Here is a 57,671-nt window from a genome sequence, read left to right on the forward strand (position 1 = left end):
AAGCTGATCTCGGTCGCGGGCGGCGGCGACACCGTCGCGGCCCTGAACCAGGCCGGCGTGGCCGGCGATTTTTCCTATGTTTCGACCGCGGGCGGCGCGTTTCTTGAATGGATGGAGGGGAAACCCTTGCCCGGTGTCGAAGTTCTAAAAGTTCGCTAGTACCTTCAACTGACAGCAGATCGAGCGCTTAGGGCGCTGTAAATACAAGGAGAATTCGGATGGCTCGGATTACGTTGCGTCAATTGCTCGACCACGCGGCGGAGCATGATTACGGCGTGCCGGCCTTCAACATCAACAATATGGAGCAGGCCCTCGCGATCATGGAGGCCGCCTCCAGCCTCGATGCGCCGGTCATCATCCAGGCCTCGCGCGGCGCGCGCTCCTACGCCAACGACATCATGCTCAAGCACATGATGGACGCCGTCACCGAAATCTATCCGCAGATCCCGGTCTGCGTGCACCTCGATCACGGCAATGCTCCCGACACCTGCATGACCGCGATCCAGGCCGGCTTCACCTCGGTCATGATGGACGGTTCGCTGAAGGCCGACGGCAAGAGCCCGGCCGACTGGACCTACAACGTCGGCGTCACCAAGACCGTCACCGACATGGCCCATCTCGGCGGCATCTCGGTGGAAGGCGAACTCGGCGTGCTCGGCTCGCTCGAAACCGGCATGGGCGACAAGGAAGACGGCCACGGCGCCGAAGGTAAATTGTCGCACGACCAGCTGCTGACCAACCCTGACGAGGCCGTGAAGTTCGTGCAGGAGACCAAAGTCGACGCGCTGGCGATCGCGATGGGCACCTCGCACGGCGCCTACAAGTTCACCCGCAAGCCCGACGGCGACATCCTCGCCATGAAGGTGATCGAGGAGATCCACCGCAAGCTGCCGAACACGCATCTGGTGATGCACGGTTCGTCCTCGGTGCCGCAGGATCTGCAGGACATCATCAACGCCAACGGCGGCAAGATGAAAGCGACCTGGGGCGTGCCGGTTTCCGAGATCCAGCGCGGCATCAAGAACGGGGTGCGCAAGATCAACATCGACACCGACAACCGGATGGCGATGACCGGGCAGATCCGCAAGGTTCTGAAGGACAATCCGGAAGAGTTCGACCCGCGCAAATACCTCAAGCCCGCGATGGAAGCGATGACCAAGCTGTGCAAGCAGCGGCTGCAGGAATTCAACACCGCGGGCCAGGCCAGCAAGATCAAGAAGGTGCTGACCACGGCCGAAATGGCCAAGCGCTACAGCAAGGGCGAGCTTGACCCGAAGGTCGCCTGAGACAGCGCCAACCCGCCGCGGAGGCTGCCGGCCGCGACGAACGATTTCTAGGCAATTGCCCGAGAACCGCCTATTTTGGTTTGCAAGGCAGGTGTCTGGAGAACGGATCAATGAATCTCGCTGACCTCAACAAGGTCGCCCTCGCCATGGTCACGCCGGGCAAGGGCGTACTCGCCGCCGACGAGTCCTCAGGTACGATCAAGAAGCGCTTCGACGCCATCAGCGTCGAGTCGACCGAGGAGACGCGCCGCGACTACCGGGAAATGCTGTTTCGCTCGCAGGAGGCGATGAGCAAATACGTCTCGGGCGTCATCCTCTATGACGAAACCATCTGGCAGAATGCCAAGGACGGCACGCCGCTGGTCAAGCTGATCGAACAGTCCGGCGCCATCCCCGGCATCAAGGTGGATGAAGGAACCCAGGGCTTGCCGAACTGCCCCGGCGAATTGATCACGGCTGGGCTCGACAAGCTCGCCGAGCGTCTGAAGAAATATTACGAGCGCGGCGCACGGTTCGCCAAATGGCGGGCGGTGATCGACATCGGCCAGAATATCCCCAGCATGACCGCGATCCATGTCAACGCGCATGCGCTCGCCCGTTACGCCGCGTTGTGCCAGCAAGCGCAGATCGTGCCGATCGTCGAGCCGGAAGTGTTGATGGACGGCGATCACGACATCGACCGCTGCTACGAAGTGACCCAGCGCGTCCTGAACAAGACATTCCAGGAATTGCGGATCCAGCGCGTCGCACTGGAGGGCATGATCCTGAAACCCAACATGGCGATATCAGGCAAGAAGAGCGCAAAGCCATCGCCGGTCGAAGAGGTCGCGGAGAAGACCATCCGGCTATTGAAGAGCTGCGTTCCGGCGGCCGTTCCCGGCATCGCCTTCCTCTCCGGCGGACAATCCGACGAGGATGCGACTGCGCATCTCAATGCCATGAACCGGATCGGCGGCCTCCCTTGGCGGCTGACCTTCTCCTACGGCCGCGCGCTGCAGGCGGCGCCGCAAAAGGCGTGGTCGGGCAAGGCCGACAACGTCGCGGCCGGCCAGCGCGCATTCACGCACCGGGCGCGAATGAATGCGCTGGCGAGCAAGGGTGAGTGGGAAGCCGGCCTGGAAAAGAAGGTCGCATAGCATTGGCCGCCAAACCCGTTCCGCAGCGCCCGGTGCCGCGCCTCTATCTCGCGACATCAGTCGTGGACGATCCGTCGCAGCTCATAGCCAGCCTCCCCGGCCTGCTCGCCGCGGCCGACGTCGCCGCCGTGCTGCTGCGGCTGCGCGAGACTGACCAGCGCACCATGATCTCGCGCATCAAGGCGCTGGCGCCCGTCGTTCAGGACGGCGGCGCGGCGCTGCTGCTGGATGGCCATGTCGAGCTGGTGGCGCGCGGCGGCGCCGATGGCGCCCATCTGACCGGGATCGCTTCCATCGAAGACGCCTTCCCGTCCCTCAAGCCCGATCGCATCGCCGGCGTCGGCGGCCTCGCCACGCGGCACGATTCGATGGCCGCGGGCGAAGCGGGCGCGGACTACGTGCTGTTCGGTGAGCCCGACGCCAAAGGCGAGCGCCCCTCGGCGGAAGCGATCGCCGAGCGCCTGCAATGGTGGGATGAATTGTTCGAACCGCCCTGCGTCGGTTATGCGGCCTCACGCGAGGAGGCCTGCGAATTTGCCGCCGCAGGTGCGGATTTCGTGCTTGTCGGCGATTTCATCTGGGCCGATCCGCGCGGGCCCGAGGCGGCGCTGATCGATATCGAGCAGGCGATCACGCAAGCGCACGCCGCCGCGTTTGGAAAAAACAAGAGCACGGACAACACCACCGAGCAGACGACCGGACGGGGATAGCGCCGGAGATGAGACTGCTGCGTCCGATATCGATCCTTGGCTGCTGCCTGATGGCGGCGGCCGGCGCATCGGCGCAGATCTCGCTGACGCCGCCCGCAGCGCAGCCGCCCGCGCCTGCCAGCAAGCCGGCCGCGAAGAAAGAGACGCCCACAGAGACTTCCAAGGATGCTTCCAAGGAGGCCCCGAAGCCGAAGGCGCCCACTGTCGCCAAGAAGCCTGCGGCTACGCCCAAACCGGCCGCGCCGCCCACTCCGGCAGCTTCACCCACGCCCAGCTTTGACGATCCTAATGTCGATCTCGTCTACGGCGCCTATCAGCGTGGCCTCTACAAGACCGCGCTCGATCTGGCGCTGACGCGGGCGCAATATGCCGGCGACGCCAAGGCGATGACGATGATCGGCGAGCTCTACTCCGGCGCCCTCGGCGTCAAGCGCGACTACGCGAAGGCCATCGAGTGGTACCAGCGCGCCGCCGACGCCGGCGACCGCGAGGGCATGTTTGCGCTGGCGATGATGAAGCTTTCCGGCCGCGGCGGCCCGGTCAACCGCGAGCAAGCGGTCAAGCTGCTGGCTTCCGCCGCCAAGCTCGGCAATCCCAAGGCGGCGTATAACCTGGCGCTGCTGTATCTCGACGGGCAGACACTGCCGCAGGATGTGAAACGTTCCGCCGAATTGCTGCGGATCGCGGCCGACGCCGGCAACCCGGAAGCGCAATACGCGCTGGCGACCTTCTACAAGGAAGGCACCGGCGTGCCCAAGGACATCGACAAGGCGGTGCGCCTGCTGCAAGCCGCGTCGCTGGCCGACAATGTCGATGCCGAGGTCGAATACGCGATCGCGCTCTATAACGGCACCGGCACGCCGAAGAACGAGGCCGCCGGCGTCGCACTGCTCCGCAAGGCGGCCCGGCAGAACAGCCCGATTGCGCAGAACCGCCTCGCCCGCGTGCTGGTCAGTGGACAGGGCGTGGCGGTCGACAAGGTCGAGGCCCTGAAATGGCACATTGTCGCCAAAACCGCAGGCAAGGGCGATCCGATGCTGGACGACGCGCTGGCGAGCCTCAGTCCCGAGGACCGCGCCAAGGCCCAGGAGGCCGCCCGCAAATGGATCGGCAACGACAAGAAATGACGCCTTGACGGCGACACATCGTCAGGGCACCCAGTCCCTCACCCCTCGCTAAACCCTTGGGCGGCATTGGCCGTTTTCCTCCTAACCCATAAGCCCCGCATCATGCTGCATTCAGCCCTTATCAACGTCATGGTGAAAGCCGCGCGCCACGCCGGCCGCAGCCTCAAGCGCGACCTCGGCGAGGTCGAGCATCTGCAGGTGTCGCTGAAGGGGCCTGCGAATTTCGTCACCATGGCCGACAAGCGCGCCGAGGAACTGCTCTATGCGGATCTGACCAAGTCGCGGCCGGGTTACGGCTTCATCGGCGAGGAAGGCGGCACGCGCGAAGGCGCCGACAAGAGCCATACCTGGATCGTCGATCCCCTGGACGGCACGACGAACTTCCTGCACGGTATTCCGCAATTCGCGATCTCGATCGGCCTGCAGCGCGAAGGCACCATCATCGCCGGCGTGATCTACAATCCGGCCAATGACGAGCTCTACATCGCCGAGCGCGGCAAGGGCGCGTTCCTCAACGACCAGCGGCTGCGCGTCGCCGGCCGGCGCCAGCTCGACGAATGCGTGGTCGGCTGCGGCCTGCCGCATATCGGGCGCGGCGATCATGCTCAGTCGCGGCTGGAAATGACCGCGATCCAGGAGCGGGTTGCAGGCCTTCGAAGGTTCGGCGCCGCCTCGCTCGACATGGCCTTCGTCGCCGCCGGCCGCCTCGACGGTTATTGGGAGCGCAATCTGCAGCCATGGGACATGGCGGCCGGACAGATCATGATCCGCGAGGCCGGCGGCGTCGTGTCAGGCATGGCGGGCGACGACGATCCGCTCACGACGGGTCACCTGATCTGCGGCAACGAGTTCGTGCACAAAGAGCTGGTGAAGATTCTGAAGCCGCTCTAACGGTGCAGCGATGCGCAAGGCCGCTGCCACGGCCGCGCCAGGAGCTTGCCGGTGGAGGTGACAAGTCGGTGTGGCGAATAATCGCTACTCAGCAGGCCTCGGCGCCGCCTGCGGCGGCTTCGCTTCCGCCACCACTTCCCGGTCCCCCGCAAAGAACCTTTGCACCACGACGAAGAACACCGGCACCATCAACAGCGCCAGGATCACGACCGCGATCATACCGCCCATCACGCTGGTGCCGAGCGCCTGCTGGCTGGCGCCGCCGGCGCCGGTCGCGATCACCATCGGCAGCACGCCGCAAACGAAGGCAAGACCGGTCATCAGGATCGGGCGGAAACGCAAGGTACAGGCTTCGATCGTCGCTTCGACCAGCGGCTTGCCTTGCGCGCGCAGCTCCTTGGCAAACTCGATGATCAGAATGGCATCTTTCGCAGCCAGTCCGATGATGGTGATCAGGGCGACGGTGAAGTAAACGTCGTTCGGCAAGCCGCGCAACGACGCCGCCAGCACCGCGCCGCAGATCCCGAGCGGCACCGTCAACAGCACCGCGAGCGGAATGGTCCAGCTTTCATAGAGTGCGGCGAGACACAGGAACACCACCAGCGCCGACAGGCAGAGCAGGAACGGCGCCTGCGAGCCCGAGAGCTTTTCCTGCAGCGATTGTCCGGTCCACTCATAGCCGAAGCCGCGCGGCAGCTTGCCCGCGAGCCGCTCCATCTCGGCGATGGCATCGCCCGAGGTAAAGCCGGGCTTCGCTTCGCCGCTGATGCGCACCGCGGGATAGTAGTTGAAGCCGGCGATCTGCGTCGGCCCCTTCGACCATTCGACGGAGGCGAACGAGGACAGCGGCACCAGCTGGCCGCGGCTGTTCTTGACGTTGTAGTTCAGGATGTCGTCGGCATTCATGCGGCTGCCGCGGTCGGCCTGCACGATCACGCGCTGCATCCGGCCCCGGTTCGGGAAGTCGTTGATGTAGTTCGATCCGAGATTGGTCGAGATGGTGTTGTTGATGTCCTCGAAGGTGACGCCGAACGCACCGGCCTTTTCGCGGTCGATCATCAGATTGACCTGCGGCCCTGGCGGCAGGCCTTCGACATAGACCTTTTGCAGCACGCGGCTGGCATTGGCTTCCGCGATCAGCTGCTCGGCGGCGCTGACCAGTGCCGGATAACCCTTCTGGCCGCGGTCCTGCAGGCGGAACGAGAAGCCCGAGGAGTTGCCGAGATTGTCGATCGGCGGCGGCTGCAGCGCGGAAATCCGGGCGTCGCGGATCGACGACAGATCGCGGTTGATGTCGTTGACGATCGAGGCGGCCGAATCCTTCGGCCCGCGTTCCGACCAGTCTTTCAGCGTGATGAAGGCCTGCGCGGTGTTGATGCCCTGGCCGAGGAAGCTGAAGCCGGTGAGGAAGGTGACGTTCTCGACGCCGGAACGCTTCGCCAGATATTGCTCGACCTTCTCGACCGCCGCCTCGGTGCGGGCATAGGACGAGTCAGCCGGTGTCTGCACGTCGGTGGTGATGAAGCCCTGGTCGTCGACCGGGAGGAAGCCGCCGGGCAAGCGAATAAAGGCCCAGCTCAGCCCGACGATCAGCGCCGCATAGATCAGCATCAGGCGGCCGGTTCGCTTCAGCGAATGTCCGACGACGCGCGTATAACCGTCCTTGGTGCCGTCGAGCGCGCGGTTGAACCAGCCGAACACGCCCTTCCTGGCATGGCCATGGCCGGCCACGACCGGCTTCAGCAAGGTCGCGCACAGCGCCGGCGTCAGCGACATCGCCAGCAGCGCGGAGAACGCGATCGCCGCAACCATCGTTACCGAGAACTGCCGGTAGATGACGCCGACCGATCCCGGGAAGAACGCCATCGGCACGAACACCGCGATCAGCACCAGCGTAATGCCGATGATGGCGCCTGTGATCTGCGACATCGCCTTGCGGGTGGCCTCCTTCGGCGGCAGGCCCTCTTCGGCCATGATACGCTCGACGTTCTCGACCACCACGATGGCGTCGTCGACCAGAATGCCGACCGCCAGCACCATGCCGAACATCGTCAACATGTTGATGGAGTAGCCGGACGCAAGCAGGATCGCGCAGGTGCCGAGCAGCGCCACCGGCACCACGATGGTCGGAATGATGGTGTAGCGGATGTTCTGCAGGAACAGGAACATCACGATGAAGACCAGCACGATGGCTTCGACCAGCGTCATCAGCACCTTCTCGATCGAGGCTTTCACGACAGGTGTGATGTTGTAGGGAATCTCATAGGCGATGTTGGCCGGAAAGAAGCGCGACAGCTCCTTCATCTTGGCTTCGACCGCGCTTGCTGTCGCCAGCGCGTTGCCGGTCGGCGACATCAGCACCGACAGACCCGCCGTCGGTTTGCCGTTAAGCCGCGTGTTGAACTGATAGCTTAATCCGCCGATCTCGATCCGGGCCACGTCGCGCAAACGCACCGTCGAGCCGTCCGCATTGGCACGCAGGATGATCGCGCCGAATTCGTCCGGCGACGAGAGCTGTCCCTTGACCAGCACCAGCGCCGAAATCTTCTGGTCATCCGTGCTCGGCTCGGCGCCGATGCTGCCGGAGGCTACTTGCGCGTTCTGCGCCGTGATCGCCTTGTTGACGTCATCGGCGGTCAGCCCATAGCCGACCAGCTTGGCCGGATCGACCCAGATGCGCAGACTGCGTTCGGTGGAATAGAGCGTCGCGCGGCCGACGCCGGGAATGCGCCTGATTTCGCCGAGAACGCTGCGAATCATGAAGTCGCCGAGGCCGACCTCGTCGAGGCTGCCGTCGGTCGAGCGCAGCGTGATGATCTGCAGCACGGCGCTGGAAGCTTCCTCGATCAGGATGCCCTGCTGGATCACCGCGCGCGGCAGACGTGCCTCGACGCGCTTGATGCGATTCTGCACCTCCACCGACGCCGTCCCGGTGTCGGTGCCCGGCACGAAATTGGCGATGATCTCGACCTGGCCCAGCGAGTCGCTGGTGGACTCGAAGTTCAGGATGCCGTTGGCGCCGTTGAGCTCTTCCTCGATCAGCCGCGTGACGCTGTTGTAGAGGTTTTCCGGCGACGCGCCGGGATAGCTGGTCGATATCGAGATCGAGGGCGGCGCGATGATCGGATACTGCGCGATCGCCAGCAGCGGGATCGAGATCGCGCCGATCAGACAGATGAAAAGCGCGACGACCCAGGCGAAGATCGGCCTGTCGATGAAGAAACTCGGCATGGAATCTACCGTGTCGCTTGCGCGGACGGCCTGGCACCGGCGAAATCGGCGGACGCGTCGGCCTCGGTCAGCAGCTGCGGCCGGACCTTATCGCCGGCGGCAAACTTCTGGAAGCCCTCGACGATGACCCTGTCACCGGCCTTCAGGCCCTCGGTGACGAACCACTGGCCGCCCTGCAACGAGCCGGTGCGTACCGGCTGGACGGCGACGAGGTTGTCGCTCTTGACCACGAACACTTCGCTGCCACCGCCGCCATTGCGCTGGATCGCCTGCTGCGGCACCGCGATGGCGTCGGTATCGATGCCCTGCTCGATCAGCACGCGGACATACATGCCCGGCAGCAATTCGCGCCTCGGATTGGGGAACTCGCCGCGCAACGTCACCTGCCCGGTATGGGCATCGACCTTGGCCTCCGAGAACAGCAATCTGCCGGCAATCGGATAAACCGAGCCGTCGTCCAGCACCAGGCGAACCTTCATGGCGTCAGGCGCGATACGGTCGAGATCGCCGCTCTCCACCGCCCGGCGCAGCTGATTGAGCTCGTTCACCGATTGGGTGAAATCGGCATAGATCGGATCGAGTTGCTGGATGGTCGCAAGGCTCGTGCTTTCGTTCTGCACGACGAGCGCGCCTTCGCTCACCAGCGCGGCGCCGACGACGCCGTCGATCGGAGCGCGGATGGTGGCATAATCAAGATTGAGCTTGGCGCGGGCGACGTCGGCCTTGCGGCCCTCGACGTCCGCAGCCGCCTGACGCTCGGCCGAAATGGCCTTTTCATTCTCGGCTTCGGGGGCTGCGCGCTGGCTGGTCAGCGTGGCGATACGGCGCGCATGCGATGCGGCCTGATCGAACGTTGCGCTGGCGCGCGCCAGCGCGGCTTCGGTCGACTGCACCTCGACCTCGAACGGCCGCGGATCGATCCTGTAGAGGGCGTCGCCGGCCTTGACCTCGCTGCCCTGGTGGAACAGGCGCTCGACCACGATGCCGGACACGCGCGGGCGCACTTCAGAAACGCGGGTCGGCGCGATACGCCCCGGCAATTCGCGGATGATCGCACGCGACTGCGGCCTCACGGTAACAACACTGACGTCTGGCTCGGAAGAAGGCTGCACAGCAGCCGTTGCAGCGGTTGGCTCTTTGCATCCAGCCAACAGCGGCGCCATCGCAAGGAGCATCAGAGCGATGCATGATTGCGCACGAATTCCAGACATCGAAAATATCGCCCCTTTAGTCGAGTTGAAGCGCAAACAACTGTTTGCGCGATACTGTCGCGAAGACATCGCGTTCTTGTTGAGACAAGGATAGGGTGAGTTTGCTGCGATGCAATGCGCATGCGCGGCGGCCCAATGTCACACGACGCTATCGCACTGAACAAACGGCGATTTTGGCGACTCACCGGATTGTGACAACGTCACGCTTCAGCGCGTCGGAATGGAACGCAACAAGTGTGAGCGGGAACCAGAGCTCAAAACGCGGCATCCCGCGAATTTGCGGAAAACTGGCGCGAATCACCTGCTGCCCGTTAACGAACCGCCTTCATCCGGTAGTGGCTGATGCCCCATTCGCTGCCGTCGGCGTAACCGAACAGGCCTGACGTCGCGAGAAAGAACCAGCGCCAGCGCCGCATCCACAACGCGGTCTCGCCGCCATAGACGGGACGCAACACCGCTTCGATCTCCTCGCGGTGCAGATCGAAATTGGCCAGCCAATCCTGCGCGGTGCGGTGATAATGCAGCCCGCTCCAGCGCCATTCCTTTTCGATTTCGAGCAGATCGGAATATTGCCGGATCAGATGGTGGCTCGGCATCATGCCGCCGGTGAAGAAATGCTGCGCGACCCAGTCCTCGCCATCGGCGCGGTCGAACAGATAGGCGCCCGAGCGATGGGTGAAGATGTGCATGAAGAAGCGGCCGTCGGGCTTCAGCCAGGAACGGATCCGCGACATCAATTCGCGCCAGTTCAACAGGTGCTCGAACATCTCGACGGAAACGATGCGGTCGAACTGCATCTGCGGGTCGAACAGATTCATCTCCGAGGTAACCACACGCAGATTCTTCAATCCGCGCTTGCCGGCTTCGCCCTCGATGAATTGGCGCTGCGAGGCGGAATTCGATACTGCCGTCACTTCCGAATGCGGGAACTGCCGCGCCATCCACAGCGACAGCGAACCCCAGCCGCAGCCGAATTCGAGAATCGATTGGCCGTCGGCGATATCGGCATGCCCGACGGTCTGACGCAGCGCCTCCTCTTCGGCCTCCTGCAATGTCGTGGCCGGCTCCCGGTAGAAGCACGAGGAATATTTGCGGTGTGGCCCGAGGACAAGCGCGAAGAACGCCGACGGCACCTCGTGATGCTGCGCGGTGGCCTCGTCGCTGTATTCGGCGATGGCGCGCGCGGCCATCTCGTCGGCAAACCAGGCGTCGCTTTCGGCGTTGCCGATGGCGAGCCTTGTTGCGGTGCGCGAACACAGCCGGTGGATCGCGGCGCGGATGATCACGTCAGGCAGCGGCACCCGCTCAGCGGTGCCGATGATCGTGGAAACGAAGCTCATGTGACCACTCCCTTTCTTGAGCACGATCCTTTTTAGAAAACCGGCCTCCACTTTCGGGAATCATCTTGCGGCGACAGCGAGAAGAACGGACGGACACGCAACTGACAGTCGCGATAGCGGTCATCGCGCCGGCGCAGCAGCTGCGGCTCCCGCGACGGAATGCCGGTTACGCGGGCCAAACCGGGCGAAACGGTCCAGATTGTATCCACCCAGCCGGCGTTGCCGGTGCGTGGCTGCACCATCCAGGTGCCCGCCATCCGGACCGAGAGCAAAACGGCCATCGCCGCCAGCGCTTCGAGATACAGGGCCGTCATGAAAAATCCCGGTTGGACAAAGAACGTTTCCAAAATACGCTCAAGTCAAAGCCCAGTTTCGGCGTGAAGTTCCCCGTCGTCTGCCTGAAACAGCGCTTTTCCGATCTTTTTTCTCAGCCGCGCTGTGCCATATTGGCCCCCCAAACGCGGCTTTTCGCAACGGAAGACCCCCGCAATGCCCCAAGGCCCCTCCGCCCGCTCCGAAATGGAGATCGAGCTCACCAAATTGTCGTCGCCACAGATTTTTCTGGTGCGGATGCTGGTGTTCCTGGTGCTGTGCGGCCTGGTCATGACCGTGCTCTACAAGCAGATCGTCACCGCGTTCTTCGCCAATCCCGGCCTCAACGCCCTGATCGGCGCGGTGCTTCTGATCGGCATCATCCTTTCGTTCCGGCAGGTGATCCGGCTCTACCCGGAAGTCTCCTGGGTCAACAACTTCCGCATCGCCGACCCCGGCCTCGCCATCGACCGCCGCCCGACGCTTCTGGCGCCGATGGCGGCAATCCTCGGCGGCGAGCGCACCGGGCGGATGTCGATCTCGCAGCAGACCATGCGGCATTTGCTGGATTCGATCGCAACAAGGCTGGACGAAGCCCGCGACATCTCCCGCTACATGACGGGCCTGCTGGTCTTTCTCGGCCTGCTCGGCACCTTCTGGGGCCTGATCGAAACCGTAGGCTCCGTCGGCCAGGTGATCGAGGGGCTGAAGGTCGGTGGTGATTCGGGCTCGCTGTTCGATACCCTGAAGGAGGGTCTGGCGGCGCCGCTCAAGGGCATGGGCATCTCGTTTTCATCCTCGCTGTTCGGCCTCGCCGGATCGCTGATCCTGGGTTTCCTCGACCTGCAATCGAGCCAGGCGCAGAACCGCTTCTATACCGACCTGGAAGACTGGCTCGCCTCGACCGTGCGCGAATATTCAGGCGACGGCACCACCGGCGTTTCCGGCGAGCTGCAGCACGCGATGGAGCGGCTGCGCGCGGTGGTCGAGGAAGGCGGCAGCAGCCGCAGCACCACGGCGGCGATGGCCAACCTCGCCGAAGCCATTCAGGGCCTGGTCGCGCATATGCGCACCGAGCAGCAGATGATCCGCGAATGGGCCGACGGCCAGGGCGAACAGAACCGCGAGATCAAGAAGCTGCTCGAGCGGATCGCGCGCCAACCCGAGAAAAGCTGAGGTATTTAGCCGATGGCCCTCGCGCGTGCACGCCGCAACGAATCGGGAATGAACTACTGGCCGGGCTTCGTCGACGCGCTGTCGACGCTGGTGCTGTCGATCGTGTTCCTGCTCTCGGTGTTTCTCGTCGTGCAGTTCTTCCTGTCGCAGGAAGTCACCGGCAAGGACAAGGCGCTGGAGGCGCTCAACGCCAAGATCGCGCAGTTGAACGACCTGCTGTCGCTGGAAAAACTCACCGGATTGAACCTTAGCGACCAGCTCTCGCAGGCGCGCGCCGGATTGACATCGGTGGAAGCGGAGCGCGATCGCATCAAGGGCCTTTATGAGGGGCTCGCCGGCGCCGGCAACGACGCCCAGGGCCGCGCCAACGAACTCAACAAGGCGCTGGATTCCGAGAAGGCGGTGACGTCGCGCGCGCTGGCGCAGATCGAGGTGCTGAACCAGCAGATCAGCGCGCTGCGCCGGCAGCTCGCCGCGCTTGAAGAAGCGCTCGACGCCTCCGAAAAACGCGACAAGGAATCGCAGGGCCGCATTGCCGATCTCGGCCAACGGCTCAACGTGGCGCTGGCGCAGCGGGTGCAGGAGCTGACGCGTTACCGTTCCGAGTTCTTCGGGCGGCTGCGTGCGATTCTCGGCAATCGGCCGGATGTCCGGATCGTCGGCGATCGCTTCGTGTTCCAATCCGAAGTGTTCTTCGACACCGGACAGGCCTTGCTGCTGCCCGAAGGCCGCTCCGAGCTCGACAAGCTTGCATCCGCGCTGGTCGATCTCGACAAGCAGATCCCGAGCGAAATCGCCTGGGTGCTGCGGGTCGACGGCCACACCGACGTGCGGCCGATCATGAACAGCCCGGTGTTCAAGTCGAACTGGGAACTATCGTCGGCGCGTGCGATCTCGGTGGTGCAATATCTGGTCTCGCTCGGCGTCCCCGCGCAGCGGCTCGTCGCCGCAGGCTTTGCCGAATTCCAGCCGCTCGACACGGCGCCGACCGAGGAAGCCTACAAACGCAACCGCCGCATCGAGCTGAAGCTGACAGAACGGTAGTCGCGGCAGCCAATCCCGTCATTGCGAGGAGCGCAGCGACGAAGCAATCCATTCTTTCCTTCCGTGGTGAGATGGATTGCTTCGCTGCACTCGCAATGACGGAGTGTAGAGCGCGCTCACCTTAACGGAAGTCAAATCCCTTCGAACTGCAGCCGCGCCAGCCTTGCATACAGCCCGTTCGCGGCAACCAGCTCGGCATGCGTGCCCTGTTCGACGATGCGGCCCTGGTCCATCACCATGATGCGGTCGCAGGACAGAACGGTCGCGAGCCGGTGCGCGATCACGAGCGTGGTGCGGTGGCGCATCAATTCTTCCAACGCGGTCTGCACCAGGGTCTCGCTTTCGGCATCGAGCGCGGAGGTTGCTTCATCGAGCAGCAACAGCGGGGCGTCGCGCAGGATGGCTCGGGCAATGGCGATGCGCTGGCGCTGGCCACCCGACAGCGTCACGCCGCGCTCGCCAAGCTGCGCCTCGAAACCCTCAGGCAGGCGGCGAATGAATTCGGTGGCATGCGCCTGATCGGCCGCGCGTTCGACCTCGGCATCGCTGGCATCAGGCCGGCCGAAGCGGATGTTTTCACGGGCGCTTGCCGCGAACACCACCGAGTCCTGCGGCACCAGCGCGATGCGCGCGCGCACTTCGCGTGGATCGGCCGATTTGATCGGCACGGCGTCGACCGAAATCGTTCCGCTGGCGGGATCGTAGAACCGCAGCAGCAGATGAAACAGCGTGCTCTTGCCGGCGCCTGACGGGCCGACGATCGCGACCTTCTCTCCGGCCCGTACCGACAGCGAGACGCTGTCGATCGCCCGTACATCCGGGCGCGTTGGGTAGTTGAAGCTGACATTTTCAAAACTGACATCGCCGCGCGCCGGCGACGGCAGGGCGACCGGCGAGGCCGGCGCCGTAATCTGCGGCTTGACGCGCAGGATCTCGAACAACCGTTCGGCGGCGCCCGAGGCGGCCGAGACTTCACCCCACACCTCGCTGAGCTGGCCGAGGCCCGTCGCAGCGAACGCCGCATACAGCACGAACTGGCCGAGCCGGCCGGGGCTGATCGAACCGGTCAGCACGTCGTGCGAGCCGACCCACAGGATCACCACGACGCTGGAAAACACGATGAAGATGATGATCAAGGTCAGCACCGCGCGCGCCCGCGTCGAACTGCGCGCGGCTTCATAGGCTTGTTCGACCTCGCGGCCGAAGCGCGTCGCGGCCAGCCGCTCGCTGGTATAGGCCTGCACGGTTCGGATAGCGCCGACCAGCTCAGAGGCATAGGCGCTGGCGTCGGCCAGCGTGTCCTGCGCGTTGCGCGACAGCCGCCGCACCCAGCGTCCGAACGCGACCAGCGGAATCACGATCACCGGAATTGCCAGCAGCACGAACAGCGAAAGCTTCGGGCTCGTGATCACCATCATGGTGGTGGCGCCGATGAACAGCATCAGATTGCGCAGCGCGATCGACACCGACGCGCCCACCGCCGACTTGATCTGGGTGGTGTCAGCCGTGAGCCGCGACACCAGTTCGCCGCTGCGGGCGGAATCGAAGAAGGAAGGCGACAGCGAGATCAGATGCGCGAACACGTCGCGCCGCAGGTCCGCAACGATGCGCTCGCCGATCGTCATGACCAGATAGAACCGCGATGCGCTGGCGCAGGCCAGCACCGCAACGACCGCGATCATCACGCTGAAGTAGCTGTTGATCATCGCGATGCCTTCGGGGCTGAAGCCGAAGTCGATCATGCGCCGCACCGCGATCGGCACCACCAGGGTCGTCACCGCCGCGACGGTCAGCGAGATAAACGCCAGTATCGCCCGCCCGCGATAGCGCGCGACGTAGGGCGCCAGCGCCAGCAGGGGGCGCAGCTTCGCGCCGGTTTTGGCCGGCGACTGCGTGAGCTGGGTTTCGATGAAGGCCTCTTCCTCGAGCAGCGCGTCGCGCCGCGGCGGCACGCCGCCGGGTGGGTCTTCAAGCTGTTCGGCTGCGCTCATGAAAAGGGACCAGTTTCGATGCCCCCAGATAGGCCCCGGGAGCGGCGCTGGCAAATCCGGCAGATCGGCCAATCAGACGGCCCTGGCAGCTTGTTTTGGCGGCCTTGTTGCGTTATAGACCCGCCCAAATCCCGTACCCCTGACATTTCGAGACGGGCGCAGGCGCGCCGAAGGATATGCCATGAAAGCCGAAATTCACCCGAATTATCATACGATTACGGTCGTTATGACCGACGGTACGGAGTATCAGACCCGTTCCACCTGGGGCAAGGAAGGCGACAAGCTGAACCTCGACATCGACTCCAAGTCGCATCCCGCCTGGACCGGCGGCACCCAGCAGATGCTCGACCGCGGCGGCCGCGTGTCGCGCTTCCAGAAGAAGTTTTCGGGCTTCCTCAAGAAGGACTGAGGGTTTTTCGACCCCTCGCCAATCGGCCCAGGAATGCAAAACGCCCCGGTTTCCCGGGGCGTTTTTTTATGGACCAAGACTTTTTATGGACCAAGACGGTGGCGGAATTACCGCTCGAAGGCCGCCTTCAGGCGATTGAGCTGCGGCACCAGCGGATTGCCGATCGGGGCGCGTTCGGCCGCCGGCGCATGGATCGAAGTGTCGAGTCGACGCACCCGCGACTGCAGGTTCATCGAGCGCTCGATCAGGTGCTGCAATTGCTGCGGCAGTTTGGCGATCATGTCTTCGGGACCGGGATCGGCGGCGGAGAGCTTGACCTTGGTCTTTTCGCGGTTGGCCTGGGTCAGCGTCATCTCGCCTTCCTTGACCGCGCGATGCAGCAGCAGCCAGGAGGCGAGCTGCATCAGGCGGGTGGTCAGCCGCATGCTTTCGGTCGCATAGGTTAGACTGACGGAGCGTTCGAGCGCCTTGGCCTCGGCGCGGCCGTCACCATCGAGATAGGCGGCGGTCTCCTCGACCAGATCCATGCCCTCGCGGAACAAGGTTCCGAATGCCGCCGAATTAGTCAGCCGCTCGCTGAATTGAACGAGCGCGGATTCGCTGTGCAGCCGGTCCGCCATAGTTAACGCCCTCACGCCACTGATACGCTGCCGGCTTTTCAAACCGCCGACTTATGATGAACAAATCATTGCGCTTGCGAGGGCGAGAGTCCAGCCGCAACCGGAAATATGGTTTCCAGCCTGCGGAGACAAAAAAGAGCCGCCGTTTCCGGCGGCTTTTGAAGTTGATAACAGGGAGGCGTCAAACAGAGTGGACAGGAGCCACTCGGTGTCCAAACGAGGACGACGCCAGTCATAAACCAGAAAGCTTAATTGATCGTAAACGAGCGATTTTCTTCAGGCTTTGTTTGCCATGTCGGCCATTGGCCCAGTTTGGGACTTGCAGCATTCCTTGCACCATTCAACGCGAGACGCTGCCCGAATTAGGCCATTGGCCACTTATTGTTCATCGCAGGTAAACCCCGGCGGGAACCGCTTCATATAGGTCTGGTCGCAGCTTCGGTCGCACTGGCGCTTTTGCTGCCGGGCGAGGACCGGACACGATTTGTTGGATGGCAATTCGGCGCACGCGGCGAGATTTTTTTGGAACGGCTTCTTGCAGCGCTGCGCCTTGCATTCGCCCGAGGTCATGTCGATCCCGACACAGCTCGCCGGGGTCCGCGCATCGGCCGGCGCACTCAGTCCGGCAAGCACAATACCCAAGACGACCGCGCCCATGACGACCGCGCCAACGAGACGCCTTCCGCGCATTCCCATTCCGGCCCTCGGCTACGACTTGAAAAAACTGTTCGCCGCATCCTTGGACGCGCGCTTCTTGGCCATCGCCGCCTGCAGCCGTTCGATCTCGGAATTCATCAGCGCGATGCGCTCGGTCAATTCCTCGACCGACAGCAGCGACAGGTCTTGCCCGATCTCGTGGGTGATTTTCTTCCTCGGCTTGTCGTCATCCTCGATGGCCATGCGTTTCCTCCGTGCTTGGCGATCCCTTGAGGCGGTTGCCAGCCGCATGACGGCTGGCTAATCAAGGGCCGCCTTCAAAATTCCCGTATTTCGCAAGGACAAATCATGGAAAAGCTGCCCGCGCAAATGACCGTCGTCGGCATCAGCAAGCCCGGCGGCCCCGAAGTGCTGTTGCCGGAAACCCGCAGCGTTCCCGTTCCCGGCCCCGGCGAAATCCTGGTCAAGGTCGCCGCCGCCGGCGTCAACCGTCCCGATGTTGCGCAGCGATCCGGCGCCTACCCGCCGCCGCCCGGCGCCAGCGACCTGCCAGGCCTCGAAATTGCGGGCGAAGTGGTTGCGCTCGGCGCCGGTGCGAGCAAGCACAAGCTCGGCGACAAGGTGATGTCGCTGGTGGCCGGTGGCGGCTACGCGCAATATTGCATCGCGCAAGACGCGCAGGCGATGAGCGTGCCGCCTGTCCTGTCGATGCAGGAAGCCGGTGCTATTCCGGAAACGCTGATGACGGTCTGGCACAATGTGTTCGAGCGCGGCGCGCTGAAGCCCGGCGAAACGCTGCTGATCCATGGCGGCTCGTCCGGCATCGGCACCATGGCGATCCAGCTCGCCAAGGCCTTTGGTTCCAAGGTGATCGTCACCGTCGGCGGCCAGGACAAGGTCGATGCGTGCCTGAAGCTCGGCGCCGACCGCGCCATCAACTACAAGACCGAGGACTTCGTCGCCGAGGTCAAGACCGCGACCGATGGCGCGGGCGCCAACGTCATTCTCGACATGGTGGCCGGCGACTACGTCGATCGCAACTATGATGCCGCCGCGGTCGATGGCCGTATCGTGCAGATCGCAACACTCAATGGACCCAAGGTTACCGTCAACATCGCCAAGGTCATGGTGAAGCGGCTGACCCACACCGGTTCCACCCTGCGTCCCCGTACTAATGCGGATAAGGCGGCGATGGTCGCGGCGATCGAGGCCAAAGTGATGCCCTTGATGCGCGAAGGGCGGGTAAAGCCGCTGATGGACAGCGCATTCCCGCTGGAAAAGGCGGCTGATGCGCACCGGCGGATGGAGACCAGCGCACATATTGGCAAAATTGTGTTGGAGGTTTAACGCTCCGGACCGAAGCGAAGGCGGAAACCCTTTGATTTCCTTCGCTTTCATGTCATTTATCGCGGCAACGTTTGGGCTGTTCGCTGGCCCGGGAACATCGTTGATCGCGGAGTACTGAAATTGCGTCTGATCAGGTGCCTTGCGCGGCTCGCGCTGGGCCTCATGATTGTTGCGTATGCGCTTCCGGCGCACGCCATCGACGCCGTCAGCGTCCGCAGTGACGCGCCTGCCATCGACCTCACCGCAGTGCTCGACCATCAGCGCAGCGATGCCGACCGTATCCAGGTTTCGACCGCGCCCGGCACCGACGGCATCGTCCGCCGCATCGAGGTGCGCGCCCGTGAAGGCGGCCAGAACTGGGTGGTGTTCGCGCTCGCCAACAACACCGACGACCAGCTCGACCGCCTGATCGTTGCCCCGCACTACCGCATCGTGTCGTCGGGCCTGTTGTGGCCCGATCTCGGATTGTCGCGCATCGCCACCATCACGCCCTCGACCGGCGACCGGCCCGAGCGCCAGGAAAGCGCCACCGCCGACATCTTCCGCATCACGCTCGATCCCGGCGCCGTCGTCACCTTCGTCGCGGAACTGCGCACCGATAAGCTGCCGCAGCTCTATCTGTGGGAACCGGACGCCTACAAGGACAAGGTCAACTCGTTCACGCTCTACCAGGGCATCGTGATCGGCATCTCCGGCCTTCTGGCCCTCGTGCTCACCATTCTGTTCGTGGTCAAGGGCAGCATCATGTTCCCGGCCGCCGCCGCGCTGGCCTGGGCGGTGCTGGTCTATATCGGCGTCGATTTCGGCTTCTGGGGCAAGGTTCTGGACATGCAGAACAACGCCGAGCGCGTCTGGCGCGCGGCGGGTGAAGCCATTCTGGCGGCGACGCTGCTGGTGTTCCTGTTCGCCTATCTCAATCTCAGCCGCTGGCATGTGCGCTATTCCCACATCACCGTCGGCTGGCTGACCTTCCTCGGATCCTTGGTGGCGCTGGCGCTGTTCGATCCCGCGGTGGCTTCCGGCATCGCGCGGATGTCGCTGGTCATGATCGCCTTCGCCGGTTTTGCCCTCATCGTCTATCTCTCCACGCACGGCTTCGACCGCGCGGTGCTGTTGATCCCGACCTGGTTCCTGCTGGTGGTCTGGGTGGTCGCGGCCGGCATGGCGGTGGCCGGAAACGTCACCAACGACATCGTCGGCCCGGCGCTGCTCGGCGGCCTCGTGCTGATCGTGATGCTGATCGGATTTACGGTCATGCAGCACGCCTTCGCCGGCGGCGGCGCCACCACCGGCGTGGTCTCCGACGTCGAGCGCCGCGCGCTGGCGCTGACCGGTTCCGGCGACCTGATCTGGGACTGGGACGTCTCCGCCGACAAGGTGTTCACCAGCCCGGAGACCGAAAGCCTGCTCGGCCTCAAACGCGGCACGCTGGAAGGCCCGGCCGCCAAATGGCTCGAGGTGCTGCATCCGCTCGACCAGGACCGTTTCCGCGCCGCCCTCGACAGCGTGCTCGACCAGCGCCGCGGCCGGCTGGTGCAGGATTTCCGCCTTCGTACCCCGGACGGCCACTTCATGTGGTTCGCGCTCAAGGCACGCCCGGTGGTCGGCTCCGACGGCGAAGTTTCCCGAGTTGTCGGCACCCTGACCGACGTCACCGAGCAGAAGAACGCCGAGGAGCGCATGCTGCATGACAGCGTGCACGACAACCTCACCGGCCTGCCGAACCGCAAATTGTTCATCGACCGCCTCGGCGCGGTGGCGAATTTCGCCAAGACCATGCCGAACCTGCGGCCGACGCTGATGGTGATCGACCTCGACCGCTTCAAGCAGGTCAATGATTCCGTCGGCATTGCGGTCGGCGACTCCATCCTGCTGACGCTGGCGCGGCGGCTGACCCGGATCCTTAAACCCCAGGACACGCTGGCGCGGCTCGCCGGTGACCAGTTCGGCCTGATCCTGATGTCGGAACAGGATTCGGCGCGCATCACCGCGTTTGCCGAAACCATCCGCAAGACCATCCGCGCCCCGATCGCCTTCAACGACCGCGAGATCTTCCTGACCGCTTCGATCGGGCTCGCATTGAGCGATCCGCAGACGCAGCTGTCCGACGAGATCATCAAGGATGCCGAGCTTGCGATGTATCATTCCAAGCGCATCGGCGGCGACCGCATCGACGTCTACAAGCCGGCAATGCGCGCCCGCAAGACCGACCGGCTGACGCTGGAAAGCGAATTGCGCCGCGCCATCGAGCGGCAGGAAATCACGATCCTCTACCAGCCGATCGTGCGGCTGGAGGATCGCTCGATCGCCGGCTTCGAGGCGCTCGCGCGCTGGGATCATCCCAAGCTCGGGCGGATGTCGCCGTCGGAATTCATCTCGATTGCAGAGGAGATCGGCCTGATCGTCGACCTCGGCATGTTCGTGATGGACCAGACGGCCAAGCAGCTTGCGGTGTGGCAGCGCGCGATGCGCTCGCGCGAGCCGATCTTCGCCAGCGTCAACGTCTCCTCGCGTCAGTTGCTGCGCCACGACCTGATCCACGATATCAGAACCGTGCTGTCGCGCTCCTCGGTGGCGCGCGGCACGCTGAAGCTCGAATTGACCGAGTCGCTGGTCATGGAGAACCCGGAACACGCGGCGCAGATGCTGACGCGGATCCGCGAACTCGGCACCGGCCTCTCGCTGGACGATTTCGGCACCGGCCATTCCTCGCTGGCCTATCTGCAGCGCTTCCCGTTCGACACCATCAAGATCGACCAGTCGTTCGTGCGCACCACCAGCCGCGGCACCCGCCCGGTGATCCTGAAATCGATCATCGCGCTCGCCCACGACCTCGGCATGGACGTGGTCGCCGAGGGCGCCGAGACCGATTCGGACGCAGTCGAGCTCTATCAATTGGGCTGCGAATACGCGCAAGGTTTTGCCTTTGGCGAACCGATGGACGCGGATGCAGCGATGCGGCTGCTGACCGAAGAGCGGCTCGAAGCGGCGAGCTAGTTTTCGCACAACTCCGTCCGTCGTCCCGGCGAACTCAGATGCGCAATTGCGCATCGGGGGACCCATACGCTGCGGCAGTTATTGTTTGCAGAAGGTCTCTAACGCCAGCGCTCCAACCGATGGGCCGCGGCGTATGGGTCCCGGCTCAAGGCCGGGACGACGGCGGTGTTTGTTGCTGCACCATGGCCCAAACGCAGCTTCGCGATCTCGCGACGCATTGCGCCCGAGCTTTGCTGGAAACTTCCCGCCCTCTCAAATGAGAGGGCGCAGGGAAGACCGGGTGCGCGCTGCACCCGCGGTCCCGTGTGCGGTTTGCACTAAAAAAGCTGCACACGAGCATACAGGGCAGCGGAGAACACCCGGCCTTCCCTGCGCAATGGCTTTACGGCTTATGCCGTGATCTCCCCGGAGACGAGTTCTTGGTTGACTCCGTCGCTGCCGTTCAGCTCTCGCCTACCCGACAGCTTGACACCTGCAACGGGTGCCAGGACCACACGGTTTTGCCGTACGCCCATCCACGCCATCGTCTCAGCGTAAACAAGCGTCCACCGCAACCCGTCCAACGTCCGTGACGACGGCCGACGCCCTCTGAGTGGGACGGGATGGCTATTATGTAACCCGCTTTTCAATTCCGTAAAACAGAAATATTTTTTATTCTGGCGAATTCCGTAAATCCGAACTGATTTGCCCGTCGGGTTGTTTTGTCGCACCCCGTTCAGATTGCATGACGCCGGGTCGGCGGCCGACGTGAGGCATCTTCTGCCAGCCAGCGTGCGCGGCGCCCCCATGTCGAAAAAGCGACGCCATCCACTCGTGGTCGCGCTTGCGTCGTTAGACTTCATCGGTAACGATCCACGAAACTGTCTTGAAGTCATTTTGTCGCCAGCTCGAAATCTGCCCAACACGATTTCCTGGTAACCTGTGCATCAGCCGTTCCTCCAAAGTTCGACGGCATGACTGTTTCACAGGTGCACCATGCGCGACGAATTTGCCTCATACGCGTTTCTTGCTGTGACCGCTGCAGGTATCGTCCTGCTGTGCTCAGGCCTTATGGCTTTGATGCTCACTTAGCGAACTGCAGTTGGCAGCTTCTTGGCTGCCTTCTCGAGCTTGTTCCGCGGTGCGCAAAGCAAACGATGTCCGATCAACGGAGTAAAGCAGACCTCACGGTCACAAACACTGCTGTCCGCAAATGACCCCAACCGGACATTATCTCCATCGACCGGGCGTTTATTTGACCCATCGAGCGATCTGCACATTCACTGACAAACCAGTACGGGAGTTTTCGCGAGCGTCAGCACCTTGTTTGTCACACTGCCGATTAGAAGCATGGAAAGTCCGCTGCGCCCATGCGATGACATAACAATGAGATCGCAGCCCTTGCCCTCGGCTGCTGCGTTGATGGCTTGATGGGGGTACCCGTTCTCCACTTGAACCGTCTCGCAGGAAACACCAGCCTCCTTGGCCGCCTTTGCCGCGCGATCCAATACGCTCGTGGCCTGTTCCTTGCGCAGCTCAGCATATCTTTCGATTGCTTCAAGGTACCGCCCTGTCATTTCTGAAAAAGGTTCAACAACGAAGATTACAGACACCCTGGCTCCAAGGGATTTCGCCAGCGCCAACCCATGCGTCACCCCATGCTCCGCTAGCTCCGACCCATCTGTCGGAATGAGAATATGCCGATACATGCTTCACCTCCTGCTGGTCTGGACGTATCGCTGCCTTCCGAATGTAAGCTGGGCCCGCGTTTCGGATACAGTCTTGAGTTAAATCAATCCATCGGCCCATCGTGTCGCGACCCGGATGTCCGCTGTCCCTCAGCGGCGACTTTTCGAGCTGGGAAAGACCCGTCTCGCTTTCCCAGTTGTCAAGAAGCGCGTGCCCCACAAGCCGCGGGTCTCCAGCCGTTGGCACAAACTGCACATGCCATCGGTCGACGGTTGGGCTGGGTCGTGTTGGGGCCGATGCCCATCGTGTTAACCGCAATCGCGGTCCTCATCTGATGGACTACCACATTACTAAGCCAGCGTGAGAAGCGCCTCTTGCGGCGTCTAGCCCGAGGCTACTCTGATCACGCCATTGCCCATCAGATCGCGGGAGAGACGACCAGGTCGGCGAACAGCGGAAGCGCCTGTTGAAGAAACTGCAAATCAGTTCGCCGTCCGAGATCGCAGAAGCCGCCGCGCGGTGGGCGTTCTGGTCATCCTACAAATCGACGACGGCCGCTGACGAGTTAGCTCCGCCCAAGCGTAAGTGGGACGGCGGCGACAAACCGCCATCCTGAACTTCGGCCGCTTAATACTGGTACTGCTGCGGACAGATATACTGACCGTAATTGTCGTAATAGCAGCCGTAGTTGTTGCCGTAGTAGCCATAGGCACCATACGCAGCGGCTGCGCCCACTGCGGCAGCACCGTAGCCCCAACCCGGTCGATAGTAGCCGCCACCATAACCGGGGCGACCGGCTATCGGGCGACCTGCTATCGGATGTGAGGGTCGAACACCTCCCGCATGGCGATAGCCTCCGCCATGAATCCTTCCAGCGCCGCCATGAAAACCGCCTCCACCGCCATGAAAACCGCCTGCACCGCCACGGAAGCCGCCGCCTCCGCCGCGGCGCGCATACGCATCATCGGGGATGAGAGTTGCAGTGAGCAGAACAAATGCCGCTAGACCGGCGAGAATGTATCTGAGCATCGTGCTCCTCCCGACCTTGGAGTTCGTGAGGGAGGAGACTGCTGCGCCTCCTACGGGCGACGTTGACCTAGATCAACGTCTACCCGAGAACCCGGACGCTCACTGAAATGGCGACCTGAACAACTCGCCCTGGCGCGCCGTGCCTTGGAGCCTTGGTCTCGATCCCACAATCAAGGAAAAAGGCCGAAGTCGGTAGGAAGTCCACGGCCGCTCCGGCACATCCCCGTACCACAGCGAGCATGCCAATGTGGGTCCTGATGTACGTCTTCTCCTACTCAGTCAGCCCGGCCGCCACCAACGACAGGGCGGAATGGAGGCTCCTTCCGACCGTAGTGTTTCAGGAGTTCTCGAACGAAGAACGCTGCAGGGCGGCAAAGTCCGCGCTGGACGCAAGTTTAAGGGACGCCGGAGTCAAGTTGCGAGGTGGCCTAGAAGACTTGAAGACCATAGGCAAGCTGACCCGGCGCAGATTATCATTGCCTACAATGTGGAATGCCTTCCGAAATGAATGCGCAGCCACCGCCGGTCTTGTCACCCCCGATGATACCGTCGCAACGCCGGATGATCTGGCAAAACCAGTCTTCGACGACCGCGGTTGTAATGTCCGGTTGTGGCACTTTTCGGACCTAGCGCAGCGAATCGGCGATGTCCGCTGATCGGGGGAAAGCGGAAGTTCGCGGCGCGCTGCCAGGGTGACGCGATTGACCCAAAGCCGCCGTTAACGAAAGAGAGGAGCGTGTCCGCTCGGCCTAATTTTTATGTTGCCGAACAAGAGTTCGGCGTTAACCACCGCTAACGGTTCCAGTCTGGGCGAAATCGCTTGGAAGTTTCTTAAATTTTTCTGGGTACCTCTTCCGGGCATAGTGACCTGGGGAAAGATATGAGTAAGCGGGCCAAACGTGGAAAGGCGGAGACATTCGCACTACCAATGGTCGGGAGAGTTGCAATTGGCGCCGTGGCGGTCGCCGCATTGGGGTACAGTTTGCTGTCTCGCCCGACGAGCGTGCAACCGATACGAAAGCCGTCCGCGCACCAAGCCATGGCGTCGTCAACTCCGGTTTACGTGTCAGCTCCAGTTCATGCACCAGCGTCAGCTCCGGCTCCGATTTCGGCTCCGCCGCCTCAATTCGAAACACCAAAAGCCGCTGACGTTCCCGGAGCATTTGTTCGGCAGGTGGTTGACTACGCCAGCCACCAGACGCCGGGCACCGTGATCATCGATACCAAAAACACATTCCTTTATTTCGTTCTGAACGACGCGCAAGCGATGCGCTACGGAATCGGTGTTGGCCGCGAAGGTTTCACGTGGTTCGGTGAACAGGCGGTGGCCCGTAAGACAGAATGGCCGGATTGGCGTCCGCCTGCAGACATGCTTGTGCGTCAGCCTTATCTGCCGCGATTCATGGCAGGCGGTCCCGGCAACCCGCTCGGCGCGCGGGCGATGTATCTAGGCGAGACGGAATATAGAATTCACGGTACCAACAAGCCCGATACGATCGGGAAGCGGGTTTCGTCCGGCTGTATCCGGCTGACCAATGAGGACGTCGTGGACCTCTATGAGCGGGTGAAAGTGGGAACGAAAGTGATCGTGCTTCCGGCAACCGCTGCCCGTCGACCATCCCAGGGAGCGCCACCCGACGCCGCTTTCCGATCGCCGGACCCGGTGTTGCCGTCGAACCGGCCCTCGGCAACCAACGCGCAGATGCTGTCATCTGGACCGAAGATCGCCGAGGTCCAGTAATTCAGTCCTCCGCCCTCGGTCTGCAACATTCGGGTCGCCGCTTTTAAGTCAGCTTCTGGCACTTTTCGCACCTCGCGCAGTTTCCCGGTCGAGTTCGTCATGGGCACCAGAGCGGACATCAGGCAACGCCTGCGGATACGGTGATGCGCCTGTTGACGGACGAGCGGCTGGCAACGGGCGAGCTGAGCGGCATTACCGCTGTCATGCCCGCGAAGGCGGGCATCCAGTACGCCGCGGCCTTTCGATTCTATCACTGACGCCTCTGGAATACTGGATCGTCCGCCCCCGTGCGCAATTGCGCACTCGGGCGGACGATGACACCGAATATGCGTTCGCGATCTCGCGCCGCGAAGCGACCGAGGTTTGCTCCCTATTCCCTCGCGCGCAAGATGCTGATCCGGGTTTCGTCGACGAAGTTCTTGATGTCCTGATCGGGCCTGCGGAACAGATTGCGCTCGACGCTGAGCGAACGGCCGCTGACCGTCTTGGTGCAGCGCTCCTTCAGGTAGACGCCGCCGACCGGCTGGTCTCCCGCGTCGGGCCGGCCTTCCGTGCAGGTCCAGCCTTCCTGGCCGTAGCGTGACTTGGCCTGTATCCCGAGCAGGAACGCCTTCTTCCGGATATAGAGACGCGCCTTCGGATCGGTCTCGATCTGCAAGCCGGCGACATGGCCGGTGTCGTCGATCAGCAGGGTCAGGATCGCCGGATGGCCTGCCACCATCGTGCCGTCGCGGCTGGTGAACGGATCGTAGCCAAACCGGATCGCCCGCATGGCCTTCGCGCCGGCAGGACAGTCGCGCCAGTTCTTCCAGCCGGCCAGCGTTCGCTTCGGATCATCCGCGCACGCAAAATCGACATAGCCAGTTTCAGTCAGATCGCTCGCGGCCATTCCGAGCCTGATGTCACGCAGGTCGTTGCCGCCGAATTCTTCCGTCCGTGCCGGAGAGTGCGCCAATGCGACCGCCTGCCAGACAAGCAGGCCCGCAGCAACAACACCCGATAGCGTCAATCTGCTCATCATTGGCTCTTCCCCGTGTTGGCGGTGGCATGATCCGGCTTTTGCGCCTCGGCCTTGTAGACGTCGCAGACCCGCGACGAGCTTGAGAAGAAGGCGACGCATTCGGCGTAAGTAGGCTCGCCCGCTCCCTTGATGTGGGCGATCACGTAATCGGCGACGGCTTCGATATCCTTGGGCCGCAGAAACGTTCCGCCCTCGGGCGGCATCTGTGCCCCCGCATCCTGGCGGTTCATGTCAAAGCATTTCACCTCATCGTAGGCGCCGCGCACGAAGAACGGCATCCCCGTGCCCGGCCGTCCGCAGCCGACGGTTTCGATGATCTGTTCGCGCGTCAGCTCGGTCTTGCGCAGCGACAGCGCATCGCCGCCGTAGCCGCCGCCGCCATTGCCGTGCCATTTGTGGCAGCCCATGCAGTTGGCGCGGCCGAACACCGCCTTGCCGGCGCTGGTCGGATCCGAAACCTGCGCCGACTGACCATAGGCAGAAAAATTCAGCGCGACGACGCTCACGAGCAGCATGCCCGCCGCCGGGAGTTTGTTTGACATCATTATGGCGTCTCTTGTCGGGGAAGCGGGAGGGCCCGCCGCTGGCGGGCCCTCCTTCGGGAATGTCAGAGCGCGAAGACGTAGAGCATCGATCCCGGCTGTATCTTCTTCAGCTCGGGCGTCGAATCGATGAACCACTTGTCCCAGGCGCCGCCGAGGCCGACCAGGATGGCGAGATATTGTTTGCCGTCGACCGAGAAGGTCATCGGCGGTGCATTGACGCCGCCGCCGGTGTTGAACTCCCAGAGCTTCTGCAACGACTTGGCATCAAGCGCCATCACCTCGCCGGATGGCTGGCCGGTGAAGACGAGATCTGATGTCGCCAGCATGCCGCCGAGATTCGGGAACGGCGTTTCCAGTTTGCCGGCGATCTTGCCGGTGGTGACGTCGATCGCCGTGACGCTGCCGGTGATCCTGAAGGGCTGGCTCGGGCCACCGCCGGTCCAGAACTCCCGGGGCTTCAGCTTGTCCGGCGTCATCACCTCAACCTTGATGCGGTTGCAGCTCTCGATCACCGGGATGTACCAGAGCTTGAGGTCCGGATTGTAGGCCGTCGGCGGCCAGTTCTTGCCGCCCATGTTGCCGGGGCAGATGTCGGTTTCCATGTTGGTGCGGCTTGGCGTCACCGACGCAATATAGGTCTGCACGGCCTTGTTCGGATCGTACTCGATCGGCTTGCCGCTCTCCGGGTCGAGCCCCTTGGTCCATGTGACCTTGTTGACGAACGGCAGGCCCCAAACGAATTTTCCATTCGTGCGATCGATCGCATAGGCGAAACCGTTGCGGTCCGCTTCGAGCGCGAGCTTGCGCGTACCGCTCGGCCCGGGGATGTCCACCAGCACGTTTTCCGCCACGCTGTCATAGTCGTAAGGGTCGTTTGGCGTGTGCTGATAGTGCCACTTGATCTTGCCGGTATTGGCGTCAAGCGCCAGCGAACTGTCGGTGTAGAGGTTGTCGCCCGGCCGATACGCGTTATCCCAGTCCGGCCCGGGATTGCCGACGCCCCAGATGATGGTGTCGGTCGCGGGATCGTAGGTGCCGGTCACCCAGGTCGAGCCGCCGCCGGCGGCCATCGCGTTATTGTTGTCCTTCCAGGTCTCGCTGCCGGGCTCGCCCTTGCCGGGGATCGTATAGGTGCGCCAGACTTCCTTCTGGGTCGAAAGATCGGTGGCGGCGATCCAGCCGCGGATACCGTATTCCGCGCCGGCCACGCCTGTGATCGCCATGTTCTTGACGATCAGCGGTGCGCCGGTGATGACCTCGCCCTTGTCCGGATCGGCCACGGAGCGCTGCCAGGCGACCTGGCCGGAGTCCTTCTTGGTTGCGATCAGCCGGCCGTCCAGCGTGTGGGAAATCACGAGATCGCCCCACAATGCGACGCCGCGATTATCGACGCCGCAACAGGCGACGGCACCCGCCCAGTCACGGTCGGTCTTGGGATCCATCTTCCAGACCAGCGCGCCGCGCCCGCCATGCGCATCGATCTTGTAGACCGAGCCCCATCCATCGGTGACGTAGAGAAAGCCGTTCTCGGCAATGGGCGTGCCTTCCAGGCCGGCATGGCTCCAGATGCCGCCGGGCTCGATGCCGCCAAGGTGCATCGTCCAGGCGACCTTCAGGTTCTTCACGGTATCGCGGTTGATCTCCTTCAGCGTGGAGAACCGGTGACCCGCATAATTCTGATGATGATGAAGCCAGTTGCCGGCTTCCTTGTCGACGTTGAGCAGCCGTTCCTGATTGACCTCGTCCGCGGCGGAGACGGGCGTTACGCCCGCAGCGCTTGCGGCTGCCAATGCAACGGCAAGCAGACAGGCTCGCGTTGACATTTTCGTGTGACCTGAAGATCGCTCCATGATTAATGCCTTCCTTGTTGGCGGGTTGTTGTTGGCAGTTCATGTTGGCATTGTTGTTGGCAGTTCTTGTTGGCAGTTCTTGTTGGCAGTTCTTGTCGGATTAAACGTCCGGCTTGTCCGGGCGTCCCGCCGACGGGCCCTGTTCAGAGCTTCACCAGTCTGCTGTCGCGATCAGGGCGTTCGCGAAATGTGCACCTCCGTTTCTTTGGTGCCGGCCTTCTGGAATACGATGGCGCACGTGAAGGCCTCGCCGGCGACGAGCTTCTGCCGCGTCTGCAGCAGCATGACGTGATAGCCGTCCGGCTTGAGTTCGATCGTCTTGCCTTGCGGAATCGGGATCGACTTGATCTCGCGCTTCGCGGGCGCGCCCTCGCCGCGATCGACGGTGTGCTTCTCGGAGAAATTCGCAAACGGACAACGGACGCGCAGCAGGGCGTCGGCTTCGGCCGCATCGTTTTTGATCGTCATCAGCAGCGGGAGATTGATGCCAATCTCGTCGGACGCGGACACCCAGGCGTTGGTCACCTGCAGCGCATCACCGGCAGCGGCGAAGCCGGGCGTCAGCGCAAGTTTCAGCCCAAGCCCGGCAGCAAGTCCAAGCGCCAGCAGCGGCCAGCGGGGACTTGCAGGCAAAGGATGCCTAAAGGAACAGGCTGTCCGATTCATCGGCGCCATCCTCCCACGATCTTTTCTTGTTTCTTGGCTCTTAGATTACGCCCTTGGGTATTCCACTTCTTCCCAAATTGGGGCGGCGATAGGGCCGCGTGTGGAAAATGATTCCAGCAACTCGCTCTTCCCGGGTATGCCGCGCGCCGGTGTTGATGTCAGAGCGGCTTGAGGCAGCGAGCCGAGCGCCGTGGCATACAGTACACCGTGGCGATCCATCACTGACGTCTCTGCCATACCCGAGCCGCTTCACTCGTTGAGCTTTGCCCGCCGGACTCGCTGCGCTGACGCGGCCTACGCGGTCGTGGTCGCCACCCTTAGGCAGGCAAGGGCCAGGTGATATCCTTGCCCTTCAGTTCCTTGTAGCGTCGCGCGTGAGCACGGATGCTTCCGAGATCGGACATGCCGCGCGACAGCCAATCCCGATCAAGGCGAGCGGCATTGTCGATTGCTGCCATGGTGGTCGCCTGAAGCGCGCGCTTCGAGAAGGCATAGGCAGTATAGCAGTCCGGTGGCACCAGCGCCGCCCAGGCGATGGCTGCATCCCGCACCTGATCCGGTGCGACCGTCTGCTGAACAATGCCCAATCGAGTCGCGGCCGCAAGATCATGGATTTGACCGAACAGCGTCAACTCGAATGCCGCGCGCGGACCGACGGCGTGTTTGATGATCTCGCAGTAGACGGCTGGCATCGGGATGCCGATTGGCACCTCGTTCAATGAGAATTGCAGTGGACCTTCGCCCGCTATGCGGTGATCACAATCAAGCGCAGTAATCAACCCACCAGCGTAGGCGTGACCGTTGATTGCCGCCACCGTTGGCCGTGGGTAGGTGAACAGACGCAGGTTCGTAGCCCGGTAAGCGTCGAACCAGGCGTCGATCTCCTTGAGCGAGCGGCGCGCGAATAACGGAAAGTGATGGTCAAAGTCGAGGCCGGCGGTGAAAACCGCACCCGATCCGGTCAGGACCACAGCGCAATCGCCGAACTCGGTTTCGAGACGGTCGAATGCTGCATGGAGATCGGCGAAGAAAGCCGGATTTTGTGCGTTGACCTTGTTGGTGTTCATGGTCACCACAGCGACATGCGGGTGCTGGCGTTCGATGGTCCAGGGCATCGGGCGATCCTCTCAGGCAAGCTTGAACAAGCGCCGGGCGTTGTGCGCCAGGAATGCCGACTGAGCTTTGGCACCATCGGGCCTGTTGCGCACGAATGCGCGTGCCGGCCAATGGCGAACGCGAACCGGCTCAATGAGCTTTAGTTGTGGCCTCAAGGGGCCATACCGCGATCCTTAGACGGCTGGACGGACCTGTGTCTTGAAGAAATCGGACAGCCCGCGCGTGACGCCCGCGCCATGCTTGCTTGAATGCACCGGGCGTAACACCGGCGTGCCGCCGAAACTCCCTGGTCAGGTGAGCCTGGTCGGAAAACCCGAGATTAAAGGCGATAGCTGACAGCCCGGCACCTCGGGTCGCAATTTCATAGACTGAGCGGCGGAACCGCTGCATTGCCATGAAGCGCTTCGGCGGAAAACCGGTCGCTGTTCTCATCCTCCGGTGAAGCGTCCTGACCGAGCCGCCTACGTGGCTTGCAAGATTGCCAACCCGGTCGCGTGACGTCTCAAAGTAATCGCTACTGATGAGTGAGCCGTGCGGCGCGTGTTGCGAAAGCGCAAACACGACCTGGTCCAGGGAATTCAGGATGTCGAGACACGATGGACTTGTACTGATGACGCGCGCCAGGGTCTGCTGGCACGCGACAATCGTCGGGTCCTCCGTGCGCAACGGACCCGACCAATTCGGCTTGAACTTGATGCCGATGATCCAGCCGGAAAACGCCCTGCCCTTCTTCCGATGACCAAAGCTTGGTTCGTTCACGACCACTTTGCCGCTATGTCCTGATCCCGGGACGCTTTCTCGAAAGCTGAAGGCGAGTTCCCTGAGCGGAGAGGCAAACGTCAGGCGGTCTGCCGTCAGCCGCCCCGATCCTTCAGGACGTAGATTGAATCTACAAACTTGCTGTGGTCCTGCAGCGGTGCGAACTCGGCGTAAAAAGAGGGGCGCGCGAACAGATGTTCGCCATCTTCGGTTATCCGGATGGTTCGCGTGGCCAACCTATCTCCTCACCTTCATCTTCTTGAACTTCACGCTCTTGCCGTCCGCCTGCCTTGTCGCGATGTAGCCGGCCTCGAGGCAGGCTTCGCGCTGCGGCATCTTCTCCTGCGGACTGCGCTCGGTTTCCCACCACGAGGCCCGGTGCGCCGCGCGCGGCAGGGCGGCATCGATGATCTCCTCGATCTGTTCGAAGGTCAGCACGAATTCGGGCAGCTTCTGCTTCTTCAGATAATCCCGCAGCAAATCGTAATCGTTCACCCGTATCCCCGTCGTTTTGCGCAATGCCGCCGATCCCGGCAACCAAGCGTTAACCGATCGGCGCATCGTTGTCGCCATTTAAGGCCGCGACAAGGTTTCCGGTGCATTGAGGATGGCTGGGAGCGGACGATGTTGTTCGGACGGCGCATAGACTTGGCCAAAAAACGGGCCCATCGGCCCTGGCGGCTGTCGGCCAAGTTGCTGATCGCCTCCTCCGTGGCCACCGTGATCGGCTTCTCCGCGATCTGCGCCAACGTGATGCTCGACATGCGGCGCGGCGAGGAAGAGCTGGCCCGCCAGACGCTCGAAAACCTCGCCGCCGGCATCGACGCCGACATCGGACGCAATATCGAGCTCTACGACCAGTCGCTGCGCGCGGTCGCCAGCAATCTGGTGATGCCGGAGCTCAAGGACGTCAGCAAGGAAATCCGCCATCTGATCCTGTTCGACCGCGCCGCCTCCGCCAAGCATTTCGGCGCGATCCAGGTGTTCGACGCGTCGGGGCGATTGTGGATCGATGCTTCCTCGCTCGACCCGCGGCCGGAGAACCGCGCCGATGAGGAATATTTTGCGGTCCATCGCAGCAATCCGGACGAGGGCCTGTTCGTCAGCCGCCCGATGCTGCATCGCGGCGCCTATTCGATCGTGCTGAGCCGGCGCATCGCCGACGCCGAAGGCCGCTTTCTCGGCGTGGCCGCAGGTTCGATCCGGTTCAGCTACTTCCATGAGCTGTTCGACCGATTGAACCTCAGTCCCGACGATACGATCACCGTGCTGCGCCGCGACCGCACCATCATCATGCGCAAGCCGTTCAACCTCGACATCATCGGCAAGAACCTGGCGACGGTGCGAAGCTGGAACGCGAACAATCTGAAGCCCAGCGGGTCATATGCCGGGCAAGGCCCTGTCGATGCGACACCCCGGCTCTATGTCCGGCGAGACAGCAGCGGTCCGCTCTATGTCGTGGTCGGAAAACCGCTCGAAGCCGTCTTCCGGCTTTGGCAACGGGAAGTGATCCGGATCGGCGCCATCATGACCGCGCTGATCCTGTTCGTGCTCGGCACCACCTTCTTCCTCGGGCGCGAGATCAGCCGCCGCGCCCAGGCCGAGGACAAGCTCGAGGAACTCGCCACCACCGACGCGCTCACCGGCCTGAAGAACCGGCGCAAGTTCGATCTCGAGATCGATATGGAGTGGCGGCGCGCGGTGCGCAGCAGGACGCCGGTCGCGCTATTGATGATCGATGCCGATCATTTCAAATCCTACAACGACAATTATGGCCACCAGGCCGGCGACCAGGTGCTGGTCGGCATTGCGATCTGCATCTCCGACTCGGTCAGACGCGCCGGCGATTGCGGGGCACGGTTCGGCGGCGAGGAATTCGCGGTGCTGTTGCCGGGGATCTCGGTCACTGAGGCGCTCGCGGTCGCCGAAAACATCCGGCACAAGGTCGCGCATTGGTCGGAGGAGCCGGAAGTCACGACCGTCAGCATCGGCGTCGCCAGCATGATGCCATCAGCGGGGCTGGACTGGCCTGACCTGATCGCGGCCGCCGACAAGGCGCTCTATGCCGCCAAAGCCAATGGCCGCAACCAGACCGTGGTCGCCAACCTTCCGCAATTGGCGATGGTGGCTTAGGGGAAAACGGCGCTACTTCTTCTGTGCCGGAACATGAATTCCGTAGTCGCGCTTCTTTACTGGTCCATCGAGATAGGCTTTGGCCTCTTCGAGCCCGGCCTTGATCTTGTCGAACGCGGCTTTTGCCATTTCCCTCTCCGATCGCTCTTCATTGGGAGCGAAGCAATCCAACCACTGTCATTCCGGGGCGATGCGCAGCATCGAACCCGGAATCTCGAGATCCCCCGATGTGCAATTGCACATCTGAGGTTCGCATCTTCGATGCGCCCCGGGATGACTTCAAAAGCGCGTGCGCTTTTGAAGTCACTTCTCCAGATACTTCTTCATCTCCGCGCGCAGGCCGTCGCGCAGATCGGCGCGGGCCATGCCGTAGGCGATATTGGCGCGCAGGAAGCCGGGCTTGGAGCCGCAATCGTGCCGCTCGCCCTCGAACTCCAGGCCGTAGAATTTTTGCGTGTTGGCGAGCGCTCGCATCGCATCGGTGAGCTGGATCTCGCCGCCGGCGCCGCGCTCCTGCGTCTCGAGAATCTTGAAGATCTCCGGCTGCAGGATGTAGCGCCCGGTGATCGACAGGTTTGACGGCGCGGTGCCTTTGGCCGGCTTCTCCACCATGCCATCGACCTCGAACATCTTGCCGGTGCGCTTGCCGACGCCGCAGATGCCGTATTGATGGGTCATGTCTTCGGGCACCGCCTCGACCGCGAGCACGTTGGATTTCTCACCGAGTTTGCTGGCGGCCTCGATCATCTGCGCGAGGCAGCCCGGCGTGTTCAGCACCAGCTCGTCCGGCAGCACCACGGCGAACGGTTCGTCGCCGACGATGTCGCGCGCGCACCAGACCGCATGGCCAAGACCCAGCGGCGCCTGCTGGCGGGTGAAACTGGTGGCGCCGGCAGCGGGCTGGTCGCGCGCCAGGATTTCCTGCTCGGCCTTCTTGTTGCCGCGCGCGGCGAGCGTGGTGTCGAGCTCGAACATGCGGTCGAAATGGTCCTCGATCACGCCCTTGTTGCGCCCGGTGACGAAGATGAAATGCTCAATGCCGGCTTCCTTGGCCTCGTCATAGACGTACTGGATCAGCGGCTTGTCGACGATGGTCAGCATTTCCTTCGGCATCGCCTTGGTGGCGGGCAGGACGCGGGTGCCGAGGCCGGCGACCGGGAAGACGGCTTTGCGGATTTTCATGGGAATATCGGTAGTCCCTTAAGCGTGAGGAGTATGCGTGTTAGGAGTTGGTAGCCCGTTTGCAGCCGGGAACAAAGGCGGATGTGTGGTGCGGCAAGTCGGCCGCGCCCCCTTGCGGCGGAAAAGGGGGAGAAACAAATTCCGGCCTTTGTTAAGCTGTTGGAAACCGTGACAGGGCCTTGTGAAACGGGGACGTTGAAGGGCGGAGACGACATGCGTTGGACGGGAACCGCGGTGACCTACCGGACCGCCGCGATCATCATTGCGGTGACGCTGCTGCATGCTGTTTTTTGCACCCAGGCTTTTGCCCAATCATCCGGCAACAACGGCGTCTCGAACTTCTTCGGCAACATCTTCGGCCAGAAATCAGCCACCTCGCCGCAGGCGCAGGCAGCACCTGCCCCGGAAGGCGCACCATCCGCGCCGTCCGCACCGCCACCCTGGAGCGGCGAAGACGGCGGTTCGGGCCATCCGTTGATGACCGCAGCTGCGATCCGGCAGGCCGCGGCGAATTTTCCAAACTGCGTCGCTTCGATGTGGCCCGATGCCGCACGGCGACACGTGACGCAAGCGAATTTCGAGCGCTTCACCGCGGGCCTTTCGCCCGACCTGCGCATCATGGACCTGATGGATTCACAGCCCGAATTCACCAAGGCGATCTGGGACTATCTCGACATCCTCGTGAATGAAAACCGGCTCGCGAAGGGCCGCGAGATCCTCGCCAAGTACAAACCGCAATTCGACGCGGTGGAAAAAGCCTATGGGGTCGACCGCTACGCCATCGCGTCGATCTGGGGCATCGAATCGAACTACTCGACGCAAATGGGCGACCGCAACGTGCTCAACTCGACCGCGACGCTGGCCTGCATCGGCCGCCGCCAGGGCTATTTCAAGGACGAGTTCCTGACCGCGCTGGAGATCCTGAACCGCGGCGATCTGCGTCCCGAACAGATGCGCGGCTCGTGGGCCGGCGCGTTCGGGCCGACGCAGTTCATGCCGACCGCCTTCAAGCGCTACGCCGTCGATGCCGACGGCGACGGCCGCCGCGACGTCGTCGACAATGTGGCCGACCTGATCGCCTCGACCGCCAACAACCTCAGGAAGGACGGCTGGCAGACCGGCCAGACCTGGGGCTACGAAGTCGTGCTGCCCAAGGGTTTCAACTTCATGCTGGCCGACAAGGCCAAGGCGATGCCGATCGCGCAGTGGGAACAGCAGGGCCTCAGACGCGCCGACGGCAAGCCTTTCGGCAATCAAGCCGACAAGGCCTATCTGCTGGCGCCGGCCGGCGCCGACGGGCCGGGCTTCCTGATGCTGCAGAATTTCCGGGTGATCATGAAATACAACCCGGCCGAGGCCTATGCGCTGGCGATCGGGCATTTCGCCGACCGCCTGCGCGGCGGCGCGCCATTCGTGCAGCCCTGGCCGCGGCAGGAACGGGTGCTGTCGCGCGCCGAGCGGCTGGAACTGCAGCAGCTCCTGGCCCAGCGCGGCTTCTACCGAGGCACCCCGGACGGCCAGTTCGGCGGCACGACCCGCGAGGCGCTGCGCGGCTTCCAGGCCTCGATCGGGGCCCCAGCCGACGGATTCGCCTCCTCCGACGTGCTGGAGCGGCTGCGGGGTCGCTAAAAAGCGTTTTCGAGCGAAGTGGAAACCGGTTCGCGTCAAGAAAACGCGTCAAAACGAAAAACCAACCGGTTTGGCGCCAAAAGTAACCCCGTACAGCACATTTTCGTGCCGCCCTTGACGGGGCTGGCCGTTGCCCGATTTATGGCAAGGAATATGCCCGCTTGCGGCCTGATTCCGCTATTATAACTGCGCCTTCACAACCCATTGCGACCGAACCGGATGCAAAAGCCAAAGTCCTTTTTCCGCGTGTTCACCGAAACCGGTCCGCTGACTGCGGTGGCGGTGGCGATCGCGCTGTTGATCGGGATCGCGGGACCTGCGTCCGCGCAGTTCTTCAATTTCGGCGGCTTCGGCGGTCCGCCGCAACCGCAGCAGCGGCAGGCGCCGCGCAACAACAATGGCGGCTGGTTCGGCGGCGACTTCTTTACGCCGTTCCAGCAGCAGGCCCCGCAACAAGCGCCGCGCCAGGATTTCTCCAGGGCGCCGGCGCCCGCCAAGCGCGACACCGCGCCCGAACGGAACGTGCTGGTACTCGGCGACGGCATGGCGGACTGGCTCGCCTACGGCCTGGAAGACGCTTACTCCGAACAGCCCGACATGGGCGTGATCCGCAAGCATCGGACCGTATCCGGCCTGATCAAATATCAGCCCAAGGGCGAACCGTCAGATTGGGCTGCCGCCGCGCGCAGCATCCTCGCCAACGAGAAGCCGGACGCCATCGTCGTCATGCTCGGCCTCAACGACCGCGTCGCGATACGCGAGCTTGCGGTCGACAAGTCGAAGAAAGACGACAAGAAGACCGCCAAGCCGGCCGAAGCCAAGCCCGATGCCAAGCCCGGCGCGAAACCGGATGGCTCGGCGGAGACCGCCGCGAAGCCGGATGACAAGCCGGCCGATGCCGAAGCGGCCGACGACGCCGACAGCGATGCGCCGCAGGTCGCAGCACCCGAGAAGAGTTCGCGCTCGGCGGGCGGGCTCTACGAATTCCGCGACGAGCGCTGGGTCGAGCTCTACGCCAAGAAAATCGAAGAGATGATCGGCATCCTGAAATCCAAGGGCGTGCCGGTGCTGTGGGTCGGGCTACCAGCAGTGCGCGGCGTCAAAGGCACGTCCGACTCGCTGTTCCTCAATGCGCTCTATCGCGACGCATCGGCCAAGGCCGGCATCACCTATGTCGATATCTGGGATGGCTTTGTCGACGAGGCCGGCCGCTTCCTGCAGAAGGGCCCCGACTTCGAAGGCCAGATCCGCCAGCTGCGTTCCTATGACGGCGTGTATTTCACCAAGCCCGGCGCGCGCAAGCTCGCGCATTATGTCGAGCGTGAAGTCACCCGCCTCTTGGCCTCCCGCTCCGGACCGATCGCGCTGCCGGTCGAACCGGCGACGCCCGACGCCAATGCCGTGCCGGGCCAACCGGCGCCGCGGCCGCTGGCCGGACCTATTTTGCCGCTGGTGGCCTCTTCCGTCGGTACCGATCAATTGCTCGGCGGACCGGGCACGCGTCCCGCCGCGGTCGATGCGCTTGCTGCGCGAACGCTGGTGAAGGGCGAACCGCTGGCGGCGCCGGCCGGCCGCGCCGATGATTTCGCCTGGCCGCGCCGCGAAATCGGCCGCGAACAGGCCAAAGATCAGGGCAAGGACTTGGCCAAGGATTTGGCCAAGGGTGAATCGCCGGTCGCTGCCACCGCACCTGACGGTACGGTCCCGCCCGCCGCGCCGCCGAAACCCCTTGCGCCGAAGAAGCAATTCCGTCCCGCGCAGACCGAACAGCCGGCATTGCGCGATTTCTTCGGCGGCTTCGGTGCGCCGCCGCGCCAGATTGCACCAGCGCCGCCGCGCGCGCCTGGACCCATCGCGCCGGGCGTGCCGCGCCCGCCGGGTAACGTCGGGCGAGCAGCAGAAGCCCCGGCAGGCGCGCTCACAAGATGACATGAGTCATTCCGGGGCGCGCGTCAGCGCGAACCCGGAATCTAGAAGTTGTTGCGCGAGATTCCGGGTTCGATGCTTTCGCATCGCCCTCAGGTGCGCAGTTGCGCAGTTGCGCACCGGGGAATGACGGCGCTAGGCCTAGCCGTAATACCGCCAGCGCGACGGCGGCGGGCGGCGCGGCTGTCGGGTCATCAACAGCGCCAGTGCAAATCCAATTCCGCCCGCGACCAGGAGCGCGCCGAGCGGATTGTCCTGCACGGTTTTCGCCATCGCCTTCTGGCCGTCGCGAAGGGTGTCGCCGCTGTTGTCGTAGGCGTCCTTGACGGTATCCACGGCATCCTTGGCGTAGTTGGCCGCGGCATCGGTGGCGTCGCGCGCGGCGTCCTTGGCCTGGCCGTACAGATTCTGCACGGTGCCTGCAGCCTCGCGCGCGCGGCCTTCGGCCTGCGTTTTGGCATCGCCCGTCATACTACCGACAGCGCCTTCGACCTTGCCGGCGAAATCCTTGGCCGAACCTGCAATTCGATCCTTGTCCATCACGATCACTCCCTTTTTCAGAGGAAGTAACCGACGAGACGCTTGCAAGTTCCTGCGTCATTAGTTTTACGCGTTTTCTTCACGCGAACCGGTATCCACTTCGCTCGAAAACGCTATTCAGAGGATGAGCCCGCCATCGACCACAATGGTCTGGCCGATGACATAGGACGCCAGCGGCGACGCCAGGAACAAGGCGGCGCCGGCCATGTCGGCGGGGGTGCCAAGACGCTTCAGCGGAATGCGTTCGAGCGCGCCTTCAAGCCGCTTCGGATTGGCCGTCGTCGCCTTGGTCATCTTGGTGTCGACCAGGCCCGGCGCGATGCCGTTGACGCGGATGCCGTTCTCGGCCCATGCCTCGCCCAACGTGCGCGTCAAGCCGACCGCGCCGGTCTTCGAGGCGTTGTAGGCGGGATTGCCCATGGTCGAATGATAGGCCGCGGTCGAACTGACGATGATCAGCGATCCCTTGCTGGCGCTCAGCATCGCGTGAAATTTCGTCGCGCACGCCATCAGGCTCATCAGGTTGACCTCGAGCACCTTGCGAAAGCCATCCATTTCGAATTCGCCGCGCCGGTAGATCACCGCGCCCTGCGCCAGCACCAGCACGTCCAGCCCATCGAACGACGGCTTGAATTGCTCGATCGCCTGCGCGTTGCTGACGTCGAGCTGCGCATATTCGAGACCTTGAAGGTCCGATCCTTCGCCGGCGAAGTAATCCGCCGCTTTGGCGCGGGTGCCGCAGACCGCGACGCGCGCGCCCTTGGCGCGGAATGCCTGCGCGATGCCGTTGCCGATCCCGCTGGAACCGCCGACCACCAGCACCTGCTTGCCGCTGAAATCGAGTTCGTTCATCGCCTGCATCCTTTCTAGCTTGAGCTCTCATCGAGGAAGTTGACCATGAGAACCTCGTCGTAATATCGCCCCTCGTGCTTGAGCGCCTTCTTCTCATAACCGTATTCGACAAAGCCCATGGCGCGATACAGCCCATGCGCAGCTTCGTTGTCGCTTACCACCGCCAGCTGAACCATCTCGACGCGTCCGCGCGCATGATCGAGCACCGCCGCGACAAGCTTACGCCCAACACCCGCATTCCGGGCAGTGTCTCGGACATACATGGTCCAAAGCAGCCCCTTGTGTGCCTGCTTCGAATTTTCCCGCGCGGAATATCCGGCCATTCCGGCGAGAGTCCCATCGAGGAACGCCCCAAAGATGTCCGCAGCGCCAAGCCTCGCCTCGAACCACGATAGCGGCTGCGCGTTTTCGCGCTCGAAGGTGCTGCCGAAGGCTTCAGGGTTTTTCTGCAACGCCTCCAGACGGATGTCCCTGAAGAGGGCGGCATCCGAAATCTCCAGGCGGCGAATTTGCAGATCTGGAATATCGGCCACTGTTGCACCCTGTTGCTGTGGTTTGACCTGTCTGCGGATCGGTGCCAGCCTTGTCAATCCTGCAACGCATCGCACAAATTCCGCGAGTCATTTCATGTCAGATTTCAGAGAACTCAGCCGTTCGGTCAAGGGCCTGACCGTTCTCGTCACCGGCGCCGCCAGCGGCATGGGCCGCGCCACCGCGCTGGTGTTCGCCGCCGAAGGCGCCAATGTTGCCGTCACTGATGTCAACGCCGAGGCCACGCAGGCGGTCGCCGATGAAATCAAAGAAAGAGGCGGTACCGCAAAGGCCTGGACGCTCGACGTCGCCAAGGCCGATGACATCATCAAAATCGTCGGCGCCATCGCGGCGCATTTCGGCAGCCTCGACATCCTGATCAACAATGCCGGCCTGTCGCTGCGCGCCCCGATCGACGCGGACGGCTATGAGGAGGCCTGGACCAAGGCGCTGGCTGTCATGCTGACCGCGCATCCGCGCATCATTCGTGCCGCGTTGCCGCATTTGCGCCAATCAAAATGCCCGCGGATCGTCAACATCGCCTCCACCGAAGCGCTCGGCGCCACCGCCACCAACAGTCCGTACGCAGCCGCCAAGGCCGGCGTCACCGGCCTGACCCGCGCGCTTGCCGTGGAACTCGGCCGCGAGGGCATTACGGTGAACTGCATCTGCCCGGGACCGATCCGGACCGGGATCACCGAGCGGATTGCGGAGGAGCACAAGACCATCTTCGCCAAACGCCGCACCGCACTCGGCCGCTACGGCGATCCCGAGGAAGTCGCCCACATGACCTTGAGCCTGTGCCTGCCGGCCGCATCATACCTGACCGGCGTGGTTATTCCGGTGGACGGCGGCCTGATGGCGCGGAACGCGTAGCGGGCATGCAGCCGAAACGTTGACTTGGTCCCGTCAGGGAGTAGCTTTTTACCAAACGAAGCGGGACAAACGCCCGCCGCTTTACGGAGAAACGCCATGACGGTCACGATCCGGCAGCTGGGGAAGCATTTTTTTGGCGAGGTTTCCGGCGTCGATCTGCGCAAGCCGCTGACGCCGCAGGAGGCCGCCGATATCGAAGCCGGCATGGACAAATACGCCGTGCTGCTGTTCCGCGACCAGAACATTACCGACGAGCAGCAGATGGCGTTCGCGCTGAATTTCGGCGAGCGGGAAAATCCGCGCGGCGGCAGTGTCGTCAAGCCGGAGGATTCGCGGCTGCAGACCGGGCTCAACGACGTCTCCAACCTCGGCAAGGACGGCAAGCCGCTGCCGCGCGACAGCCGCATCAACCTGTTCAACCTTGGCAATTGCCTGTGGCATTCCGACTCATCGTTCCGCCCGATTCCGGCGAAGTTCTCGCTGCTGTCGGCGCGGGTGGTGAACCCGAAGGGCGGCAACACCGAATTCGCCGACATGCGCGCGGCCTATGACGCGCTCGACGACGAGACCAAGGCCGAGATCGAGGACATGATCTGCGAGCATTCGCTGATGTATTCGCGGGGATCGCTCGGCTTTCTCGACTACACCGATGAAGAGAAGCAATTGTTCAAACCGGTGCTGCAGCGGCTGGTGCGCACCCATCCGGTGCACGGCCGCAAATCACTGTACCTCTCGTCACATGCCGGCGCCATCAGGGGCATGACCATGCCGGAGGCCCGGCTGTTGCTGCGCGACCTCAACGAGCACGCAACGCAGGGCGAATTCGTCTACGTCCACAAATGGACGCTGCATGACCTCGTGATGTGGGACAACCGCCAGACCATGCATCGCGTGCGCCGCTACGACCAGTCACAGCCCCGCGACATGCGCCGCGCCACGGTGGCGGGAACGGCACCGACGGTGGCGCAACAGGCGGCGGAGTAGAGCTTCGTCGTCGTCCCGGCGAAGGCCGGGACCCATACGCCGTGACCTCGATAGTGAAATCGAGGCGGCAGACACAAGCGCGTTGGAGCGACCAACGCACTCAACAATACACATTTGGGGTTATGGGTCCCGGCTCAAGGCCGGGACGACACCGTGGGTGTGGCTACGCGCGCGCGCCTTCGACGCATCCCTCCATGATCCCATCGACCTCCGCGCGCGAGAGGACGCTGATCTCGGCAATGAACACCATCCGGGTCCGCGGCATTCCCGCTGGCAGCGGCCCGCCAGGGGCCAGCGTCGCGCGTCCGCCGGCGAACTGAAGCAACATCAACTTGCCGGGCTGCTCCACGGATTCGAACAGCCCCTTCGCCCGCGCCAGCTTCGGCGCGAGCCGATTGATCGCCGCCTGCAAGCGGGGCAACGACAGCGGCCGTTCCGACGTCCAGCTCAACGCCTCGAAGCGATCCGTCGCTGGCCGTCGCTGCCCCGGCTCGCGTGGCACCGGCGCTCGATCCGGATCCGAAGGGAAGAGGAGCGCCATCGGAACCTCGCCATGCGGCGCATCGACCAGCACCGCAGCCGGACGTATCGCGCGGATCGCATCGCGGACCGGCGTGTGGCTGACCGCGTCCACGAGGTCTACCTTGCTCAGCGCGATCACATCGGCCGCCCGTATCTGGGACCGCAGCAGGGCGTCGTCGAACCTGGCGACCGAAGTTGTGGCATCCACGACGCACAGCACCGTTTCGAGCGGCGCTTCCCGCCAGATCACCGGATCCATCAGGTTGCGCACGATGTCCTGGGGATCGGCGACGCCACTGGTTTCGATCACGATGAATTCCGGCCGCGGATCACGCCGCAACAAGCCGGCCAGCGTGCGCAAGAGATCGCCTTCGAGCGAGCAACAGATGCAGCCATTGCTGAGACTCACCACGCCGTCGGCGGCGCCGGTGATCAGCTCCGCATCGATATTGATCGCGCCGAAATCGTTGACGACGGCGGCAATCCGCCTGCCCGCGGCATGTGCCAAGAGATGGTTCACGACCGTGGTCTTGCCCGCCCCGAGGAAGCCGGCCACGAGCACGACCGGGACCGGCACCTCAGCCTCCGGTAACGGGCCGGCGCACCGGCTGGCCGGGCCGCGCCGCCACATCGAGCACGCCGTCTGATATCAGCGGCTGGCCGCTGACCACCAGATGACGCACGCCTTCCGACGGGCGATTCATCGCCGAGAACGTCGCCCGGTCGCTCAGCGTTTCGTAATCGAACACGACGATGTCGGCATCCGCACCCGCCTGCAGCCTGCCTTTCGCGCGCATCGCCGGCGTAGAGGCGCCAAGAATTTCCGCGGGGATCAGCGCGCATTTTCGGATGCCTTCGAGCAGCGACACTTTGCGGCGCTCGCGCACCCACTCTCGGATGAAGCGCGTGAAGCAACCCGCCGAGCGCGGATGCGAGGTCGCGTCGTCGGGCAGCGGCCAGGCGGCGCCGGTGTAGGGGCGGCCGTCCGTCAGCGTCCAGGGCATGGCGTCGGAGGCGATCGCGCCGCCGGGATAGAGCACCGCCATGTCGAGGAGGTCGCGATGATGCGCGTTATTGTCGATATCCAGAACGTGCCACAGAACCAGCGTGGAAGGTTCGGCGGCCTGTGCCGCCAGCAGTTCCTGCCGGTCGCGGAAGCGATGCCCGTCGGTCACCCGCTGCACCGAATCATAGCCGAGGCCGTTGCGCGCCTCGAATTCGGGGTCGCTGAAGAACGCCGCCGCCAGCACCGTCGAGCCGGTACCGTAGGGATAGGCTTCGACCGTGATGGGCAGCCCCTGCGCCTGCGCCTTGGCGACCAGCGCGACACAGCGCTCGATGTCGGTCTTGCTGGAAGAATTGAAATGGCAGATGTGCATGTGCGCGCCGGTGGCCCCGGCATAGCCGATCAGGCGGATATAGGCTTCCGCAGCGCTCTCCGGATCGATGCGGGACATGTAGGCGACGTGGGTGAAGGTCGGCACCTCGCGCGCCGCCGCCAGCTGGCACACGGCGGTCAGCTCCTGCACGCCGGCGCCCGGGGCATAGGCGTTGAGGATGCCGATGCCGATGCCGCCCTCGCTCAGCCCGCCCGCGATTCGCTCGAGGATCCCTGCCACTTCGGTGTCGCTGGCCACGTTGTCGATCCAGCGGCGGTCGCGCATCGCATTGCCGAACGCCTCCAGCGAGCTTTCCGCGTTGGAGCCAGTCATCGCGCCAATGCGCGCGAATGCCCAGTTGACCGCGGCGCCGTAGTTCAGCACGCGTCCCTTCTCGGCCTGGCGCCGATACCAGGATGCGACCGGCAATACTCCGGCCTCGAGGTCGAGCGACGTCGTGACGCCGTCGAAGGCCTGCATGCGGTCGGCCGGGATCGACTGGCCATGCGCGTGCAAATCGATGAATCCGGGGGCGATCACCAGTCCCGTAGCGTCGATCGTGCGCTCGGCGCTGCCAAGCCCGGTGCCGACGGCGGCGATCTTGCCATCGAACACCGCCACATCGCCGATGGCGTCCATGCCGCTGGCCGGATCCACCACCCGGCCACCCGTGATTACCAAACCAGCCATCTCGTCACTCCCGCGTACTGAAGACCTGTTCCCTGCGAAGCCGGCTCAGCTTCGAAGGCGCGCAGACTGGCGAATAAGGGCCGTCGCGATCCCATAGAGGCAGATTTTCGGACGGGCAACAACCTCTGCCGGCGGAGGGCACGCATCCGAAAGCGCGCAACAGGCGGCGGAGTAGATGATCGTCGTCCCGGCCTTGAGCCGGGACCCATACGCCGTGCTCTCGATAGTGAAATGAAGGCGGCAGACAAAGCACGTTGGAGCAACCAACGCGCTCGACAATAGATATTTGGGGTTATGGGTCCCGGCTCAAGGCCGGGACGACACCGTGGATGCGTCTACGCGTGCCCGGCTTCGTTCGACAGCATCGCCAGATCGATGCCGATCTTGCGCAGCGCACGCTGGTATTTCTCGTCGACGTCGTCGCCGAAGATCAGGTCCGCGTCGGCGGCGCAATGCAGCCAGCCATTGTGCTGGATTTCGTCCTCGAGCTGCCCCGGCGCCCAGCCGGCATAGCCCAGCGCCAGGATCGCGTGCTTGGGTCCCGAGCCCTTGGCGATCGCTTTCAGGATATCGACGGTCGCGGTCAGGCAGATGCCGTCGTCGATATTGAGCGTGGCATCCTTGATGAAGAAGTCGCTGGAATGCAGCACGAAGCCGCGGCCGGTATCGACCGGACCTCCCTTGAGCACCTTCATGGTCTCGGCGTTTTCCGGCAGCGTGATCTGGTCCGATGTCTTGATGATATCGAGCTGCACCAGGAGCCCCGGGAAATCGATGCTGCCGGCCGGACGGTTGACGATGATGCCCATCGCCCCCTCGGACGAATGGGCGCACATGTAAATGACCGAGCGCTCGAAGCGCGGATCGCCCATGACCGGCATGGCGATCAGCAGCTGGCCGTCCAGATAGCCTTCACCGGACGAATTGTCGCCCACGCCTGCGCCTTTGCGGCGCGCGGGCTTCGTTGTCGCCTTCGGTGGTGCCGTCTTCTTGCCTTCAGGGCTCATCCGCAAAGGCCTCTCTTGCTGATCCGTATCCTGATATCGGGTGGCGGTTCTGTCAATCAAGCGAAGGCTTGTTAGACCTGCGTTGTATTCGACCGCGGATCACAAGCAATTCAATGGTTTGCGGCCAAACTTGCCTGTAAAGACGTCTCATGACCGTCATTGTTCCCATGCGGGCCGCGCTCGGCATTGCCGCCACTCTGGCTGTCGCATGCACAGCCATCGAGGTTCGCGCCGAGGATGCCTCGCCCTGGCAGCGCGACACCCATTCCGCGATCCGGCTGCTGGCGGGATCGCGCAGCGGCGCAGTGCTGCTCGGCGGTATCGCAATCCAGCTGCAGCCAGGGTGGAAAACCTATTGGCGGACGCCCGGCGATTCCGGCGTTCCGCCCCGCTTCGATTTCTCCAAGTCGGACAATGTCGAGGCGGTGACGGTGTTGTGGCCGGCGCCGATGAAGTTCGATGACGGCGCGGGCGGCGTCTCGCTCGGCTACAAGCAGCAGGTCGTGCTGCCGCTGCGGATCGTCGCCAAGAACACCGACAAGCCGGTGACGCTGCGCGCCGACATCAACTACGCGGTCTGCGACAAGCTCTGCATCCCGGTCGACGCCAAGGCGGAGCTGGCCTTTGCCAGTGTGGCAAGCACCGAGGACGGCAATCTTTCCGATGCGCTCAACGCGGTGCCGAAGCCGGCCAATGTCGGCGATCCCAATTCCCTCACCATTCGCGACGTCAAGCGCGAGGGCAAGGCCAACGTGCTGGTCGACGTCACCGCGTCCGGCGGCAAGGAGGTCAGCCTGTTCGTCGAGGGCCCGACGCCGGACTGGGCGTTGCCGATTCCGAAGCTGATCGAGGGCGGTCCGCCCGGCGTCAAACGCTTTGCCTTCGAGCTCGACGGCCTGCCGCCGGGCGCGAGCGCCGACGGCGCCGCGCTGAAACTGACGCTGGTCGGCGGCGACCGGGCCTATGAGTTCAATGTGAATTTGCCGTAGCTTTTTCCGTCGTCCCGGCGAACGCCGGGACCCATACGCCGCGGCGGATGTTTTAGGACGCCGCAGGTAGACGCCTTTTTCATGCAATAACGCCCAGTGGTTATGGGTCCCGGCGTTCGCCGGGACGACGCGGAGATTGACGCGTGCGTCCGCACCCAACCGAATCTTAACGAATCGTTGATACATCGGAGCATCGCCGCCGCCTCGCGGCCTTTCGAGGATGCCTTGCTGTGGCCGTGATGGACACCGAATCCGCCTCCGCTTCGCCTGCCGGCCCGATCGCGCGCCTGCGATCGCTGCTTCGCGGTCTCTTGGGTGGTTCGGGCGAAGCTTCGCTGACAAAGCGGCTGGCCGGCACGATCTTCATCATCCGCGTGATCAGTGCGGCATTGGCCTATTTCTCGCAGATCCTGCTGGCGCGCTGGATGGGCGGCTCGGATTACGGCGTCTATGTCTATGTCTGGACCTGGGTGCTGCTGCTCGGCAGCATGATGGATTTCGGCATCTCGGCGTCCGCGCAAAAAATCATTCCGGAATATCGCACCAGCGGCCAGCACGCGCTGCTGCGCGGCTTCCTCTCGGGCAGCCGCTGGATGACGTTCGCGGTCTCGTCGCTGATCTCGCTGGCGCTGGCGGGGGTGGTGAAAACACTCTCGCCGTGGATCGAGCCAAATACGATCGTGCCGCTCTATATCGGCTGCCTGACGCTGCCCGCCTTCGTCGTCGCCAACACCCAGGACGGCATCGCGCGCTCGCATGACTGGATGCGGCTCGGCCTGATGCCGCAATTCATCGTGCGCCAGTCGCTGATCATCGGCCTCACCGCCGGCGCCTTCGCGCTCGGCTTCAATCTCGGCGCCACGGCGGCGATGCTGGCCAGCGCGGCCGCGGTCTGGCTCGCCATGATCGGCCAGATGGTAGTGCTGAACCGAAGGCTCGCCGGCCACATCGAGCCCGGCGCCAAGGCCTATGATTTCCGCGGCTGGCTTGCGGTCTCGCTGCCGATCCTGCTGGTCGAGAGCTTCTATCTGCTACTCTCCTACACCGACGTGCTGATGCTGCAGCAATTCCGCTCCTCGGAGGAAGTCGGCGTCTATTTCGCGGTCGTGAAGACGCTGGCGCTGGTTTCCTTCATTCACTACGCGATGTCGGCAACAACCGCGCACCGCTTTGCGGAATATCATGCGCTCGGCGACAGGGCGCGGCTGTCGGCCTATGTGGCGCACGCGATCCAATGGACGTTCTGGCCCTCGCTCGCGGCCACCATCGTTCTGCTGGCGCTGGGCAAGCCGCTATTGTGGCTGTTCGGGCCGCAATTCGTGGTCGGCTACGACATCATGTTCATCGCTGCCGTTGGCCTCGTGGTGCGTTCGGCGATCGGGCCGGTCGAGCGGCTGCTCAACATGCTCGGCCACCAGCACATCTGCGCGCTGGCCTATGCGCTCGCCTTTGTCATGAACGTGGTGCTGTGCCTGCTGCTGGTGCCGCGCTACGGCGGCCACGGCGCCGCGGCCGCAACCACGATCTCGCTCGCGTTCGAGACCGTGCTGTTGTTCTGGATCGTCCGGCAGCGGCTCGGCCTGCACGTGCTGGCGTTCGGGAAGCGCGGCTAACCCCTCAACGTCATGCCCGGGCTCGACCCGGGCATCCATCATCTTCGCAAGATTTTTTCAGCTTGATGGATTGCCGGGTCAAGCCCGGCAATGACACGCATCAATGCGAGGCCTGAGCCCTACTCCGCGGTCCAGCCGCCGTCGATCGAGAGGTTGGCGCCGGTGATCTGGGCGGCATCGTCGCCGCACAGGAACAGCGCCAGGGCCGCGACCTGCTCGGAGGTCACGAATTCCTTGGTCGGCTGGGCTTCCAGCAGCACGTCGTGGATGACCTGCTCCTTGGTGAGGTTGCGCGCCTTCATGGTGTCGGGAATCTGCTTCTCGACCAGCGGCGTCCAGACATAGCCGGGGCTGATGCAGTTGCAGGTAATCTTGTGGGTCGCGAGCTCCAGCGCCACCGTCTTGGTGAGGCCGGCGATGCCGTGCTTGGCCGACACATAGGCCGACTTGAACGGCGAGGCCACCAGCGAATGGGCGGAAGCGGTGTTGATGATGCGGCCCCAGCCGCGCTTCTTCATGCCGGGCACGGCGGCGCGGATGGCATGAAATGCCGACGACAGGTTGATCGCGATGATCGCATCCCACTTTTCGATCGGGAATTCCTCGATCGGCGACACGAACTGGATGCCGGCATTGTTGACCAGGATATCGACCGAACCAAAGGTCTTCTCGCCGAGCGCGATCATTTCGGCGATCTCGGCGGGCTTGGTCATGTCGGCGGGCGAATGCACGGCCCGAACCTTGAAATCGGTCTCGATGCCGGAACGCTCCTTCTCGATATCGGACGGCACGCCCATGCCGTTGAGAACGATATTGGCGCCGGCGGCGGCGAAAGCGCGCGCGTAAGCCAATCCGATGCCGCTGGTCGAGCCGGTCACGACGGCGGTCTTGCCTTTCAAAATACCCATTCTGGTCACTCCTGTTTTTTGCTTTCGGGGGCGCTGGAAACGTCCCTCGTGAGATCGTAGGTCACCATGGTCTCCCCCGACTGCGGCCGTTCTAGCCATTCTTTGTGACGCATCGACAAATGCACGTCCCGGGCGCCCGCGTTCCAGTGCTCGACCACCCCGACATGCGAGAAATCGTAATCCTTGGACGAGGATTCGTAGTTCTTGCTGCGGTAGATCAGGTGCACCACCGTGACGGTGTTTTCCTTGACCGCATTGCACAGTATCGCCACCGACGGATCGCTCTTGAGATCATCGGGCAATTTGGCGATCAATTCACGGAGCGCCTTGCGCGTGTTGTGCACCTGCTTGTTCTTGTCGGTGTTCATTCGGGTACGGCTGGAAAAGCGGATGTCTTTTTCACGCTCGGCGGCCTCCAGCAGCGTGGCCGGCAGATCGCCGCGCGCGCTGAACAGGTCGACCTGGAAGATCAGGAGATCGCGGTCGCTTTCCTCGTCCAGCACGAAATCGAGCGGCGTGTTGGAGGCGATGCCGCCGTCCCAGTAATGCTCACCGTCGATGAGGATGGAAGGAAAACCCGGCGGCAGCGCGCCGGACGCCATGATGTGCTCCGGCCCGATCTTCTTGCCGAGCTTCTTGAATTCCACATTGTCGAAATATTTGAAATTGCCCGAGGTCACGCCGACCGCGCCGACGGAAAGCCGCATCTTCAGGTCGTTGATGCGGTCGAAGTCGACCAGGTTTTCCAGCGTCTTCTTCAGTGGCGCGGTATCGTAATAGCTCAGCGATTGCGCGCTGCCGGGCGGCCACAGCGGCGCCGGCGGAAGCCGCGGCGTGAAGAATCCGGGCACGCCGAAGGTCGCGATCAAGGCGGCGCTGGTCTCGTTGAACAGCGACCGCGCGCGGTCACCCGGCGTAATCGGATTCCACGACACCGGGGACGACACCATGTCCCAGAATTCCTTCAGGCGATCGACACGTGTCGCAGGGTCGTTGCCGGCAATGATCGCGGCATTGATCGCACCGATCGAGATGCCCGCCACCCATTCCGGCTCGAAGCCAGAACGGCACAGCGCCTGAAAGGCGCCGGCCTGGTAGGAGCCGAGCGCACCGCCGCCTTGCAGCACCAGCACGCGTTGCGCTTTGGCGGGCGTCGTTGCGGGCGCGGAGCCGGAACTGTCCATCGTGACCGCCAACTAGAGGGCAATAGCGTTGGTACCGTGGCGGCAGTTCGCGACGGCGTCAATCGGCGAGACCCAAGCAAAGATCACGCCTAATTTATCAGGTTCTAGGTTGACGCCAGAATGAGCGTCCAGAACACCTTGTACTTGGTGTTGGGAGCATAAATCGCCGCGATGCCCAATTTTGTGACACCGTTCTTGAGCATGTTGGCCTTGTGCGGCGGCGAGTCGCGCCAGCCCGAAAACGCTTCCGCCAGCGTGTGATAGCCGGCCGACACGTTTTCAACCGCGAGCTTGGCCGGATATCCGGAAGCGCCGAGGCGCTTTTCCAGCGGGCCCTTGACGTCATGATCGAGCTTGTTGCGTTTGGCCATGGCCTGAGATTGCGCTTCGGCGAGTTTCATCAGGTCAGGGTCAACAGCCACGGCGGCAAGGCCGTTGTTCTGGCGGTAGAGCGAAATAATCGAAGCCGCGGCCTGCGGATCCAGCGTGGCGCCGCCATTGGCCATGCTGAGATACATGGTCGGCTGGTCCGGCGCCCTGGCGGTGTCGGCCATGCAGCCGCCCAGCAACAAAAGTCCAGCTATCGCGGCCGCAGCGCGCATGAATCAACCCCCGTGATGTCACGCAGTTGTTGCATACCAACCGTGGCTGAATGGTGAACGCGGGGCTAATTCTAGCCGTCATTCCGGGGCGTGAGCGAAGCGAACGAACCCGGAATCTCGAGATTCCCCGTGCGCAATTGCGCACCTGAGGTTCGCTTCGCGCCCCGGAATGACGACTTCGTCCTCAATCCTGGGCCGCAAAAATACGGTAGCGGCGGGGCTGCAGGCTGACGATTTCGCCGGCCTGGAGTTCCCGGTCACGGGGGGCGTCGATCTCGATGATGGTCTTGCCCTCGCCGCCGGACAGCGCCACCTCGGCCCGCTGGATCGGACCAAACGAACGGACATGGCGCACGGCGCCCTCCAGCGATCCGGAACCGGCCGGCCCGATCTGCATGTCATGGCGCCGGACGAACAGTTTCGAGGCCCCGGAAGCCGCGCCATTGGCGGCGATATTGAGCGGCCGGCCGCCGAGCCGCACCGAACCGCCGCTGACATCCACCGGCAGCACGATCGACTCGCCGATGAAGCCATGCACGAACGCGGTCGCCGGGTGATCATAGACCTCGCCGGGCGTGCCGATCTGCTCGATCCGGCCCTTGTCCATGACCACCACGCGGTTGGCGACTTCGAGCGCCTCTTCCTGATCGTGGGTGACGAAGATCGAGGTGACGTGGATTTCCGAATGCAGCGAGCGCAGCCATTGCCGCAATTCCTTGCGCACCTTGGCGTCGAGCGCGCCGAACGGCTCGTCGAGCAGCAGGATGCGCGGCTCGATCGCAAGTGCACGCGCGAGCGCAATGCGCTGGCGCTGGCCGCCGGACAATTGGCTGGGGTAGCGGTCGGACAGCCAGTCGAGCTGCACCAGATCCAGCAATTCCTTGACGCGGGCGCGGATGGTGGCCTCGTCCTTGCGAATGGCGCGCGGCTGCACCCGCAGGCCGAAGGCGACGTTTTCGAACACCGTCATGTGGCGGAACAGCGCGTAATGCTGGAACACGAAACCGACGTGGCGCTCGCTGGCGCCGCGCGCCAGCGCGTTCTCGCCGTCGATCAACACCTCGCCGGCATCCGGCCAGTCGAGCCCGGCGATGATCCGCAGCAGCGTGGTCTTGCCCGAGCCGGAGGGGCCGAGCAGCGCCAGCAATTCGCCCTGGTCGACTTTCAGGTCGACATTGTCGAGCGCAGCGAAGCTGCCGAACTTCTTGACGATGTTTTTGACTTCAATGGTCACGCGGTTCCTGTCCTTCGTCCAGACGTCGCTCGAGAACGGTCTTCACGACCAGCGTGATCAACGCCAGCATCGCCAGCAATGACGCAATCGCGAACGACGCCACGAATTGATATTCATTATAGAGGATTTCGACCAGCAGCGGCATGGTGTTGGTCTCGCCGCGGATATGGCCGGACACGACCGACACCGCGCCGAACTCGCCCATGGCGCGCGCGTTGCACAGCAATACGCCGTACAGCAGGCCCCACTTGATATTGGGCAGGGTGACGCGGAAGAAGGTCTGCAGGCCTGACGCACCGAGCGAGATCGCCGCCTCCTCCTCCTGCGTGCCCTGCTCCTGCATCAGCGGGATCAGCGACCGCGCCACGAAGGGAAACGTCACGAAGATGGTCGCCAGTGCGATGCCGGGCACGGCGAACAGGATGTGAATGTCATGCGCCTGCAGCCATGTGCCGAAAAAGCCCTGCGCGCCGAACAGCAGCACGAAAACGAGACCCGAGATCACGGGGCTGACCGAGAAAGGCAGATCGATCAGCGTGATCAAGAAGGTCTTGCCGGTGAAATCGAACTTGGCGATCGCCCAGGCCGCAATCACGCCGAACACCAGATTGAGGGTGACGGAGATCGCCGCCACCAGCAGCGTCAGCTTGATCGCGGAAAGCGCCTCCGGCTCGCCCAGCGCCGCCAGGTAGGTGCCGATGCCTTTGGAAAAGGCGCTTGCGAACACCACGACCAGCGGCAGCACGACGAACACCGACAGGAAGGTGACCGCAAGGGTGATGATGATGAAACGGACCGGCCCAGGCTCGGTACGCAGATTGTCCGGCGATGTCCCGGTGCGCGGGCGCGCACGCTCGATACGCGAAGGCGGCGGGGAAACGGTGAGGTCCGCCGTCGGGGCATAGGCCCGCAACTCGGTCGCTGACGTCACCACACTCGATTGCGTCGACATCAGTCCCTCAATGCGCCGGAATACGGGTTTGGGCCCAGCGCTGCAGGCGATTGACCGCGAAGATGATCAGGAACGACGCCAGCAGCATGACAACCGCAATCGCGGTCGCATCGGCGTAGCGGAACTCGGAGAGCCGGATCACGATCAGGAGAGGCGCGATTTCCGACACGTTCGGCAAATTGCCGGCAATGAAGATGACGGAGCCGTATTCGCCGACCGCGCGCGCGAACGCCAGTGCGAAACCGGTCAACAGCGCCGGAATCAAGCTCGGCAGGATCACCCTGAACACGGTGTGCCAGCGGTTGGCCCCGAGGCTTGCCGCCGCCTCCTCGATCTCGACGTCGAGATCGATCAGCACGGGCTGCACCGTCCGCACCACAAAGGGAATGCCGATGAACACCATCGCGATGAATATCCCGATCGGCGTGAACGCGACCTTGATGCCAAGTTCGGCCAGCGGCGCACCGAGCCAGCCTTTTTGTGCAAACAGTTGCGTGAGCGCGACGCCGGCGACCGCGGTCGGCAGCGCAAAGGGGATATCGACGATGGCGTCGAACAGCCGGCGGCCGGGAAAGCGATAACGCACCAGCGCCCAGACGATGATGGTCCCCATCACCAGATTGACCAGGGCGGCGAGAAACGAAAGCCCGAACGAGATCTTCAGCGCATTGAGCGTGCGGCGGCTGGTGATGATGCCCCAGAACTGATCGAGGCTGAGCTCGAACGTCTTGAGGAACAGGCCGGCCAGCGGCAACAGGATAATAATGGAGAGCCATGTCAGGGTCAGTCCCATGGTGAGACCAAACCCCGGCAAGCTGCTCCGCCGTGCCACCGCTATGCTCACAAGTCCCCCTGATTGCTCGGTAAATCGTCCCAGATCAGTTCTTGTAGATCTGGTCGAAGATACCGCCTTCGGCGAAATGTTCCTTCTGCGCCTTTGCCCAACCACCGAAAACGTCGTCGATGGTGAAAAGTTCGACCTTGGCGAAAGATTTTTCGTATTCCTTGGCGATCTCCGAATCGCGCGGACGGTAGGAGTTGCGTGCGGCGATTTCCTGACCTTCCTTGGTATACCAGTATTTCAGGTAGGCTTCAGCCGCCGCGCGGGTGCCTTTCTTGTCGGCCACCTTGTCGACCACGGAGACCGGCGGCTCGGCCAGGATCGACAGCGGCGGCGAGACGATCTCGAATTTGTCCTTGCCGAATTCGCGTTGCGCCAGGAAAGCCTCGTTCTCCCACGCCAGCAGCACGTCGCCGACACCGCGCTCGACGAAGGTCACGGTCGAGCCCCGTGCGCCGGTATCGAGTACCGGCACGTTCTTGAAAAGATCGCCGACGAATTTTTTGGCCTTGTCGGACGAGCCGAATTTTTTCTCGGCATAGCCCCATGCCGCCAGATAGTTCCAGCGCGCTCCGCCCGACGTTTTCGGATTCGGCGTGATGACGCTGACGCCGGGTTTAATCAAATCGTCCCAATCCTTGATGGCCTTGGGATTGCCCTTGCGCACCAGAAACACGATCGTCGACGTGTAGGGCGAGGCGTTGAGCGGCAGGCGCTTCTGCCAATCCGGCGCCACCAGGCCCTTGCCGGCGATCGCATCGATATCATAGGCCAGCGCCAGCGTGACCACGTCCGCCTGCAACCCGTCGATCACAGAACGCGCCTGCGAGCCGGAGCCACCGTGCGACTGCTTGATCTCGACGCTCTTGCCGGTTTCCTTACTGTAAGCGGCAATGAACGCCTTGTTGAAATCGGCATAGAGCTCGCGCGTCGGATCGTAGGACACGTTGAGCAGCGACACATCGGCGGCGAGCGCAGAACCTGCCCAGAGCAGTCCCGCGACGAGGGGCAGAATACGACGGAACATCTCAATCTCCATTCGGCCTGATGAAGGATATCATCGCAGCACACCGGACATAACTCGCGGCGAAGTGGCCTTTAGTCAACGAAACCGCATTTCATTGTTTGCGGCGGTGCAGCGTCATTGTCCTATGAAGTCTTGATCGTGTGGATGCCGCATTCTGTCTTGGCTCTTCCGCGCCAGCGACCGGCACGCGCGTCTTCATCAGGCGAGGTCCGGCTGCTGCACGGCATGCATCCGACCGACAGGTAGCCCGACGCCACCAGCGGATGCGGCGGCAATTTCGAAAGCTGGTAGATCGCCTCGATGTCTTCGCGCGCGACATTGGCGAACGGGTTGAATTTCAGCCTGGCGCCGTCGTCTTCGACAACCGCCATCTCGGCGCGCTGGCCGCCCTGGAAGCGCTTGCGGCCGTTGATCCAGGCTGAGAACGGCGCCAACGCCCGCGCCAGCGGCTCGACTTTACGGATACGGCAGCAGGCGTCGGGATCGGAGAACCACAATTCGCGGTCCGGATCCGCGCGCGACAAAGTTTCTTCCAGCGGCTTGATCGAGCGGACGTCGCGCAGGCCGAGCGTTGCGATCAACGTGTCGCGATAGGCCAGCGTCTCCTCGAACAGCCAGCCGGTGTCGAGGAAGATCACGGGAATCGCCGGATCGACGTCTGCCATCACCTTGAGCAGTGCCGCCGATTCGGTGCCGAACGACGAGACCACCGCCAACTTCTCGCGGCCGACGGTCTTCAACGCCGCTTCAATGACTTCCGCTGATGAGGCGCTGCGGAGCGCACGATCGAGCGCCTGCGCCGGCGGCAGGTCCAAAGCTTTCTCTATCACTGACTGAGGTACGAGCGCGTTCACTGGCCGGCACTCTCCGAATGACGCAACTGCATCCGCCGATGCAGCGCGGTGAGGCGGCCGTCGCCGGTCGGCTGGTAGAACACCGAATAGCTTTTTGCGGTAGAGGCAAACGCCTCGGCGTCGCTGTCCTTCCTGACCTCGAACGTGTCGAAGCCGGCGCGCAGCATGAACACGAACTGGTCGCGCAGCACCTGGCCGGTGGCACGCAATTCGCCGTCGAAGCCGTGACGCTCGCGCAGCAGGCGCGCCTGGCTGTAGGCGCGGCCGTCGCGAAACGAGGGAAACACCAGCGCCACCGCGGCCAGCCGGCCGAGATACGGCACGAGCTCGTCGAGGTCGCGGTTGTTCGGCCAGATCACGCCGACCTTGCCGGCGCGCTTGAGAAGGGTTTCCGGATCCTCCAGGAACCGCGCCGCCGGAATGAGGATCGCGCCATCGCCCGGCAACTCGGCGCCGTCGGCAACATGGGCGAACAGATCGGTGGTGATTCTACCCTGCTTAACGAGTGGCATAGACCCGCTCCTTGAATGGCTCGACACCCAGGCGCTTCACCGCATCCACGAACAACTCCTCGGGGCGGTCGCGCAGTGCGAGATAGGCTTCGACAATATCCTCGATCACGTCGGCGACTTCCGCATAGGGAATCGCCGGGCCGATCAGCGTACCCATCTGCGCGCCCTCGTCGGCGCGCCCGCCGATCGTGATCTGGTAATACTCCTCGCCGTTCTTCTCGACGCCGAGAATGCCGATATGGCCGACGTGGTGATGTCCGCAGGCGTTGATGCAGCCGGAAATATTGATGTGCAGCCGGCCGATCAGTTCGGCGGTGTCGTGATTGGCGAAGCGACGGGTCAGCTCCTGCGCGATCGGGATCGAGCGCGCATTGGCCAGCGAGCAATAATCCAGCCCGGGGCAGGCGATGATGTCGGTGACCAGATTGACGTTCGGCGTGGCGAGCCCGATCCGGTCGAGCGCCTTCCATAGCTGCGGCAGGTCGCGCTTGGCGACATGCGGCAGGCACAGATTCTGTTCGTGGCCGACGCGGATTTCGCCGAAGGAATATCGGTCGGCGAGATCGGCGACCGCGTCCATCTGGTCGGAGGTGGCGTCGCCGGGCGGTGCGCCCACCGGCTTCAGCGACAGCGTCACGATCGAATAGCCCTGGACCTTGTGCGGGAACACCGAGTTCCTGCGCCAGCGCTCGAACAGCGGATCATGTGCGGCCTGTTTCAGTTCGTCCGGCATGTGCGGCAGCTTCTCATAGGCCGGATAGGAGAAGCGCGAACGCACCTCCTCGATGACGGAATGGTCGAGCGTCAATCCGACGTCGCCCATC

53 protein-coding genes (2 of these 53 cut by a window edge) are annotated in these 57,671 nt (G+C 63.3%); 19 read left to right on the forward strand and 34 right to left on the reverse strand.

Going from position 1 to position 57,671, the window contains the following annotated elements:
* The 6 genes from JQ600_RS10925 to JQ600_RS10950 all read left to right on the forward strand — a co-directional run.
* Positions 1–159 carry the 3' portion of a phosphoglycerate kinase gene (locus tag JQ600_RS10925; protein WP_212391552.1) on the forward strand. Its footprint begins 1,038 nt before the window's first position, so 159 of the gene's 1,197 nt are visible here — the last part of the coding sequence; its start codon lies beyond the left edge, outside the window; the stop codon is at positions 157–159.
* 59 nt (positions 160–218) lie between these two features.
* Positions 219–1,286 (forward strand): class II fructose-bisphosphate aldolase, encoded by a 1,068-nt coding sequence (gene fba, locus JQ600_RS10930; RefSeq protein ID WP_212391550.1) that lies wholly within the window; start codon positions 219–221, stop codon positions 1,284–1,286.
* Between the two features lie 110 nt (positions 1,287–1,396).
* Positions 1,397–2,422 (forward strand): class I fructose-bisphosphate aldolase, encoded by a 1,026-nt coding sequence (locus tag JQ600_RS10935; RefSeq protein ID WP_212391548.1) that lies wholly within the window; start codon positions 1,397–1,399, stop codon positions 2,420–2,422.
* Positions 2,423–2,424: 2 nt separating this feature from the next.
* Positions 2,425–3,132 carry a thiamine phosphate synthase gene (locus JQ600_RS10940; protein ID WP_212391546.1) on the forward strand — a complete coding sequence of 236 codons (708 nt, stop codon included), beginning with the start codon at positions 2,425–2,427 and terminating at the stop codon, positions 3,130–3,132.
* Between the two features lie 8 nt (positions 3,133–3,140).
* Positions 3,141–4,259, forward strand: a complete 1,119-nt coding sequence (locus JQ600_RS10945; RefSeq protein ID WP_212391544.1) for a tetratricopeptide repeat protein — start codon at positions 3,141–3,143, stop codon at positions 4,257–4,259.
* A 102-nt stretch (positions 4,260–4,361) separates the two neighbouring features.
* Positions 4,362–5,150 carry an inositol monophosphatase family protein gene (locus JQ600_RS10950; protein WP_212391542.1) on the forward strand — a complete coding sequence of 263 codons (789 nt, stop codon included), beginning with the start codon at positions 4,362–4,364 and terminating at the stop codon, positions 5,148–5,150.
* Between the two features lie 84 nt (positions 5,151–5,234).
* Here the strand turns inward: JQ600_RS10950 and JQ600_RS10955 are convergent, their stop codons facing one another.
* From JQ600_RS10955 to JQ600_RS10970, 4 genes are all read right to left on the reverse strand, one after another.
* Positions 5,235–8,381: a multidrug efflux RND transporter permease subunit gene (locus JQ600_RS10955; protein ID WP_212391540.1), complete on the reverse strand. Its 3,147-nt coding sequence runs from the start codon at positions 8,379–8,381 to the stop codon at positions 5,235–5,237.
* A 5-nt stretch (positions 8,382–8,386) separates the two neighbouring features.
* Positions 8,387–9,592 (reverse strand): efflux RND transporter periplasmic adaptor subunit, encoded by a 1,206-nt coding sequence (locus tag JQ600_RS10960; protein WP_212265538.1) that lies wholly within the window; start codon positions 9,590–9,592, stop codon positions 8,387–8,389.
* Between the two features lie 311 nt (positions 9,593–9,903).
* Positions 9,904–10,932 carry a cyclopropane-fatty-acyl-phospholipid synthase family protein gene (locus JQ600_RS10965; protein ID WP_212265537.1) on the reverse strand — a complete coding sequence of 343 codons (1,029 nt, stop codon included), beginning with the start codon at positions 10,930–10,932 and terminating at the stop codon, positions 9,904–9,906.
* A 32-nt stretch (positions 10,933–10,964) separates the two neighbouring features.
* Complete coding sequence (locus tag JQ600_RS10970) at positions 10,965–11,279, reverse strand: hypothetical protein (protein WP_212489900.1); 315 nt, start codon at positions 11,277–11,279, stop codon at positions 10,965–10,967.
* A 142-nt stretch (positions 11,280–11,421) separates the two neighbouring features.
* Here JQ600_RS10970 and JQ600_RS10975 point away from each other — a divergent pair, with 142 nt between their 5' ends.
* Positions 11,422–12,420, forward strand: a complete 999-nt coding sequence (locus JQ600_RS10975) for a flagellar motor protein MotA (RefSeq protein ID WP_212213250.1) — start codon at positions 11,422–11,424, stop codon at positions 12,418–12,420.
* 12 nt (positions 12,421–12,432) lie between these two features.
* Entirely contained in the window at positions 12,433–13,464 is a 1,032-nt protein-coding gene (locus JQ600_RS10980; protein WP_212265535.1) for a peptidoglycan -binding protein, read from the forward strand.
* A gap of 131 nt (positions 13,465–13,595) precedes the next feature.
* On the opposite strand, the gene JQ600_RS10985 is transcribed toward JQ600_RS10980, so the two are convergent.
* Positions 13,596–15,455 (reverse strand): ABC transporter ATP-binding protein/permease, encoded by a 1,860-nt coding sequence (locus JQ600_RS10985; RefSeq protein WP_212391536.1) that lies wholly within the window; start codon positions 15,453–15,455, stop codon positions 13,596–13,598.
* A gap of 181 nt (positions 15,456–15,636) precedes the next feature.
* On the opposite strand from JQ600_RS10985, the gene rpmE reads away from it, so the two are divergent.
* Entirely contained in the window at positions 15,637–15,864 is a 228-nt protein-coding gene (rpmE, locus tag JQ600_RS10990; protein ID WP_192736886.1) for a 50S ribosomal protein L31, read from the forward strand.
* Between the two features lie 107 nt (positions 15,865–15,971).
* Here rpmE and JQ600_RS10995 read toward each other — a convergent pair whose 3' ends face one another.
* From JQ600_RS10995 to JQ600_RS11005, 3 genes are all read right to left on the reverse strand, one after another.
* Positions 15,972–16,484 (reverse strand): DUF1465 family protein, encoded by a 513-nt coding sequence (locus JQ600_RS10995; protein ID WP_212265533.1) that lies wholly within the window; start codon positions 16,482–16,484, stop codon positions 15,972–15,974.
* A gap of 378 nt (positions 16,485–16,862) precedes the next feature.
* Positions 16,863–17,141 carry a hypothetical protein gene (locus JQ600_RS11000; protein ID WP_212391534.1) on the reverse strand — a complete coding sequence of 93 codons (279 nt, stop codon included), beginning with the start codon at positions 17,139–17,141 and terminating at the stop codon, positions 16,863–16,865.
* Between the two features lie 51 nt (positions 17,142–17,192).
* Positions 17,193–17,384, reverse strand: a complete 192-nt coding sequence (locus JQ600_RS11005) for a DUF1192 domain-containing protein (RefSeq protein WP_192736889.1) — start codon at positions 17,382–17,384, stop codon at positions 17,193–17,195.
* Positions 17,385–17,489: 105 nt separating this feature from the next.
* On the opposite strand from JQ600_RS11005, the gene JQ600_RS11010 reads away from it, so the two are divergent.
* Together JQ600_RS11010 and JQ600_RS11015 are read left to right on the forward strand one after the other, a co-directional pair.
* Positions 17,490–18,488 (forward strand): NAD(P)H-quinone oxidoreductase, encoded by a 999-nt coding sequence (locus JQ600_RS11010; RefSeq protein WP_212265531.1) that lies wholly within the window; start codon positions 17,490–17,492, stop codon positions 18,486–18,488.
* 120 nt (positions 18,489–18,608) lie between these two features.
* On the forward strand, positions 18,609–21,485 hold the full coding sequence (locus tag JQ600_RS11015) for an EAL domain-containing protein (protein ID WP_192736891.1): 2,877 nt from the start codon (positions 18,609–18,611) through the stop codon (positions 21,483–21,485).
* A gap of 1,259 nt (positions 21,486–22,744) precedes the next feature.
* Here the strand turns inward: JQ600_RS11015 and JQ600_RS11020 are convergent.
* Both JQ600_RS11020 and JQ600_RS11025 read right to left on the reverse strand, forming a co-directional pair.
* On the reverse strand, positions 22,745–23,173 hold the full coding sequence (locus tag JQ600_RS11020) for a universal stress protein (RefSeq protein ID WP_212265530.1): 429 nt from the start codon (positions 23,171–23,173) through the stop codon (positions 22,745–22,747).
* A gap of 607 nt (positions 23,174–23,780) precedes the next feature.
* Positions 23,781–24,182: a hypothetical protein gene (locus JQ600_RS11025; RefSeq protein ID WP_212391978.1), complete on the reverse strand. Its 402-nt coding sequence runs from the start codon at positions 24,180–24,182 to the stop codon at positions 23,781–23,783.
* Positions 24,183–25,062: 880 nt separating this feature from the next.
* Between JQ600_RS11025 and JQ600_RS11030 the strand changes: the two genes are divergently transcribed.
* Positions 25,063–25,923, forward strand: coding sequence for a L,D-transpeptidase (locus JQ600_RS11030; RefSeq protein ID WP_212391977.1), 861 nt, complete (start codon positions 25,063–25,065; stop codon positions 25,921–25,923).
* Between the two features lie 370 nt (positions 25,924–26,293).
* On the opposite strand, the gene JQ600_RS11035 is transcribed toward JQ600_RS11030, so the two are convergent.
* The 7 genes from JQ600_RS11035 to JQ600_RS11065 form a co-directional block, all read right to left on the reverse strand.
* Positions 26,294–26,944: a hypothetical protein gene (locus tag JQ600_RS11035; protein WP_249135796.1), complete on the reverse strand. Its 651-nt coding sequence runs from the start codon at positions 26,942–26,944 to the stop codon at positions 26,294–26,296.
* Complete coding sequence (locus tag JQ600_RS11040; RefSeq protein WP_212391983.1) at positions 26,941–27,459, reverse strand: c-type cytochrome; 519 nt, start codon at positions 27,457–27,459, stop codon at positions 26,941–26,943. The genes JQ600_RS11035 and JQ600_RS11040 overlap by 4 nt, the downstream gene beginning before the upstream one ends.
* Positions 27,460–27,551: 92 nt before the next feature.
* Complete coding sequence (locus tag JQ600_RS11045) at positions 27,552–29,312, reverse strand: PQQ-dependent dehydrogenase, methanol/ethanol family (RefSeq protein WP_212489901.1); 1,761 nt, start codon at positions 29,310–29,312, stop codon at positions 27,552–27,554.
* A gap of 198 nt (positions 29,313–29,510) precedes the next feature.
* Positions 29,511–30,005, reverse strand: coding sequence for a copper chaperone PCu(A)C (locus JQ600_RS11050; protein WP_212265525.1), 495 nt, complete (start codon positions 30,003–30,005; stop codon positions 29,511–29,513).
* 317 nt (positions 30,006–30,322) lie between these two features.
* The gene (locus JQ600_RS11055; protein WP_212391975.1) at positions 30,323–31,120 is read right to left on the reverse strand and encodes an enoyl-CoA hydratase/isomerase family protein; all 798 of its coding nucleotides are present in this window, start codon (positions 31,118–31,120) and stop codon (positions 30,323–30,325) included.
* Positions 31,121–31,250: 130 nt separating this feature from the next.
* Positions 31,251–31,880, reverse strand: a complete 630-nt coding sequence (locus tag JQ600_RS37235) for an AraC family transcriptional regulator (RefSeq protein ID WP_212489902.1) — start codon at positions 31,878–31,880, stop codon at positions 31,251–31,253.
* A 237-nt stretch (positions 31,881–32,117) separates the two neighbouring features.
* Positions 32,118–32,375 (reverse strand): hypothetical protein, encoded by a 258-nt coding sequence (locus JQ600_RS11065; RefSeq protein WP_192736901.1) that lies wholly within the window; start codon positions 32,373–32,375, stop codon positions 32,118–32,120.
* A gap of 129 nt (positions 32,376–32,504) precedes the next feature.
* Here JQ600_RS11065 and JQ600_RS11070 point away from each other — a divergent pair, with 129 nt between their 5' ends.
* The gene (locus JQ600_RS11070) at positions 32,505–34,013 is read left to right on the forward strand and encodes a diguanylate cyclase (protein WP_212265522.1); all 1,509 of its coding nucleotides are present in this window, start codon (positions 32,505–32,507) and stop codon (positions 34,011–34,013) included.
* A gap of 303 nt (positions 34,014–34,316) precedes the next feature.
* Here JQ600_RS11070 and JQ600_RS11075 read toward each other — a convergent pair whose 3' ends face one another.
* Positions 34,317–35,195 (reverse strand): UTP--glucose-1-phosphate uridylyltransferase, encoded by an 879-nt coding sequence (locus tag JQ600_RS11075; RefSeq protein ID WP_212391973.1) that lies wholly within the window; start codon positions 35,193–35,195, stop codon positions 34,317–34,319.
* 213 nt (positions 35,196–35,408) lie between these two features.
* Between JQ600_RS11075 and JQ600_RS11080 the strand changes: the two genes are divergently transcribed.
* Complete coding sequence (locus JQ600_RS11080) at positions 35,409–36,824, forward strand: lytic murein transglycosylase (protein WP_212489903.1); 1,416 nt, start codon at positions 35,409–35,411, stop codon at positions 36,822–36,824.
* 219 nt (positions 36,825–37,043) lie between these two features.
* Positions 37,044–38,753, forward strand: coding sequence for an SGNH family hydrolase (locus JQ600_RS11085; RefSeq protein ID WP_212391971.1), 1,710 nt, complete (start codon positions 37,044–37,046; stop codon positions 38,751–38,753).
* Positions 38,754–38,891: 138 nt separating this feature from the next.
* On the opposite strand, the gene JQ600_RS11090 is transcribed toward JQ600_RS11085, so the two are convergent.
* From JQ600_RS11090 to JQ600_RS11100, 3 genes are all read right to left on the reverse strand, one after another.
* Positions 38,892–39,290: a CsbD family protein gene (locus tag JQ600_RS11090; protein ID WP_212391970.1), complete on the reverse strand. Its 399-nt coding sequence runs from the start codon at positions 39,288–39,290 to the stop codon at positions 38,892–38,894.
* A gap of 117 nt (positions 39,291–39,407) precedes the next feature.
* Positions 39,408–40,142 (reverse strand): SDR family NAD(P)-dependent oxidoreductase, encoded by a 735-nt coding sequence (locus JQ600_RS11095; protein WP_212208565.1) that lies wholly within the window; start codon positions 40,140–40,142, stop codon positions 39,408–39,410.
* Positions 40,143–40,156: 14 nt separating this feature from the next.
* Entirely contained in the window at positions 40,157–40,675 is a 519-nt protein-coding gene (locus tag JQ600_RS11100; protein ID WP_312011152.1) for a GNAT family N-acetyltransferase, read from the reverse strand.
* Between the two features lie 94 nt (positions 40,676–40,769).
* On the opposite strand from JQ600_RS11100, the gene JQ600_RS11105 reads away from it, so the two are divergent.
* Positions 40,770–41,549, forward strand: a complete 780-nt coding sequence (locus JQ600_RS11105; protein WP_212391968.1) for an SDR family NAD(P)-dependent oxidoreductase — start codon at positions 40,770–40,772, stop codon at positions 41,547–41,549.
* Positions 41,550–41,645: 96 nt separating this feature from the next.
* The gene (locus JQ600_RS11110; protein ID WP_212391967.1) at positions 41,646–42,533 is read left to right on the forward strand and encodes a TauD/TfdA family dioxygenase; all 888 of its coding nucleotides are present in this window, start codon (positions 41,646–41,648) and stop codon (positions 42,531–42,533) included.
* Between the two features lie 163 nt (positions 42,534–42,696).
* Here JQ600_RS11110 and JQ600_RS11115 read toward each other — a convergent pair whose 3' ends face one another.
* The 3 genes from JQ600_RS11115 to JQ600_RS11125 all read right to left on the reverse strand — a co-directional run bounded on the left by JQ600_RS11115 (position 42,697) and on the right by JQ600_RS11125 (position 46,131).
* The gene (locus tag JQ600_RS11115; protein ID WP_212391965.1) at positions 42,697–43,632 is read right to left on the reverse strand and encodes a GTP-binding protein; all 936 of its coding nucleotides are present in this window, start codon (positions 43,630–43,632) and stop codon (positions 42,697–42,699) included.
* Position 43,633: 1 nt separating this feature from the next.
* A complete protein-coding gene (locus JQ600_RS11120) occupies positions 43,634–45,124 on the reverse strand; it encodes an amidohydrolase family protein (RefSeq protein WP_212391963.1) in 1,491 nt (496 codons plus the stop codon).
* 335 nt (positions 45,125–45,459) lie between these two features.
* Positions 45,460–46,131 (reverse strand): YqgE/AlgH family protein, encoded by a 672-nt coding sequence (locus JQ600_RS11125; protein ID WP_212391961.1) that lies wholly within the window; start codon positions 46,129–46,131, stop codon positions 45,460–45,462.
* Positions 46,132–46,280: 149 nt separating this feature from the next.
* On the opposite strand from JQ600_RS11125, the gene JQ600_RS11130 reads away from it, so the two are divergent.
* Together JQ600_RS11130 and JQ600_RS11135 are read left to right on the forward strand one after the other, a co-directional pair.
* Complete coding sequence (locus tag JQ600_RS11130) at positions 46,281–47,120, forward strand: protein-disulfide reductase DsbD domain-containing protein (protein WP_212489904.1); 840 nt, start codon at positions 46,281–46,283, stop codon at positions 47,118–47,120.
* Between the two features lie 239 nt (positions 47,121–47,359).
* Positions 47,360–48,733: a flippase gene (locus tag JQ600_RS11135; RefSeq protein WP_212489921.1), complete on the forward strand. Its 1,374-nt coding sequence runs from the start codon at positions 47,360–47,362 to the stop codon at positions 48,731–48,733.
* Positions 48,734–48,852: 119 nt separating this feature from the next.
* Here the strand turns inward: JQ600_RS11135 and JQ600_RS11140 are convergent, their stop codons facing one another.
* The 10 genes from JQ600_RS11140 to JQ600_RS11185 all read right to left on the reverse strand — a co-directional run.
* Positions 48,853–49,641 carry a 3-hydroxybutyrate dehydrogenase gene (locus tag JQ600_RS11140; protein ID WP_212270096.1) on the reverse strand — a complete coding sequence of 263 codons (789 nt, stop codon included), beginning with the start codon at positions 49,639–49,641 and terminating at the stop codon, positions 48,853–48,855.
* Between the two features lie 5 nt (positions 49,642–49,646).
* Entirely contained in the window at positions 49,647–50,825 is a 1,179-nt protein-coding gene (locus JQ600_RS11145) for a DUF3734 domain-containing protein (RefSeq protein WP_212270097.1), read from the reverse strand.
* A 104-nt stretch (positions 50,826–50,929) separates the two neighbouring features.
* Positions 50,930–51,427: a CAP domain-containing protein gene (locus JQ600_RS11150; RefSeq protein ID WP_212270098.1), complete on the reverse strand. Its 498-nt coding sequence runs from the start codon at positions 51,425–51,427 to the stop codon at positions 50,930–50,932.
* Between the two features lie 184 nt (positions 51,428–51,611).
* Positions 51,612–52,661, reverse strand: a complete 1,050-nt coding sequence (locus JQ600_RS11155; protein ID WP_192737199.1) for a sulfate/molybdate ABC transporter ATP-binding protein — start codon at positions 52,659–52,661, stop codon at positions 51,612–51,614.
* A complete protein-coding gene (cysW, locus tag JQ600_RS11160) occupies positions 52,651–53,613 on the reverse strand; it encodes a sulfate ABC transporter permease subunit CysW (protein WP_212489905.1) in 963 nt (320 codons plus the stop codon). Before cysW ends, JQ600_RS11155 begins: the two co-directional genes overlap by 11 nt.
* A gap of 7 nt (positions 53,614–53,620) precedes the next feature.
* On the reverse strand, positions 53,621–54,427 hold the full coding sequence (cysT, locus tag JQ600_RS11165) for a sulfate ABC transporter permease subunit CysT (protein ID WP_283813791.1): 807 nt from the start codon (positions 54,425–54,427) through the stop codon (positions 53,621–53,623).
* A 64-nt stretch (positions 54,428–54,491) separates the two neighbouring features.
* Complete coding sequence (locus tag JQ600_RS11170) at positions 54,492–55,493, reverse strand: sulfate ABC transporter substrate-binding protein (protein ID WP_212270101.1); 1,002 nt, start codon at positions 55,491–55,493, stop codon at positions 54,492–54,494.
* Positions 55,494–55,603: 110 nt separating this feature from the next.
* Complete coding sequence (locus JQ600_RS11175) at positions 55,604–56,335, reverse strand: phosphoadenylyl-sulfate reductase (protein WP_212391957.1); 732 nt, start codon at positions 56,333–56,335, stop codon at positions 55,604–55,606.
* Entirely contained in the window at positions 56,332–56,847 is a 516-nt protein-coding gene (locus tag JQ600_RS11180; protein WP_212270103.1) for a DUF934 domain-containing protein, read from the reverse strand. Before JQ600_RS11180 ends, JQ600_RS11175 begins: the two co-directional genes overlap by 4 nt.
* Positions 56,834–57,671: the 3' portion of a nitrite/sulfite reductase gene (locus JQ600_RS11185; protein ID WP_212489906.1), read on the reverse strand. Its footprint extends 818 nt past the window's final position; the window shows 838 of its 1,656 coding nt (coding positions 819–1,656); the start codon falls outside the window, past its right edge — the gene reads right to left on this strand; the stop codon is at positions 56,834–56,836. The genes JQ600_RS11180 and JQ600_RS11185 overlap by 14 nt, the downstream gene beginning before the upstream one ends.

Source organism: Bradyrhizobium sp. AUGA SZCCT0176 (assembly GCF_018130145.1).
Taxonomy (GTDB): domain Bacteria; phylum Pseudomonadota; class Alphaproteobacteria; order Rhizobiales; family Xanthobacteraceae; genus Bradyrhizobium.

Coding starts and splice junctions, on each gene's coding strand:
- fba (WP_212391550.1), top strand. CDS start 219: ATGGCTCGGATTACGTTGCGTCAATTGCTCGACCACGCGGCGGAGCAT.
- JQ600_RS10935 (WP_212391548.1), top strand. CDS start 1,397: ATGAATCTCGCTGACCTCAACAAGGTCGCCCTCGCCATGGTCACGCCG.
- JQ600_RS10945 (WP_212391544.1), top strand. CDS start 3,141: ATGAGACTGCTGCGTCCGATATCGATCCTTGGCTGCTGCCTGATGGCG.
- JQ600_RS10950 (WP_212391542.1), top strand. CDS start 4,362: ATGCTGCATTCAGCCCTTATCAACGTCATGGTGAAAGCCGCGCGCCAC.
- JQ600_RS10955 (WP_212391540.1), bottom strand. CDS start 8,381: ATGCCGAGTTTCTTCATCGACAGGCCGATCTTCGCCTGGGTCGTCGCG.
- JQ600_RS10960 (WP_212265538.1), bottom strand. CDS start 9,592: ATGTCTGGAATTCGTGCGCAATCATGCATCGCTCTGATGCTCCTTGCG.
- JQ600_RS10965 (WP_212265537.1), bottom strand. CDS start 10,932: ATGAGCTTCGTTTCCACGATCATCGGCACCGCTGAGCGGGTGCCGCTG.
- JQ600_RS10975 (WP_212213250.1), top strand. CDS start 11,422: ATGCCCCAAGGCCCCTCCGCCCGCTCCGAAATGGAGATCGAGCTCACC.
- JQ600_RS10980 (WP_212265535.1), top strand. CDS start 12,433: ATGGCCCTCGCGCGTGCACGCCGCAACGAATCGGGAATGAACTACTGG.
- JQ600_RS10985 (WP_212391536.1), bottom strand. CDS start 15,455: ATGAGCGCAGCCGAACAGCTTGAAGACCCACCCGGCGGCGTGCCGCCG.
- rpmE (WP_192736886.1), top strand. CDS start 15,637: ATGAAAGCCGAAATTCACCCGAATTATCATACGATTACGGTCGTTATG.
- JQ600_RS10995 (WP_212265533.1), bottom strand. CDS start 16,484: ATGGCGGACCGGCTGCACAGCGAATCCGCGCTCGTTCAATTCAGCGAG.
- JQ600_RS11000 (WP_212391534.1), bottom strand. CDS start 17,141: ATGGGCGCGGTCGTCTTGGGTATTGTGCTTGCCGGACTGAGTGCGCCG.
- JQ600_RS11005 (WP_192736889.1), bottom strand. CDS start 17,384: ATGGCCATCGAGGATGACGACAAGCCGAGGAAGAAAATCACCCACGAG.
- JQ600_RS11010 (WP_212265531.1), top strand. CDS start 17,490: ATGGAAAAGCTGCCCGCGCAAATGACCGTCGTCGGCATCAGCAAGCCC.
- JQ600_RS11020 (WP_212265530.1), bottom strand. CDS start 23,173: ATGTATCGGCATATTCTCATTCCGACAGATGGGTCGGAGCTAGCGGAG.
- JQ600_RS11025 (WP_212391978.1), bottom strand. CDS start 24,182: ATGCTCAGATACATTCTCGCCGGTCTAGCGGCATTTGTTCTGCTCACT.
- JQ600_RS11030 (WP_212391977.1), top strand. CDS start 25,063: ATGAGTAAGCGGGCCAAACGTGGAAAGGCGGAGACATTCGCACTACCA.
- JQ600_RS11035 (WP_249135796.1), bottom strand. CDS start 26,944: ATGATGAGCAGATTGACGCTATCGGGTGTTGTTGCTGCGGGCCTGCTT.
- JQ600_RS11040 (WP_212391983.1), bottom strand. CDS start 27,459: ATGCTGCTCGTGAGCGTCGTCGCGCTGAATTTTTCTGCCTATGGTCAG.
- JQ600_RS11045 (WP_212489901.1), bottom strand. CDS start 29,312: ATGTCAACGCGAGCCTGTCTGCTTGCCGTTGCATTGGCAGCCGCAAGC.
- JQ600_RS11050 (WP_212265525.1), bottom strand. CDS start 30,005: ATGAATCGGACAGCCTGTTCCTTTAGGCATCCTTTGCCTGCAAGTCCC.
- JQ600_RS11055 (WP_212391975.1), bottom strand. CDS start 31,120: ATGCCCTGGACCATCGAACGCCAGCACCCGCATGTCGCTGTGGTGACC.
- JQ600_RS11070 (WP_212265522.1), top strand. CDS start 32,505: ATGTTGTTCGGACGGCGCATAGACTTGGCCAAAAAACGGGCCCATCGG.
- JQ600_RS11075 (WP_212391973.1), bottom strand. CDS start 35,195: ATGAAAATCCGCAAAGCCGTCTTCCCGGTCGCCGGCCTCGGCACCCGC.
- JQ600_RS11080 (WP_212489903.1), top strand. CDS start 35,409: ATGCGTTGGACGGGAACCGCGGTGACCTACCGGACCGCCGCGATCATC.
- JQ600_RS11085 (WP_212391971.1), top strand. CDS start 37,044: ATGCAAAAGCCAAAGTCCTTTTTCCGCGTGTTCACCGAAACCGGTCCG.
- JQ600_RS11090 (WP_212391970.1), bottom strand. CDS start 39,290: ATGGACAAGGATCGAATTGCAGGTTCGGCCAAGGATTTCGCCGGCAAG.
- JQ600_RS11095 (WP_212208565.1), bottom strand. CDS start 40,142: ATGAACGAACTCGATTTCAGCGGCAAGCAGGTGCTGGTGGTCGGCGGT.
- JQ600_RS11105 (WP_212391968.1), top strand. CDS start 40,770: ATGTCAGATTTCAGAGAACTCAGCCGTTCGGTCAAGGGCCTGACCGTT.
- JQ600_RS11110 (WP_212391967.1), top strand. CDS start 41,646: ATGACGGTCACGATCCGGCAGCTGGGGAAGCATTTTTTTGGCGAGGTT.
- JQ600_RS11120 (WP_212391963.1), bottom strand. CDS start 45,124: ATGGCTGGTTTGGTAATCACGGGTGGCCGGGTGGTGGATCCGGCCAGC.
- JQ600_RS11125 (WP_212391961.1), bottom strand. CDS start 46,131: ATGAGCCCTGAAGGCAAGAAGACGGCACCACCGAAGGCGACAACGAAG.
- JQ600_RS11130 (WP_212489904.1), top strand. CDS start 46,281: ATGACCGTCATTGTTCCCATGCGGGCCGCGCTCGGCATTGCCGCCACT.
- JQ600_RS11135 (WP_212489921.1), top strand. CDS start 47,360: ATGGACACCGAATCCGCCTCCGCTTCGCCTGCCGGCCCGATCGCGCGC.
- JQ600_RS11140 (WP_212270096.1), bottom strand. CDS start 49,641: ATGGGTATTTTGAAAGGCAAGACCGCCGTCGTGACCGGCTCGACCAGC.
- JQ600_RS11145 (WP_212270097.1), bottom strand. CDS start 50,825: ATGGACAGTTCCGGCTCCGCGCCCGCAACGACGCCCGCCAAAGCGCAA.
- JQ600_RS11150 (WP_212270098.1), bottom strand. CDS start 51,427: ATGCGCGCTGCGGCCGCGATAGCTGGACTTTTGTTGCTGGGCGGCTGC.
- cysW (WP_212489905.1), bottom strand. CDS start 53,613: ATGTCGACGCAATCGAGTGTGGTGACGTCAGCGACCGAGTTGCGGGCC.
- JQ600_RS11170 (WP_212270101.1), bottom strand. CDS start 55,493: ATGGAGATTGAGATGTTCCGTCGTATTCTGCCCCTCGTCGCGGGACTG.
- JQ600_RS11180 (WP_212270103.1), bottom strand. CDS start 56,847: ATGCCACTCGTTAAGCAGGGTAGAATCACCACCGATCTGTTCGCCCAT.